Below are 46,128 nucleotides of genomic sequence, written 5' to 3'. Positions count from 1 at the left end.
TGCAGTAATACCTGCAAATAGCGACGCGCCGACAAACGTGGAACAGGAGCAGAGTGAAGTTACTACGGCAATTGTAGAAGCGCCTGCCGATGGTGAGTTAATTAATAAATCTCCGCAAGTTGATGAACCGCCATTAATCGCGGCAACGGAGACGAGGGCGCAAGCGCCTGTGGTTAAATCGGCAACTGCAGAAAGTTCCAGCGGCACTTGGCGCTGGCTACTGCCTCTTGCCGCGCTCGGTTTAGCGCTGCTGTTTTGGGTACGCCGTCGGCGGGAAGCGAAAGATGCAGCGTTTAATGTTGATTTGGGCGATGTGAATGCAGCTGTTGCGGCCAGAGCGAATACAAAGGAAGCATTTAATGACGTATTTACGTCGCTCGATTCTCAGGCGAGTGTGGTTTTAAAGCCCAGTCCTAATCCATTTGCTGAAGCGCCGAGTCGTGAAGAAACGAACGAGTCTGACGTTTTTGATGTGGCACCGCCGGAATCAAAGCCGGTAGACGACATTGCTCAAGTCAATGCGACCATCGACGAGGATCTTATTGCGGCATTGAATCACGCGTCTGATGATACTGCTGAAGAACATACCGACCAGTTGTTTCTTGATTCTAGTGATATTGAAGACGGTACTCGTATTGAAGAAATTGAATTAGATGATGAGCTATTTGCAAACTTAGAAGATGACGAAACCGAAGCCCCAGTGTTGAAAGATTCAGAATTAGTCGATTTTGATCTGTCCGCGATCGATGACGATTGGCTTGGTGATTCTAAAGATGACGCTCTGCATGGTGCGGACGGATTGGATAGCGACGGCGATGCGCATCATCGTGCAGCAGCGGCGATTGAACTTGGGGATCTCGCAGGTGCTAAAATCATACTTGAAAGTGCCATCCTTGAAGACGACGATATCGATCTGAAAGTTCAATTACTCGATGTGCTCGCGCGCAGTGGCGATAGTGACGGTTTTGAGGCCGTGGCCTTACAACTCGAGTTTGCAGAGGTGGATGACGAGGTTATGCGCGAAGTAGATATTTTGCGGGCCTTGCTTGACGGAGGCGGTCAAGGGAATGGTAAGCGCCACGCTGAGTAAAGTGAATGGCGTGGTACCACAAGACAGTTATGCTTTAATAAAGGATGCTGGGGACTATATTGTTATTAATAAAAGTCCTGGCGCTAACCTCCATCGCAATCATACCAAGCAGAGTTTAGTTGATATCCTCAATGCTGACTTTGCTGGTGAGTCGCTACACTTGGTACACCGTTTAGATGACGCAACCTCGGGCCTTTTAATCCTAGCGAAAACCCCTACTGCGGCCGCTGAATTAGGGGCCTTGTTTGCGAATCGTGAAATCGAGAAATACTATTTCGCAATTGCCGATGGCAAACCGCTTAAAAAGCAGGGGACGGTCGTTGGCGATATAAAAAAAAGTCGCAGTGGCAGTTATCTGCTTAGCCGTACCCGTATTAACCCGTCTCTGACACAGTTTTTTAGTTATAGCCTTGGCAGCGGGCGAAGAGCCTACCTATTGAAACCCTACACAGGTAAAACCCATCAGTTGCGGGTGGTGATGAAAAGCCTTGGGGTGCCTATTTTGGGGGATCGTCGCTACGGGCCTTCTGTTCAAGACTTTGACCGGATGTATCTCCATGCCGCTGCGCTGCGCTTTAAGTTTCGCGGTGAGGAGTGCCAGTATGTGTCCCTGCCAGAGTCAGGGGAATTATTTGGCGATGGAGGCTTGGCAGCGGCTTTGTTAGACTGCCAAACTCCGTGGGCCCTGCAATGGCCTAGTTTAAATCGCTGACAACTCTGTGGCAGTATGACCGAGCGTACAGCGTTGATGGATATTGTGTATGACCGACCCTACATCTGAATTAATGATTAAACTTAATCGCGAAACTTCCAAAATCGATTGGCAGGCGCTACAGCGCTTTTACGCCCAAGGGGCGGTATTGGTCGTGGCTGCAGATCAGGATTTAGTCGCAACCGCTGCAGCCTTCGCCGAAGATAATACTCAGCATATCGCGTCCTTACTCGAAAAAGGCCTGCTCCAGAAGGCAGATGAAGCACAGGCCAAAACCTGGCTGACGGAAAAGTGTGAAGTGTGGGCTGTGGTTGTTGCACCGTGGGTGCTTGTGCAACGTGAACGAAAATTAGCAAGTTAATGAATCCTGGCGCGAGTTACCAAACGGAATTGGCACAAAAATTACAGTGTTTCTTTAGTGATCAGCAGCAAGGGCTAGATATCCCTCCAGCTCAGCTCTATCGCATTGAAGGCTTTATCGAGGCCGGCTTGCTAGCAGGGTTTATCACTGAATTGGGGCTGAAACAAACCCTCGTCGATAGTGCTAAGCAGTATCTTAATGTCGAAGTCGCTGATTTTTATCAGCAGGATTATCGACTTATTTTGCATATGCGTATGCACGAAGCGCCGGTTTACCCCAGCAGTAATCCACCGTGCCCCCAATCGTAGGCAGTGATTCAATTTCTAGCGTAGCCGATATCTACGCACAGCTGCAGCAGCAAGGCCGCAGCAGTGGTCATCGTTACCTGATCTTTGTGTCGGGGACAGAATCTTGGTGTGAAACACAATTATTGAGTTTGCCTGGTGCCCTAGATAAGTGCCTGCTCGTGGCTAATCAGGTCTTGTGTGGGGTGGCACCGAGTCACTCAGAGAATACACTTGGTAGTGAATTTTCGTCTCTGATTGTAAATGCCCACAACCACCAAAAACTCAATGAGTGGTTGGCGGCCGCGGGTTGTTTAACCTCCGGCGGGATATTGTTGTTACTGTGCCCACCGTTTTCGCAATGGCCAATGCATTTTGCTGCCCAGTCTGGGCAGAGAAGCAATCTCCCGTCATCATTTATACGTCGACTACTCAGTATTGCAACTAGGTGTAATGGTGTTCTGTGCTTGGAACAGAGCACGGGGCTCAGTGGTGATATTCCCAACATGGCAGCCCCCTGGCAACAAAAACTGCCAACGGCGGATCAACAAGCAGCATTAGCGGCGATTAAGCGTGTTGTCACCGGCCGAGCAAAACGTCCCTTGGTCATTCGCTCGGATCGCGGTCGCGGTAAAACGAGTGTCTTGGGACTAGCGCTGGCCGATTTGTTTCTATCGCAAAATAATAGCGGCGGAATTTGCCGCCGAGTATTAATTACTGCGCCGAGTTTATCCGCGGTTGAGGGCGCGTTTGCACATTTGTCGGCAGCGTTGCCAGCAGCGCGATGGGAAGACGGGAATCTGGTATTTGAATCCTGCAATTTAAGGTATTTACCCATAGATGCTGCGCTACAAAGTCGCCAGCTTTGGGATTTGGTATTAGTAGATGAGGCCGCGGCATTGCCGGTGGCGGCGCTACGCTTGCTGTTATTGCGCTATCCGCGCATTGTTTTTTCCAGCACTGTACATGGCTACGAGGGTAGTGGTCGTGGCTTTGATATTCGCTTTCGAGAAATACTCGACGAGGAAAGGCCTCAGTGGCGGCGTCAGACCCTAAAGGAGCCGATTCGGTGGTCAGTAGGTGACCCCCTGGAGCAGACCTTAAATCAATTGTTTTTACTGGACGCAGAACCAAGGTCTCCCGAGTATGAGCCTGAGGGTGTCGATGTCCGGCTGGTCAGTGGCGACGAGTTACGAAATGACGATTTATTACGCCAAATTTTCGGCTTGCTCGTACAGGCTCATTATCAAACGACCCCACAAGACCTACAATATTTGCTCGACGGCGACGCGGTAATAATCATTGCATGTGTTGGTGCATGCGTATTGGGTGTATGCCAATTACTGCCGGAAGGTGGCTTCCCTGAACGTTTGGCGGTAGAGGTTGTGAATGGGCGTCGACGTCCTCCTGGGCATTTGGCGGCGCAGCGTCTAGCTAATAGCACGGCTAAAACTGCTTATCTGACGTCGCAAAGCCTGCGAATTAATCGAATCGCAGTGATGGCTGGCTCGCGACGTAAGGGGCTAGGCCGCGCAATGCTAAACGCTGCTGAAGGGTACGCGCGCGGTCGTAATCTTGCCTATTTGTCATCCAGTTTTGCGGCAGATGCGCAGCTAATCGAATTTTGGCTTGCGCAAGATTTCTCTCCTGCTTATCTTGGTAGCCGCCGCGACAGTGCCAGCGGCTTGTACTCGCTCATCGTGGTGAAGGCGCTTAGCCCCACGCTAGACGTTTTGCAATTGGCTCAACGGCTTCACAATGATTTACTCTTGAGCTTAACAAGTGTGTACCCAACGATCAGCGCAGAGTTGCTGATTAGTTTGCTCGCAGCGAGTGGGCGGCCATCTCGAAATGTGCCTTATTCAGCTATTAGCACTGTACAGCGGTATTGCACTGGGGCACTAACTTTTGAGCAAGCTGCAGCGAGTATGGCGCGATTATGCATCACTGTGGATATGCGCACTCTAGTTGGTGCTGAGTTAGTGTTTGCAAGGGTGCTGTTAGGTCATGACTGGCTTGTGCTTGCTGAGCGATTTGAACTTGCCGGTCGGGCAGAGGTAGAAAGTTGCCTAAAACAATTTTTCCAATATTTGATTTCTACATTAGTGTGAGGTTTTACGATGTCGACGCTCTTTACTAAAATTATTCAGCGCGAAATACCGGGGCATTTTGTTTGGGAAGACGAACAGGCGGTAGCTATTATGACAATTGCGCCGATAAAAACGGGGCATGTGCTCGTTATTCCGCGCCAGGAGGTGGATCATTGGGACGATTTGCCAGAGGCCCTCGCTGCGCACTTAATGAGTGTTGCACAAACGATTGCAAAGGCGCTTAAGCGGGCATTTGTCTGCGAGCGAGTGAGCATGATGATTGTGGGACTTGAAGTACCCCATACCCATTTGCATTTGGTGCCGATAAATAGCATGGCAGACGCGAATTTCGGCAATGCAAAAATGGCTGAGCAAGCAGACTTAGCGGCGGCGGCGGATAAAATTAGATCCGCCTTGGCTGCCGTGTAACCTTATAAGCTTACTTTTTCATCGAGTTGAGGTTTAACGTTGGGGTGCATAATTCTAACAGTTTGCACCTCACTTGGCGGATTGAGAATCTCGCCCCGCAGCCAGCCACCACCATCAGGGTCTTTTAAGATGGTGCCAACGCCACCGGGGCTCTTGATAGTAAAGCGTTGAGCTTGGGGGCTTAGGTCTTCGGGTTCAGGTAAGCTCAGGCAGTCAAGCGCCGCTTTACTGCTTATTACATCAAAGTTGAAGCTGTATTCCGTTTCTGTTGGGCCACCAACGCGGGGTGATAAAGCCTGATCTAAATCGATAATATTTGCTACCGCAGCGCTATGCTGGCAAGCGTTTTCGGCGTTTAAATACCCAAGCACTTGTTCTCGAAGTAAAGTGTATAAGCGTTCGGGATTTTGCAATATCGCCGTGTATAAGCGGGCTCTGTTTTCATAGACCATCATACGGTCACTTAAATCAATATCACTTAATTCTGCTTGGTATGCTGCACATACTGCGCGCAGTAAATTACGGAGCAGAGGAGCCGTGGTGATATTGTCTTGCAGCGCTAAATAGCGAATAGACAGGGGTAGAAGGTGGCCGTGGGCAAATATTATGTGCGCGGTTATCAGGAAGTAGCCCTCAATGCCCTCGTCGCGATCAAAGGTGTGGCAGGCAACGACATATTCACCCTTGGCCTTGCCGTAGCCCGCGACCGGGATTGTTTCGATTTGATATTCTTCGCGCTTTTCGTAAAACTCAGTACCGGGTAGCAGGGTATAAGCGAAGATATTTAAATTTGGAAAAGTACGCAATAACTGGTCTAGATTTCGCTCGAATTCTGGCAGATTGTCGCCCGGTAAGCCCCAAATTAATTCTGCTGCGATAGGTACGCCTTCGCTGGCCATTTGCTTGGCAATGGGCTCGTATTTATTCGCGCCCATATTTTTGCGATTACTTAACTCCAGGGCTAAGGGTGTTAGCGTTTGCAGGGCGAGTTGGTAGTGGGGGAGTAGGCCGTTGCGGTGCAGTAGAAGTACGATTTCTTGCACTCTTGGGCTATGCTTTTTGGACCAAGAGGTGGCAAAACTATTGGGTAATCCGGTCTCTGCCTTTAATTCACAAATTAGTTGGGCTTTTTCGAGGTCTTCTTTTAACGCGCCAAAATTTGAGTCCGCCAGCCAAATATCTTTGATGCCTGCATCGACAATTCGCCGCCAATCACTGCGCACGCGATCCATAGAAAACTGATACATTTTGGTGCCAATAGCACCGGTGCCCCACTCGCAAAAGGCGCATTTAAATGGACAGCCGCGACTGGTTTCGTATGAGATCGAGTCGTATATACAATTTCCTTTGGTATCAACCAAATCAATCACATCAAGTGCAGATGGCAGTTCATCGAGATAAGTGCGGCGCTGACGCTCACCTGTTTTGTGCAGTACACCGTTCTGTAGGTAGGCTAGACCCTTAACGTTTGTCCAATCCTCCGTTTGCGGGGTATCGAGTATTTCCTGAAAAGTAGTTTCGCCTTCGCCGAGAATGATGAGGTCAATGGGGTCTTCAAAAAGATAATCTTCGGCCTGTTGTACATGGGGGCCGCCGGCAATACAGAGCACGTCGGGGCAGGCCGTTTTTATTTGGTGAATTAAGCTTAAAAACTCAGCGGCATTCCATGTGTACATACTAAAGCCGACAACGGGCCTTTGCCCCGCGCTAAGGGCCGCTTCTAATTGGGGTAGAACGGTTTTCAGCCACTCCTGCTGCCATGTGGCAACCGCCTCGCTGTCACGAAAGTGGATTAGTTCGAGTTGATATTGCGCTTTTTGTTTACCGTAGGCTTGATAATAAGCCTTGAGTCCGCCGGTAGTCGTTGGGGCAGCCCAGAATTGGTCGGAATCCATGCTGAATAGGTAAACAGGGCAGGGTGATGCGTTCATTATTATTTCATTCCGGCAAAGGCCAAGGTCTTGCCTAGGCGCAGCATAATTCATTGATATTGACGTTTAACTTTACACAAGAGTAGCAGCCTTTTGAATGGCTACCTATTACTGAATTGTCATATATCCCGCGGCGGGCTAAGCCGTTCGGGGGAGGAGTAAATCGTTATAATCGGTCATGATTGCGGCTTTTATACATCTGAAATAAATGGGCAAAAAATGGTAAACGTACATTTAGCACGCGAATTTGATATTGCTGCCGACAAAGTCTGGGCACTACTGGAAAATTTCGGTGACATTGGCTGGGCGCCAGGCATTGATAAGACGGAGTTAATCGGAGACGGTATTGGCATGACACGTCGCCTCCACCTCGCTGGTATGGAGCCCATAGACGAGGTTTTAACTGCTATGGATAAAGCGGCCATGACGTTTGCCTATGATATTCCTCGCGGTATTCCGATTCCGGTGACGGCCTACTCTGCGAACGCCAAGGTAACCTCCTTAGGCGATGATCGTTGCCGTGTTGACTGGTATGGTCGCGCTGAGCCTGCCGGCGTGAGCGATGACGATGCCATCGCTATGATTCAGGGTACTTATGAAATGCTGCTGCAGTGGGTTGGTGAGCACTTGGCGGCCGCGTCGTAAACTAGCGCTGATATCTTTTCATTAATTCAGAACCCTCCGGCAGTTTGAGGATATAGCGGCGCACTAAGTCTAGGCTTAGCGCTGCAACCCAATTCTGAAAGCCATTGCGCTCAAAGGGCAAGTGGAAACACTGGCTTTTTAGTTGGTCTGCCGTTCCCCAGGCAATCCACACAGTGCCTACAGGCTTCTCTGGAGTCCCCCCATCTGGGCCGGCTATGCCCGTGACCGCAATCGCGAGATCGGCGCCGGTGCTAGCTATGGCCCCCAGCGCCATCTGCCGAACAACAGCCTCGCTGACAGCACCTTCTTTTGCCAAGTCAGCTTCAGACACACTGAGTAGGCGATGCTTCACCGCATTGGAATAGCTGACAATCGCGCCGGGAAAAACCTGTGATGCGCCTGGCACACCTGTCAGTTGTGAGGCGATTAATCCGCCGGTGCAGGACTCGGCCGTGCAAATTTGCAAATTGTGTTCTTTGAGCGCCGCAACGGTTGCAGAGGGTAGGCTAATCGGCAATTCGCCTAAAAGGTGGTCGCCAAGGAGTTCCCCTACTTTTGTACGCCATAGCGGCAGCTTCGTTTTGGCAAGTTCGCCTCTGGCGGTGAGTTTAACTTCAAGAACGGGCATAGATGCCCGAAAACCCAATTCGATGTCTTCGGGCCAATCTCCTAAATGCTCATTAACCAGCTCCTGGATTGCCGACTCACCCAATCCAAATGCACCTAAGCGAAGCGTTTCAATGTGGTCTGAGTGATATGAACCTTCGAGTATTGGGGTGATTTCATTTGTTAGCATCGGCCGCAATTCGCTGGGAACGCCGGGGGTCGCGAAAATTAGGCAGCCTCGATGTTTTAATTTGATTCCGACTGCACTGCCACGTGCATTGGCGATAATTTCGCAGCCTTTAGGCAGCATGGCCTGCTTGTGGTTCGATGAATTAAGTCCGTAACCCCGCTTGGCGCACCACTGTGTTAGATGGGCGAGGGCATCGGGGTGCTCAGCAATTTCTGTATTAGTTACCTTGGCGAGTGCGACAGCAGTGAGATCGTCCACAGTGGGGCCGAGGCCGCCGTTAATAATGAGAACGTCTGCGCTAGTGCAGAGCTGATCTATTTCCTCACAAAGCAAGGCTAGGTCATCGCCGACGGTGACTTTTTTGTTAATGCGCCAGCCAAAATATTTGAATTGTTCAGCGATCATGGCGGAGTTCGAATCAATAATGTCGCCGGCCATGAGTTCATTGCCGGTAAGAAGTAAGTTCAGCTTCATTCAAGTCATTTCCATTTTGGCCATTGTTGAACACTGGCGCTAAGCGGTATATTGAACGGCGCTGCCAAGTGAGTCACGAACAGCAATAGTAATGTTTTTTTGCGGATATGCCCAAATGAATGTCAGTGTTATGCGAGGAGGGGTACGATGAAATTGTCGTCAGGTGAGGTTCTTGCGGGGGTTATTGTGTTTGTTTTGGTGGTTTTTGAGGTTTGGCAATACTTGGATGCCAAGGCGTATCGAGAAACCATGAATGCTCAGTTAGTGATTTTGTCTAGTCGCGTCGACGGCGTTGACGAGCGGGTTCAGCAGGCTAGGGAAAAATTAGAGACGCTTGAACAATCCTCCCTAGGCGGATTAATTGAGAATGCCAATGACGCGCTCATCCAAGGTTGGTCGGCAATGATTGATACTGTTGAAAAAGAATTGCAGCGTGCGAAAAAGGGCTTTGATAATCAGGGCAATAGTGCCGGTACAAGCGGAAATTCCCAGTCAACGCCAACGCCCGGCCCGAGCGGCGCCGGTCCACTGTAGTTTTAGCGGTCGAATATGCTAGGCGTCAGGCCGTCGGTGTGCGCAATTGCGTAAATTATATTTGCGATTAATGTGGGCGCGGAGTCGCGAAGTCCGTTAGGGATATGGGCTTCAGTCGTGGCTTGGTCCTGACAAATATATAATTTACAGTCACGAACAAAGCTTTAAGGGTTTGTTTTGTCCGAAGATTGCTCTATTGGCTTGGACTAAAACTGTGATTAAAACCTTGTTCGGGATTAGTTTTGCCAGCTTTCTAATAGCGTAATCGGGCGTCTAGTTCGTCGACGATTTCGGCCCACTCGGCGTCAAGGTCAATGGATTCTTTGAGCAGCTTTGCCTGTGCTGGCTTCCAAAAACTGGCTTCATGAATCATTAGGCCGCGCGGAAGCGGGCGGTGGCGAACAATGAATCGTTCCACTTCTTCATCGCTGTCGGGCAGGCCGAGCTGCTGAAAAAGCATATTCATTGTATGTAATTCGGTTTCCATTTTGTCCTCCGTAAGTTATAGCCGTAGCTAAGTGCAATATAGAAGACCCTGCTCTACCTTTCCAGTATTTGTCTAAGCAGCTTGAATTAAAAGCGCTTAGGAAGTTGGTAAAAGGTCTAAGCGCATCCCTGCGTTCCAGCCCCCGTCGACTATAAATTCAGAGCCAGTGGAATAGCTGCTGTCGTCTGACGCCAGAAACAGGCTCATGTTTGCAACTTCGATCGGTAGGCCGACGCGAGGTAGGGCGTGGTTTGCGTAAAAGGCATTATCTTCCGCGGAGGGAGTCGTTCGGCCTTCGGCGCCATGCATTGCCGTAAATACCCCGCCAGGGTGAACCGTATTGACGCGGATATTGTAGGGCCCGAGCTCGAGTGCGGCGGATTTACTCATGCCGCGCACAGCCCATTTACTCGAAACATAGGCCGATAAGCCATTTTTAGCCTGCAAGCCATCGACTGAGGAAATGTTGATTATTGAACCGCTACCGGCGCGCTTCATAGGTTCAATTGCCGCGCGAATACCGAGGTATGTACCTAGCTGATTTATTTCAATCACCCGCATATAATCCGCGGCGTCTGAGTCTTTGATGGCGGCGAAGTGAAGAATGCCTGCGTTGTTTACTAGGGTGGTTAGCGGACCGATTGACTCCGCCGTGTTAATTAATCTGGCCCAGTCAGCTTCCTTAGATACGTCGGCGTGAACGTAATGGGCTTGGCACCCTAATTCTTCTGCGAGTTTTTCACCTGCGTCATCGAGTATGTCGGAGATGATGACGCTGGCACCGTGTTCTATGAAGAGCTTGGCTGTAACAGCGCCCATACCACGTGCCGCACCAGTGATAATGGCGACTTTACCAGTGAGTCTTTTCATAGCGTTAGTATCTTCATTATTTAGGTTGGTCAATATCTTACTTTAGCGGTGGCATTTCTGACAGGCTATGCCCCAAGTGGACGATGTCTGTGCAGATAGGTTTAATTTTTTTGGGGTATATTGATGCGTGCGGTACTTATATTGGCGATTCTTAGTGTATTACTTGCTTGTCAGCAGGGTGAAAGGGCAGCTGAAAGCCAATCAGCAAAGATAGCGCCGATGCCGACTGCGCCGCCGAAGAAGACTGTAAGGGCGGGGCAGGAAGACAATCATCCGCAGGCTCTAAACTTGGGTTTGCCCGCAGAGCGAGGCGGCGTTGATCTTGCTAGGTGGAGTGGGGATATTAGTGGTCGTTATCGGACGGCCGAGTGGTTTAATGCGGAAGGTAGTAAAGAAAATAGTCGTCTTAAAATCAAATCCAAATTGCTGTTGAAAGAGAGCCGAGACGGAGAGGCTTCGCTAAGTGCCTACGCTGATGCTATTGGCGGCGCGGAAATTGGTTTTGAGTACAAAACTCGCTGATTAATATGTGGGTTGAGACAAATTATGTGGCGTGAAATTGTCAAATTTCGAACATAAAAAAAGGTCGCTGCGGCGACCTTTTTTTATTGCAGAAATAAGCTATTAGCGCTTATCGAGACTGACGAAATCACGCTGCGCTGGCCCAGTATAGAGCTGGCGTGGGCGACCGATACGGTAGCTGCCACTGATCATTTCATTCCAGTGCGCAATCCAGCCTGGGGTGCGGCCTAGGGCAAAGATAACGGTAAACATACTAGTGGGGATGCCAATAGCTTTAAGAATGATACCTGAGTAGAAGTCGACATTTGGATAGAGTTTTCTTTCAATAAAGTACTCATCTTCCAGCGCGATTTGCTCTAAGCGCTTGGCGATTTTCAGCAGTGGATCGTTTTCTAGACCGAGCTCAGCCAGAACTTCGTCAGCAGCCAGTTTCATAACCTTTGCACGGGGATCGAAGTTCTTGTAAACCCGGTGGCCGAAGCCCATTAGCCGGAATGGGTCATCCTTGTCTTTTGCTTTGGCAACGAATTCGTCGATGCGAGAGGCGTCGCCAATTTCATTTAGCATGTCCAGTACTGCTTCGTTGGCGCCGCCATGCGAGGGTCCCCAAAGTGCAGCAATACCCGCTGAAATACAGGCGAACGGGTTGGCACCCGTTGAACCAGCGAGGCGCACGGTCGAGGTAGATGCATTTTGCTCATGATCTGCGTGCAATAGGAAGATTTTATCCATTGCTTTGGCGAGTACGGGGTTTACGTTGCTTGGCTCGCAGGGGTTGCCGAACATCATGTGCAGGAAGTTTTCTGAGTAGCTCAGGTGATTCTGCGGGTACATGAAGGGCTGGCCGATGGTGTATTTGTAGGTCATGGCCGCCAATGTTGGCATTTTTGCGATTAGGCGAATAGCTGAAATCTCGCGGTGTTTTTCGTCGGTAATGTCGAGTGAATCGTGGTAGAAAGCTGACAGAGCGCCGACTACGCCACACATGATGGCCATAGGGTGGGCGTCGCGGCGGAAACCCTTGAAGAACGTGCTCATTTGGTCGTTGACCATGGTGTGCATGCGGACTTTATTGAAAAAGGCTTCTTTTTGATCCGCATTAGGCAGCTCGCCGTAAAGAAGTAGAAAACAGGTTTCTAGGTAATCTGATTGCTCTGCCAGTTGCTCAATTGGGTAGCCACCATGGAGCAGTACGCCTTTGTCACCATCGATATAAGTGATTTTTGATTCGCAGGCTGCGGTGGAGACGAATCCTGGGTCATAGGTAAAGTAACCATTGCCCGTCAGGGCGCTGACTTCGATGACGTCGGGGCCGATGGTGCCGGAATGGACTTTAAGGTCCAGTGTTTTTCCATCGATACTCAGACTTGCTTTCTTATCGCTCATTGTGACGGGCTCCTGTAACTTTTAGCTAGCTTGTGGCGTTAGCTCCCTATGTCTAGCATTCTGCATGGTATCGCGTGAATGTAACACTGGAAGGTCCGCTTACGCGGGAGTGACAAATATAGAGAGATGAAATGTTTTGTCAACGGTGAGAACATTTTATCGTGCAATTGTAATAGATGGAATTCCAATTGTCTTTGAATCGTTGATTTTCTTGGCGAAATTAGATTTTGCACCAAATTGTGGCGCCTTGTGCTGCTGATTCGGCTTTGTATGGCGCCATAATGGTGCGAAATGGTGGCTTAAGCCCTTGATATTGGAGTTTTTTGCTGTGCTTTGATCCTACTTGTTGGGGTTTGTAATTGGGCCAGCTTGGCCCTATAATGCGCGGCGTTTCTCACGGGGTTTGTTAAAGCCTTGTGAATAGTGAAGCGCAGCCGGATATGAGATTCGGAGATTGATTGATCCACTCCCTTTAAACCGCTCGAATTTTGGGCCAGAAATTAAAAGTGTGGCAAACCGTGAACGATAAACGACCTGTAAATCTGGATATCGGGACAATCGCGCTGCCGATTACCGCATATACCTCTATTTTGCACCGCGTCAGTGGTGTGTTTCTTGTGGCTGGCGTTGCCCTGCTGTTTTGGTTGCTTGGTACGAGTCTCAATGGCCCCGAGGGCTTTGAACAGGCTAAGGCGTGCTTGGCTTCATTTTGGGGTAAGTTGAGCTTGTGGGCCGTGTTAATCGGTTTGAGCTATCACTCTGCTGCCGGGGTTAAGCACTTGGTGATGGACGCCGGTATAGGCGAGACGATGGAAGGCGGTGAAACTGGCGCGAAATTAGTGTTAGGTGTCACAGCGGTGTTGGTTGTGCTTACGGGGTTGTGGATATGGTAAATTCAGTAACGAATTTTGGTCGCAGCGGCTTGTCCGATTGGCTCGTGCAGCGCGTAAGCGGCGTGGTGCTGTTGGCGTATATGCTGGTGGTCGGTTTCTATGTGTTGTGTAGCGGTTCGGATTTGAGCTACGAGCAGTGGAGCGGCTATTTCGATAGCACCTTCATGCGAGTGTTTAGCACTGCGGCGGTATTGTCTATTGTGGCGCATGCATGGATTGGTTTGTGGTCTGTTTCTACTGACTATTTAACTGAGCGAATGATGGGTGGTCGGGGTACAGTTTTACGCTTGGCATTTCAGGCAGCGTCGGCTGTTGTTTTATTCACCTACCTCGTTTGGGGCATCCAGATTCTTTGGAGTTAAGCAATGGCTAATATTCGTACAATTTCTTTTGATGGCGTGATTGTTGGTGGTGGCGGTGCAGGTATGCGCGCGGCACTGCAGTTGGCGCAATCAGGCTACAAAACAGCAGTAATCTCTAAAGTATTCCCCACCCGCTCACATACCGTGTCGGCTCAGGGTGGTATTACCTGTGCAATCGCCAGTTCGGATCCCCAGGATCAGTGGCAGTGGCATATGTATGACACCGTTAAAGGCTCCGATTATATCGGTGACCAAGAAGCCATCGAATATATGTGTCAAGTTGGCCCAGAAGCGGTTTACGAACTGGACCATATGGGTATGCCTTTTTCGCGTACCGAAGAAGGCCGTATTTATCAGCGCCCTTTTGGTGGGCAGTCTAAGAATTTTGGTGAGGGCGGTCAGGCTGCTCGTACCTGTGCTGCCGCTGACCGCACTGGTCACGCACTGCTGCACACGCTTTACCAAGGCAACCTTAAAAACAATACTGTATTTTTCAATGAGTGGTACGCCACTGATTTGGTGAAGAACGAAGACGGCGAAGTCGTTGGTGTTATCGCGATTTGCATTGAGACTGGTGAAGTCGTTTACGTTAAGTCTAAGGCTACCGTATTTGCGACCGGTGGTGCTGGTCGTATTTATGCGTCGACTACCAATGCACACATCAACACTGGTGACGGCGTTGGTATGGCTTTGCGAGCTGGTTTCCCAGTACAAGATATCGAAATGTGGCAGTTCCATCCCACCGGTATTGCTGGCGCGGGTGTACTTGTTACTGAAGGCTGTCGTGGTGAGGGTGGTTACCTCGTCAATAAAGACGGCGAGCGGTTCATGGAGCGTTACGCACCTAATGCTAAAGATTTGGCTGGTCGTGACGTTGTTGCCCGCTCTATGACGCTTGAAATTTTAGAAGGTCGCGGTTGTGGCCCCAATGGTGATCACGTATATCTGAAGCTGGATCATCTCGGTGAAGAAGTGCTTGAGAGCCGTCTGCCAGGTATTTGCGAATTGTCTCGTACATTCGCTCACGCTGACCCAGTAAAAGAGCCTGTTCCAGTTGTGCCGACTTGTCACTACATGATGGGTGGTATCCCCACCAATGTTAACGGACAGGCGCTAACTGTTGATGCTGACGGTAATGACACAGTTATTCCTGGTTTGTTCGCCTGTGGTGAAGTCGCTTGTGTATCTGTACACGGCGCTAACCGTTTGGGTGGTAACTCACTGCTAGATCTCGTGGTGTTTGGTCGTTCAGCTGGTTTGTTTATCGAGAAGAGTCTGCGTGAAGGCGTTGAAATGCGTGATGCTTCCGAGGCCGACATCGAGCGTGCGATGAGCCGCTTGAATAAGATCAACAATACTACCGGGGGCGAAAGCGTTTCGGCACTGCGCACTGAGCTGCAGACCATCATGCAAAATCATTTCGGCGTCTTCCGTCGCGGTGACTTTATGCAAGAAGGCATCAAGAAGCTTGCTGAGCTGCGGGTGCGTATTGATAACGCGCACTTGGAAGACAAGAGCAACGCCTACAATACCGCGCGTATTGAAGCTCTAGAGCTGCATAACTTGTTTGAAGTGGCTGAGGCTACAGCGATTGCAGCTGAAGCGCGTACCGAAAGCCGCGGCGCTCACGCTCGCGAAGACTTCACTGACCGCGACGACGAAAATTGGTTGTGCCACTCGGTCTACTTCCCCAATGAAAAGCGGGTAGGTAAGCGGGCGGTTAACTTCACGCCGAAAACCCGTGAAGCGTTTGCACCAAAAATTCGTACGTACTGATTCAGGGGAAAACGAACATGTTGAAAGTCAGTCTCTATCGTTACAATCCTGAAGTAGATCAGGAACCGTACATGCAAGAAGTGGAACTGGATACCGGTGGTAAAGACCTCATGGTATTGGACGTTCTTGAACTGTTAAAAGGCAGCGATCCGTCGCTGGCTTACCGTCGCTCATGCCGTGAAGGTGTGTGTGGTTCCGATGGTATGAATATCAACGGTAAAAACGGTTTGGCCTGTGTAACGCCTATTTCAGAAGCCCTGAAAAACGGCAAAGGCGGTAATAAGCTGGTTTTGCGCCCGCTACCAGGCCTGCCTGTTATTCGTGATCTCGTTATCGATATGAGTCTTTTCTATAAACAGTATGAAAAGATCAAACCTTTCTTGTTGAATGACACGCCAGCGCCCGCCATTGAGCGTCTGCAGTCACCAGAAGAGCGTGCTAAGCTGGATGGCTTGTACGAGTGTATTTTATGCGCTTGTTGCTCAACCGCTTGTCCGTCATTTTGGTGGAATCCAGATCGCTTTATCGGCCCTAGCGGTTTGTTACAGGCTTACCGCTTTTTGGCGGACAGCCGTGATACCGCAACTGAAGAGCGCCTAAGTGATTTGGATGACCCATTCAGCGTCTTCCGCTGTCATGGCATTCAAAACTGTGTGAACGTTTGTCCTAAAGGTTTAAACCCGACAAAGGCAATTGGTCACATCCGGAATATGTTGCTAAGCAGAGCGACTTAAGTATTCCCCCGGCCTTGGCCGGGCATAAAAAATTCTGCGAAATGTAAGTCCTAAGGCGCTGTTTACGAACAGCGCTAGAACAATACAACTCGGTGCTTACCGGCACTTTACGAGCTAAAAAGCGTATTAAGAGGGAAGGGACGTTCCCTGTGGTGCGAGTCGGTTCTGCGGCGTACACTGAATGCTGCTGGACTTCACAGGATGAAAGGGGCCTTATCGGGCAACAATCATTCGGACTGCCACTTCCCTTGCTACTAGGTGGACAGGAATGCAGAAAAATTCGATGGAGCTCCTCTGGAAAAGCTCCCATATATCAGGCGGAAATGCGACTTACGTAGAAGAGTTGTATGAGGCCTTCCTCACTGATCCAAATGCCGTTTCTGACGAATGGCGCAGCTATTTTCAACAATTACCCCGCGTTAGTGAAAGCACAACTCACGATATACCCCATTCGCCAATTCGCGAACATTTTGCGCAGTTAGCAAAAACCCCCGTTCGTTATAATGGCGCAGTCAATAATGAAGTTAGTGATCACGAGCGCAAACAGGTTCGCGTTATCCAATTGGTGAGCGCCTATCGCCAGCGTGGCCATCAGGAAGCGCAATTAGACCCGCTGGGTCTCTGGCAACGGCCCAGAGTGCCAGATCTCGAGTTGCAGTATCACCAGTTAAGCGAAGCCGATTTTGACACCGTATTTCAAACTGGCAGTCTTTATATTGGTAAAGATCAAGCAACATTGCGTGAGATCTATGACTCACTGCGCGCGACCTACTGCCGCTCGGTTGGTACTGAGTTTATGCATATAGTGGATACCCGTGAGCGCACGTGGATCCAGCAGCGTATGGAGAGTGTTCGCTCCCAGCCGCAGTACGGCTTAGAAACCTGCACCCACCTTTTGGAGCGTTTAACTGCTGCCGAAGGTTTAGAAAAGTCTTTGGGCTCGAAATACCCAGGCACCAAACGTTTTGGCTTGGAAGGCGGCGAAAGCTTAATTCCGATGATGGACGCAATGATTCAGCGCGCCGGCGCTTACGGTGCCAAAGAAATCGTAATCGGCATGGCTCACCGCGGCCGCCTTAATCTGTTGGTTAATATTCTTGGTAAGAACCCAGCCGAGCTGTTTGACGAGTTCGAAGGCAAGGTCAAATATCAGGGTTCAGCAGATGTAAAATATCACCAAGGTTTCTCGTCGAATGTCATGACACCGGGCGGTGAAGTGCATTTAGCGCTGGCGTTTAACCCCTCGCATTTGGAAATTGTATCTCCTGTTGTAGAAGGGTCTGTGCGGGCTCGTCAAGATCGTCGTGATGATCCTATCGGTGACAAAGTCGTGCCCATTGTTCTGCACGGAGACGCGGCGTTTGCCGGTCAAGGTGTGGTTATGGAAACCTTTCAGATGTCGCAAACACGTGCCTATAAAACTGGCGGCACCGTTCATATTGTTATTAACAATCAGGTTGGTTTCACAACGAGCTTGCAGGAAGACGCTCGGTCGACAGAATACTGTACCGATGTGGCAAAAATGGTGCAGGCGCCAATCTTCCACGTCAACGGCGATGATCCAGAGGCGGTCTTGTTCGTTAGCCAAATGGCCGCTGACTTCCGTCAGGAATTTAAGAAAGACGTCGTTGTCGATCTGATTTGCTATCGACGCCGAGGTCACAATGAGGCCGATGAGCCCTCAGGCACTCAGCCCTTGATGTACAGTAAAATCGCAAAGCAGAAAACTACGCGTGAGCTGTATGTAACTAAATTGGATGCCGAGGGTATTATCGAAAAAGCCCTCGCCGACAAAATGGCCGATGATTACCGCCAGGCGCTAGACAATGGCGAGCACGTTGCCAAAAGTCTGGTTATGCAGCCAAATTCGCAAATGTTTGTCGACTGGACGCCTTATTTGGGTCACGCATGGGATGTTGCTGGCGACACATCAATCGATGCGAAAGTGTTAAAAGAAGTTGCTGAAGCGGTAAACACCGTACCAGAAGGAATTGTCGTCCAGCGTCAGGTCGCCAAAATTTACGAAGATCGCCGGAAAATGGCGGTTGGTGCAATGGATATCAACTGGGGCTTTGCCGAAGTCCTTGCTTATGGCACCTTGCTTAAGCAGGGGCATAAGGTGCGCCTTACTGGGCAAGATGTTGGGCGGGGTACTTTCTCGCACCGCCACGCGGTATTGCACAGTCAGAACGACGGTAGCCGCTACGTACCATTGCAAAATATGAGTGCCGACCAGCCGAGTTTTTCGATTTTTGACTCATTGCTGTCCGAGGAAGCCGTACTGGCCTTTGAGTACGGTTATTCAACAACCCAGCCGGACTCACTGGTTATTTGGGAGGCGCAATTCGGTGATTTTGCTAATGGCGCCCAGGTTGTTGTCGATCAGTTCATTAGCAGTGGCGAATTGAAGTGGGGTCGCTTATGTGGTCTTACCATGCTGCTGCCTCATGGGTATGAGGGGCAGGGCCCAGAGCATTCATCTGCTCGTTTAGAGCGTTTCTTGCAGTTATGTGCTGAGCACAATATTCAGGTGTGTATCCCATCAACACCGGCTCAGGTTTACCATATGCTGCGCCGTCAGGCGATTCGGCCCCTGCGTCGTCCGCTAGTGGTGATGTCGCCCAAGAGTTTGCTGCGTCATAAAGAGGCGGTTTCGACGCTTGAGGAATTAACCACTGGCCAATTCCAAAATGTGATTGATGAGACGGACGACATCGATAAGTCCAAAGTCACGCGGATGATATTGTGTAGCGGTAAGGTCTATTACGATCTACGTGCCGCTCGTCGAGAACACGGCAAGGATTCTATTGCTATAGTACGTCTGGAACAGGTTTATCCATTCCCTTACGACGATTTGCGTAATGCGATTGCCCAGTACCCCAACTTGAAGAAAGTGGTTTGGTGTCAGGAAGAGCCGCGCAACCAAGGTGCGTGGTATAACAGTCGCCACCGCATGGCCCGGGTAATTCGCAGCTTTAAGCCTGAGAAAAACCTGCTGCTAGGGTATGTTGGGCGAGAGCCTTCGGCTTCGCCAGCGGCGGGTTATATGGCTTTGCACTTAGCTCAGCAAGAGAAATTCATCACGCAGGCACTTAAGCTTTAAAGTGTGTCTGGAAACTTATAGAGACTGTCTCGTACAGCAATATTAATTGACAGGAAAGATAATGAGCATAGAAATTAAAGCGCCAACATTTCCGGAATCCATTGCTGATGGTTCAATAGCGACGTGGCATAAACAAGTGGGTGAGGCAGTTCTACGTGATGAGCCGCTTGTTGATATTGAAACCGATAAAGTGGTGTTAGAAGTTGTCGCCCCGGCCGATGGCGTATTGAAAGAAATTTTGAAGCCGGAAGGCGATACGGTATTGAGTGATGAAGTTGTTGCCTTGTTTGTTGAAGGTGGCGCAGCCTCGGCAAGCACTGGGGCAGCACCAGCAGAAGCAGAATCGTCCGCCAGTACGCAAGATTTAAAAGTGAGCCCTGCTGCTCGCAAAATGCTTGAAGAAAAGGGCATTGAGGCCTCCGCGGTGACAGGCACCGGTAAGGGCGGTGTTATCACGAAGGAAGATGTCGTGAATTACAAACCGGCGGCATCGGCTGCTCCTGCGGCAGCTGCGGCCAAGCCTAATGTCGCTCCGGCAGCAGCCGTAGATGTACCTGCGGGTGAGCGGGTTGAAAAACGCGTGCCAATGACTCGTCTACGCAAGCGTATAGCTGAGCGTTTGCTGGAAGCAACCCATACTACTGCAATGTTGACGACCTTCAATGAAGTCAATATGAAGCCGGTTATGGATCTGCGGAGTCAGTACAAAGACTTGTTTGAAAAGTCACACAACGGCACCCGTCTTGGCTTTATGGGCTTTTTTGTAAAAGCCGCCTGTGAGGCCTTGAAGCGCTTCCCAGCTGTTAACGCATCAATCGACGGCGACGACATTGTCTATCACGGTTTCCAAGATGTTGGTGTTGCGGTATCGACAGAGAAAGGTTTGGTTGTACCCGTGCTGCGCGATGCTGAAAACATGAGCATGGCCAAAATCGAAGAGAAAATCCGTGAATATGGCCTGCGCGCCAAAGACGGCAAGCTCAGCATGGAAGACATGACTGGAGGTACCTTTACGATCACCAATGGTGGCGTGTTCGGGTCGCTGTTGTCTACGCCTATTCTAAACCCGCCACAAACGGCGATTTTGGGAATGCACAAAATCCAAGATCGACCCATGGCGGTAAATGGGGAAGTGGTTATTCTGCCAATGATGTACCTAGCTTTGTCCTATGACCACCGCTTGGTTGACGGCAAAGACGCAGTGCAATTTTTAGTAGCGATCAAAGACCTTATCGAAGATCCAGCGCGTATTTTGCTGGAAGTGTAACCTCTTCACCGACCATTTAGTGAGTTTGATTGCGGGGCGTGTTACTTGCTCCCCGCACAAAAGGAGATAGGACGAAACAATGTCAAAATTTGATGTGGTAGTGATTGGCTCCGGCCCGGCGGGCTATGTCGCGGCGATACGCGCAGCTCAGTTGGGTTTAAAAACCGCGTGTATAGAAAAGAATCGCAACAAAGAAGATAAATTAGCCCTTGGCGGCACCTGCCTAAATGTAGGCTGCATTCCATCTAAAGCACTTTTAGATAGCAGTTATAAATACCACGAAGCTAAAGATGCCCTCGGTGTTCACGGTATTGCTACTGGTGATGTCAGCATTGATGTGCCCGCCATGATTAAGCGCAAAGACGGCGTTGTAGCGCAAATGATCGGCGGCATTGGCGGTTTATTTCAGGCCAATGGCGTAACCGCCATCGAAGGTGCTGGCAAAGTATTAGCGGGTAAAAAAGTGGAAGTTACCGCTGCTGATGGCAGTGTTTCTATTTTGGACGCAGAGAATATTATTATCGCCGCGGGCTCCGTGCCGGTAGCGATACCCCCTGCACCAGTCGATCAAAACATCATTGTCGATTCGACGGGTGCGCTTGAGTTTCAAAGCGTACCGGGTAAATTAGGCGTTATCGGTGCGGGCGTAATCGGCCTGGAACTGGGTAGTGTTTGGGCCCGCCTCGGTAGTGACGTCGTGTTGCTAGAAGCGCTGGAAAGCTTTTTGCCTGCAGTAGATGGTCAAATCGCCAAGGAAGCAGCCAAAGTCTTTAAAAAGCAGGGGCTTGATATCCGCTTAGGCGCCCGCGTTACCGGCACCAAGATTGTCAAAAAGCAGGTTGAAGTTAGCTATACATTTAAAGATGAAGAAAAAACTGAAACCTTCGACAAATTGATTGTTTGCGTTGGTCGCAAGCCCTTGAGTAATGGTTTATTGGCCGCTGATTGTGGTGTGAACTTGGACGAGCGCGGCTTTATCTTTGTTAATGACTACTGTGAAACCGATGCGGCAGGTATTTACGCCGTCGGTGATATCGTTCGCGGGCCAATGTTAGCCCATAAAGGCTCGGAAGAAGGCGTAATGGTTGCCGAGCGCATCGCTGGCCATAAAATCGCAATGAACTATGACTGTATCCCCGCGGTTATTTATACCCATCCAGAAGTTGCTGGGGTTGGTAAAACTGAGGAGCAGCTCAAAGCTGACGGTATTCCCTATAAAGTGGGTACATTCCCCTTTATGGCGATCGGCCGTGCGGTAGCGGCAAATGACACAACGGGCATGGTGAAAATGCTAGCCCACGAAGACACTGACCGTATCCTTGGCTGCCATATCATTGGCGCCAGCGCTGCCGACTTGGTGCAACAGGTTGTAATCGCTATGGAATTTGGCTCATCAGCAGAAGACATTGGCCTGACCGTCTTTGGTCACCCAACGCTTTCTGAAGCTGTTCATGAAGCTGCTTTGGCAGTTAATGGTCAAGCGATACACATGCCAAATCGCAAGAAGCGTAAATAGATTTGCGGTAGTGCGTGAAATTCGGGAAAATACGCATCCCGATTTCGCGTTGTTACTGCAATGTGCAGAGGGAGCGGGCCAAGTCACTGACAGGATTTATCTCGCTTAACACTTCCACAGACCGAGATGGTAATTCCAACATGAACCTTCACGAGTACCAGGGCAAACAGTTGTTTGCTGAATACGGGCTACCTGTTTCTACAGGATATGCCTGTGATACCCCAGACGAGGCTGCAGCCGCAGCTGATAAAATTGGCGGAGACAAATGGGTGGTTAAAGCCCAGGTTCACGCCGGTGGTCGGGGCAAAGCTGGCGGCGTCAAGCTAGTTAGCAGCAAAGAAGAGATCAAAGCATTTGCTGAAAAGTGGCTGGGCAAAAACCTGGTAACCTATCAGACTGATGAACACGGTCAGCCAGTGTCAAAAATCCTGGTTGAATCTTGCACCGATATCGACCAAGAACTTTACTTGGGCGCGGTTGTAGACCGTTCTTCACGTCGCATTGTTTTCATGGCATCGACCGAAGGTGGTGTTGAGATCGAGAAAGTTGCAGAAGAGACTCCAGAGAAGATTCTCAAAGCAATTATCGATCCAATGACCGGCGCTCAGCCATACCAGGGTCGCGAACTGGCTTTCCAACTGGGTTTGAACCAAACTCAAATTAAGCAGTTTGTTAAAATTTTCATGGGCTTGGCGCAATTATTCCAAGACAAAGACTTAGCCCTTATGGAAATTAATCCATTGGTTATCACCAGCGAAGGCAATTTACACTGCTTGGACGCCAAGCTAGTCGTAGATGGCAACGCTATGTACCGTCACCCTGAGCTGAAGGCAATGCATGATCCTTCACAGGAAGATGAGCGTGAAGCACGTGCCGCCGAGTGGGACCTAAACTACGTTGCCCTGACGGGTAATATTGGTTGTATGGTCAACGGCGCGGGCTTGGCCATGGGTACTATGGACATCGTTTCTTTGCATGGCGGTTTCCCTGCTAACTTCCTCGACGTAGGTGGTGGTGCAACTAAAGAGCGTGTTACTGAAGCCTTCAAAATTATCCTCGAAGACACGAATGTTAAAGCTGTTCTGGTTAACATTTTCGGCGGTATTGTGCGCTGTGACCTGATTGCCGAAGGTATTATCGGGGCAGTGAAGGAAGTGGGCGTTAGCGTACCGGTTGTGGTTCGCTTAGAAGGTAACAATGCAGAGCTGGGTTCTAAACTGCTGTCTGACTCAGGCCTCGATATCATCGCGGCTACCAGTCTAACTGACGCGGCTCAGCAAGCTGTTAAAGCAGCGGGGGGCAAATAATGTCTATTCTTATCGACAAAAACACTAAGGTTATCTGTCAAGGTTTCACTGGTGGTCAGGGTACTTTCCACTCTGAGCAAGCGATTGCATACGGTACGCAAATGGTTGGCGGTGTAACGCCAGGCAAAGGCGGTACCGAGCATCTAGGTCTGCCGGTGTTTAACACGGTTAAGGAAGCGGTAGAAGCTACTGGCGCAACCGCCTCGGTAATTTACGTACCGGCAGCTTTCTGCAAAGACTCTATTCTGGAAGCCGCAAATTCAGGCATCAAGCTTATCGTATGTATCACTGAGCACATTCCAGTAATGGATATGCTTGAGTGCAAAGTGAAGTGCGATGAAAATGGCGTTCGCCTGATTGGACCAAACTGCCCTGGCGTTATCACTCCCGGTGAGTGCAAGATCGGTATCATGCCCGGTCACATTCATTTGCCAGGTAAAGTCGGCATTGTTTCGCGCTCCGGTACCCTGACGTACGAAGCGGTTAAGCAGACTACAGATCACGGTTTTGGCCAGTCTACTTGTGTAGGTATTGGTGGTGACCCGATTCCTGGCTCTAACTTCATCGATATTCTCGCTTTGTTCGAGAAAGATCCTGCGACTGAAGCGATTGTCATGATCGGTGAAATCGGTGGTTCAGCTGAAGAAGAAGCTGCTGCGTATATTAAAGCAAACGTGACTAAGCCTGTTGTGTCTTACATCGCTGGTGTTACTGCACCTGCTGGTAAGCGTATGGGCCACGCTGGCGCCATTATTTCTGGTGGTAAAGGTACTGCAGACGAGAAGTTTGCGGCGCTGGAAGATGCTGGTGTTAAAACAGTTCGCTCATTGGCGGATATCGGTAAGGCACTGAAGGCAATTACCGGCTGGTAAGTTCAATCTGCATTGCTAGAAAAGGCGGCTTCGGCCGCCTTTTTGCATTCTGACTATTCACTTTATGGCGATGTTTCTGGTTTATAGGAATGGCGCTTGCGCAAAGAAGTGAATGATGGTTCACTTGTTGCTATATAAGGCGGTAAAACAACATGGCGTATCGTGAGACGGATTTAGTTAGGCAGCGCAAAGTGGCGCAAAAATCCGGTTTGTTGCACACGGCTGAAGCCTTGGTTCGTGAGGGGGGCTTTGGTGCTTTAACAATACAGGCGGTGGCTGAAGGCGCAGGTGTCGGGGTGGGTACAGTTTATCGCTACTTTAGTGGCAAAGATGAACTCGCGACTGAAGTATTTAAACGCGCAACTGGCCGTGAAGTTGCCGCCGTTAGAGAAGTGTTGACTGGCTCGGGCGGTCCTACAGCGTGCTTGGCGGCGGCGGCGGAAGTTTTCGCAGTGCGCGCATTCGGGGCACCTAAGTTAGCTTGGGCGCTTATCGCAGAGCCGGTTGATCCTGCGGTGGACCTCGCGAGATTACAGTATAGAAAAACCTACACTGCTTTGTTTGAAGCGGTGGTTCAAGCCGGGATTGATAATGGCGAATTTGTGCCTCAGAGTGCGGCGCTATCAGCAGCGGCCTTAGTCGGCGCTATGGCAGAAAGCCTGTTGGGGCCATTGGATAAACACGCATGTGACGGAGATACGATTGCCGCCCTGCGCCTATTTTGTCTGCGTGCTGTTGGTGCGCAGTGTTGAAGTTTTAGAGGATTAAATGATGTCAGTGACCAATTTAAATGTGGATCAAGATGGGCTGAGCTCGACGGATACCCATGACGTTTTTAATCAATCGCTGGCGCTCGAAAACTATAATCTTTATGGCAGCGATGTGCCTTTACAGGAGGCTGTCCGGGCAAACGGGACAGTAGATGAAGGCGTATTGCGTGCCTACGGTCAGATGTGCGGTCGGGCCGATGTAATCAATTGGGGCTATGAGGCTAATGAGAGTAAGCCGCAGTTGGATACGCACGACCGTTTCGGACATCGGGTCGATTTAGTGCGTTTTCACCCGGCATATCACCAACTAATGGATATGGCATTAAGCGCCGGTATTCACTCCGGTCCATGGCAAGCAGATGCTAAGCATGCCCACGTAAAGCGCGCGGCCTTAAGCTTTATGCAGTCACAAATTGATGCTGGTCACGGCTGTCCTTTAACAATGACATTCGCGGCGGTGCCAACCTTAAAATTAACGCCCAGTGTGGCTGAGGTCTGGCTGCCTAAAGTTCTAAAGAACGCCTATCAGCCAGATAATATTCCCTATTATGAAAAGCGCGCGGTAACCATCGGTATGGGCATGACGGAGAAGCAAGGCGGCTCCGATGTCCAGGCGAATACGACCAGTGCTCGGCCTATAAACGGCAGCGGCAGCGGTGCGTTATATGCGCTAAATGGACATAAATGGTTTTTGTCCGCGCCAATGTGCGATGCCTTTTTGATGTTAGCGAAAACTGACGGCGGCTTGAGCTGTTTTCTGGTGCCGCGCTGGCGTGAAGACGGTCAAAAAAATGGCCTGTATTTACAGCGTCTCAAAAACAAAATGGGTAATGTGTCTAATGCTTCTTCTGAAGTTGAGCTGAGGGATGCTCATGGCTGGATGGTCGGGGAGGAGGGCCGGGGCGTGCCAGCCATTATTGAGATGGTCGCGCTGACGCGTTTCGATTGCATGGTCGGCTCTAGCGCGGGTCAGCGTCAGGCCGTTGTCCAGGCAGTGCATCATGCTCGTCGGCGCCAGGCTTTTGGCGCTCGCTTGATCGACCAGCCGCTGATGCAGAATGTATTGGCTGACCTGCAATTGGAGGCCGAGGGTTCCTTAGCATTGACCATGCGTATGGCGAGGGCTTTGGATAATGCCGATGATCCTGCCGAACAATTACTGATGCGCCTCGGTACTGCCGTTGGCAAATTCTGGATCTGCAAGCGCACCCCGGGCCATGCTTACGAGGCCATGGAGTGCCTAGGTGGCAATGGTGTTATTGAAAATTGCATCATGCCGAGGCTTTACCGCGAGGCACCAATCAATGCTATTTGGGAAGGTTCAGGGAATATCCAGGCCTTGGATGTATTGCGAGCAATCGGTAAAACCCCCGCTGTATTGGATCAGTGGTTCACTGAATTGGCGACATCGACGGGTATATTCCCAGACTTAGACCTCGCAGTGAGTAAATTGCGGGAAGCTTTCGATGGTTTGCGAGACCCAGTCTATCAAGCCCGACAATTAGTCCAGCAGCTGGCCTTAACGATGCAGGCGTCGTTATTGGCACGTTATGCGCCTAAAGCGGTTGCTGAAGCCTTCGTACGCTCTCGTTTAGCCGGTGGTCAGGCAATTTACGGCTGCCTTCCCGACGGTCTAAATATTGCGGCCATTTTGGATCGGGTGCTCCCTGAGCAATATTAAGTCTATCGAACTCTTGAAATGCCCCTAAAAGTCCCCATCTTTCAAATACTGTCCGTTTTAAGCGGCGGGCATACTTAATTCAGTATTAAAAGGTGGAAATAATGTCAACAGCAGAAAAAGAAACGCTGGGTTTTCAAACTGAAGCCAAACAAATGCTTCAGCTTATGATTCACTCGATGTATAGCAATAAGGAAATCTTTCTTCGTGAGTTGGTTTCTAATGCCTCTGATGCCGCGGACAAGCTTCGTTATGAGGCGCTAGCGGATGGCGCGCTGTACGAAAACGATCCTGATTTACGCATTCGTATTACCCTAGATAAAGAAGCCAATACCCTGACTCTGAGCGATAATGGCATTGGTATGTCCCGCGACGAAGTTATCAATAATTTGGGCACGATCGCCCGCTCCGGTACGGCTGAGTTTTTGAAGAATCTCAGCGGTGACGGCAAGAAAGATTCTCAGTTAATAGGTCAGTTCGGTGTTGGTTTTTACTCAGCCTTTATCGTGGCCGAGCGGGTTGAGGTGTTTACTCGCCGCGCTGGTTTGACGGCTGCAGACGCCGTACATTGGGAGTCGACCGGGGAAGCAGACTTCTCTATTGAATCTTGTGAGAAGGCGGACCGCGGTACTACCGTCGTGCTGCACTTGCGCAAAGAAGACACTGAGTTTGCTGATGACTGGCGCGTACGCTCAATCATTAAAAAATACTCGGATCACATCAGCATTCCAGTGCAAATGCTGGAAAATGTACCTCCTGCAAAAGAGGGTGAAGAGCAAAAAGTCGCTGAATTTGAAGCGGTAAACAGCGCTACAGCACTGTGGACGCGCTCACGTAGTGACGTCACTGATGATGAATACCAAGCGTTTTACAAGCATGTAAGCCACGACTTTAGTCCAGCGCTGCACTGGAGCCACAATAAAGTCGAAGGTAAGTTGGAGTACACCAGCTTGCTTTATCTGCCGGGTCAAGCGCCGATGGATTTGTGGAATCGCGACGCTGCGCGGGGTTTAAAGCTCTATGTCCAGCGCACGTTTATCATGGACGATGCTGAACAGTTCCTGCCGCTTTACCTGCGTTTCGTGAAAGGGGTGATTGACTCAAACGATTTGTCATTGAATGTTTCTCGCGAGATTCTGCAGCAGGATCCTGCGGTTGATGCCATGAAGAGCGCGCTAACCAAGCGCGTATTGGATATGCTGAGCAAACTTGCCAAGAGTGATGCTGAGAAATATCAGCAATTTTGGAAAGCCTTTGGTCAGGTGTTAAAAGAGGGGCCGGCGGAAGACTTCAGCAATAAAGAGAAAATCGCCAAATTGCTGCGTTTTGCCACGACCCATGACAATAAGGCCGAGCAGACTCATTCACTGGAAGACTATGTCGCTCGAATGAAGGAAGGCCAGAACAAAATTTACTATGTGGTTGGTGAAAGCCACAAAACAGCCTCGAGCAGTCCACACCTTGAAGTATTCCGTAAAAAGGGTGTTGAGGTCTTGTTACTATCTGAGCGGGTGGATGATTGGTTGATGAACCATCTTGCCGAGTTTGACGGTAAATCCTTCTTGGATGTTGGCCGTGGCGAGCTGGACTTAGGCGACCTTGAAGACGAATCAGAGAAAAAAGCCCAAGAAGTCTTGGCTGAAGAGCATAAAGATCTTGTTGAGCGGGTTAACACCGTTTTGACTGAAAAAGTAGAGAAGGTGCGAGTGACCAGTCGTTTAACTGAGTCGCCAGCATGTTTGGTGGTTACTGAAGATGATATGGGTGCGCAAATGCGCAGAATGCTAGAGGCCGCGGGCCAGGCATTACCGCCAAGCAAGCCTATTTTTGAGTTGAATCCAGAGCATCCACTGGTCCAGAAGCTTGATAAAGAAGCTGATGAGGATCGTTTTGCTGATCTGGTTGGGATTCTCTTTGATCAAGCTCATTTGGCAGAAGGCGCTCAGCTGGAGGACCCGGCTGGTTACGTGCACAAACTGAATAAATTGCTTTTAGAGCTAAGTGCGTAAACAATGAACTAAGGCGGCGAAAGCCGCCTTTTTTGTTTTAGGGCCTATTGCAGCAGTGGTAGACTCACAAATAATAAATAGTGAGTAGAAGTAAACTATGGCGAAAAAACACAAGGTTGCCATTATTGGTGGTGGTAGTTTCGGTACTGCCATTGCAAATATTATTGCCGATAATGGCCACAGCACCTGTCAGTGGATGCGTACCCCAGAGCGAGTTAAAGAGGTCAATGAGCTTCATACTAATGAGGTTTATCTGCCAGGAATTAAACTCAACCCAGCGCTACGTGCCACCGCTGATCTACAGGAAGCAGTAGCAGGCTGCGATACGGTATTTTTTTCGATTCCCAGCAAGTCCAGTCGAGAAGTTGCTCGCCAGCTCGCTGACTGTATCGCACCGGGGACAATTCTGATTAGTACCACAAAGGGAATCGAGTTCGAAACTAATAAGTTAATGAGCGAAGTTCTACTAGAAGAATTGCCACAGGTTAGGATTGGTATTTTGAGTGGCCCGAATTTGGCGAAGGAGCTCGCGGCCCGAATGATTACGGGTACCGTTGTCGCGAGCAACGACGCCGATGTCACCAGCACCATTCAGGATTTGTTGCAGTGTTCCTACTTTCGGGTCTACGCGGGTAGTGATATGTACGGCGTAGAGTTGGCCGGGGCACTAAAAAATGTCTACGCGATTACCGCCGGGATGGCTGCAGCCCTGGGCTGCGGCCATAACACCATTAGTATGTTAATTACTCGCAGCTTGGCTGAAATGAGTCGCTATGCGGTAATTAAGGGCGCGGATCCACTTACTTTTCTGGGCTTAGCTGGCGTTGGCGATTTATTTGTGACCTGTACGTCGCCATTGAGTCGCAATTATCGAGTCGGCTTTGAGCTGGGGCAGGGGCGAGACTTGAATGAGGTGGTGGCAAGCCTCGGGCAAGTGGCTGAAGGTGTAAATACCCTTAGGCTGATGAAAGAGCAGTCCGAGCTTCTTAATATCTATATGCCGCTGGTGCAGGGACTTTACGACATTATCTATAATGGCCGTAAGGTTGCCGACGTAATCGGTACGATGATGTGCGCCGAACAAAATCGCGATGTGGAATTTACTCTGCAATAAGTGATACTTAAATTTAGGGAATGTCAGATATAGGCTTATGGAAATATTGTTAGTTCGCCACGGGGCAGCGTCCTGGGACACCAAAACCGATATTGAACGCACCTTGACCGATGTTGGTAAAGCCGAAATTAATGCTGCGGCACAGTGGTTGAGTGCAAATAATTGGCAACCCGAAGCGTTGTGGGTTAGTCCCTATAAGCGTGCCGCTGAGAGTGCCGCGATCCTTAATGAACAATGGCAGTTGCGACCGCGTATAAAGTCCTCGCTTACCCCAGATACGCCCCTGTCCGAATTAGAGGCGATGTTGGCGACCTTTCGGGGGGAGCGCCTCATGCTAGTGGCTCACAACCCACTATTGAGTAATGCTATAAATCATTGGCACGGCAGCGAGGCGCAAAGTTACTGGGGTATGCAAACTGCTAGCATGGCCCTGTTAGAAGGCGATGTATTCAGTCAGGGCTGCGCGAGCTTGCAATGGCTGCGTCATTACCCAAATTACGATCATAACGGCCGTTAAATTGAGATTGCTTGATGTCTGATGCAAAAGAGCGCCAATTTTTAATCGACGGCATGACGATTTGTGCCAAACAATGGGGGGATGCCGGCATACCAGCCATTGCGCTACATGGCTGGCTGGACAACGCCGCCAGCTTCGACACCTTGGCCAAGGTATTACCTGAATTACAGATTCTCGCCTTGGATATGCCCGGTCACGGTTTAAGTGATCACAAACCTGCTTCTGGCAACTACGCTATTTGGGATGATTTGCGGTTCGTACTCGGCGTTGCAGAGCAAATGGGCTGGTCAAGCTTTGTATTGATTGGTCATTCCCGTGGGGCAATGATGGCTAGCTTGCTGGCAGGCGCGGCCCCTGAACGTGTTTCGCATTTGATTTGCGTCGACGGCTTAGTGCCTATGCCTGAGGCGCCAGAGAATTTTCCGGCCCAGCTTGGCCGCTATTTAAAGGATTTTGCGCAAGCGGGTAGCAGTGATAAAGGCCATCCAAATTTTGCAGCGGCCTTAGCCGCCAGGCGCGCGGCAACGCCAATGTCAGAGTTCGCGGCCCAGCTTATTGTTGAGCGCGGCAGCTATTGTGACCCAAATGGAAGGGTGTTTTGGCGCAGCGATCGTCGGGTGAAGCTAGCATCTCCAGTAAAGTTAAGTTTTGCCCAGCTGCAAGCCAATATGGCCGCGATAAGTGCGCCCAGTTTACTGATCATTGCGGACCAAGGCTTGGGGCGCTGGTTGCCGAAGTTGCCCGTGAATTTGCTTGAGCGGTTTGAAATTAAGCATATTGAAGGGGATCATCATTGTCATATGGACGAGCAGGCAACGGAAATGGCGCGCTGGATAAAAGAATTTCTAGGTGTCTGCGGATGAACTGGTAAATAAACTGCTTGTTTAAATGTAAAAAGCCCCTTTAAAGGGGCTTTTTACATTTAACGATTCGCGGTGTACTAGGCTGGTCGGTTAATGAGCGCCAGAAACTCAGTACGAGTCGCATTATTGTCTTTAAACACGCCGAGCATTGCGCTGGTACGCATAACCGAATTTTGTTTTTCGACGCCGCGCATCATCATGCACATGTGGCGGGCTTCAATAATAACGCCGACGCCTTCAGAGCCGGTGACTTCCATGATGGTATTAGCGATCTGGGTGGTGAGACCTTCCTGAATTTGTAGGCGGCGGGCATACAAATCGACAATTCGTGCAACCTTCGACAGGCCAAGAACCTTACCGCTGGGTATATAGGCGACGTGGCATTTTCCGATAAAAGGTAGCAAGTGGTGCTCGCACAGCGAGTACAGTTCAATGTCGGAAACCACCACCATCTCATTGCAATCTGAGTCAAATAACGCGTCATTGACTACGTCTTTGACATTGCGGCGGTAGCCTTCGGTTAAAAACTCAAAGGCTTTAGCGGCGCGAGCAGGGGTGTCAAGTAAGCCATCTCTGCTGGGATCTTCGCCAATTTTTTTTATGATATCTGCAAACGCTTGTTCCACGGGACTTCCTTCGCGCGTTGTCGGGGAAGGAATAGTAACAAACGGGCCTCTGGCTGCCAAACACTGTGGCGTCTTTATAGGTAAATAATAGGTGCAGGATTATTCTGCTTGAGCAGTGTAAAATCGTGTTTTTGGGTGGGGAGTGGCTTTGTGACAGGTAACGACGAGATTGCGCAGGAGCTGTTTTCGCTCCGTGATTATTTGCGTTGGGCCATTAGCGAATTTGGGCGTGCTGGCTTATTTTTTGGTCACGGTACCGATAATGCTTTTGATGAGGCGCGTGTTCTCATCTTTCATGGCCTCAATTTGCCATTGGCGATTGATCCAGCCTTGCTCGACGCGCGCCTGACGTTGGATGAGCGACATAAAGTAATTCACCTTATACAGCGCCGCGTAGAGGAACGCCTGCCAGCGGCATACCTCACCCATGAAGCGTGGTTTGCGGGGCTGTCCTTTTATGTGGACGAGCGGGTTTTGGTGCCGCGCTCACCGATTGCCGAGCTCATTGCCCAAGATTTTGAGCCTTGGCTCTCAGGTTCTCGGCCGCAGCGGATCCTTGATCTGTGCACGGGAAGCGGTTGTATTGGTATAGCATGCGCCTATCAATTTGAAGACGCCTATGTTGATTTGGTAGACATTTCCTTAGATGCGCTGAATGTTGCTGATATTAATATTGCCCGTCATGAACTGGGCGATCGCGTGAGTGCGGTGCAATCGGATGTCTTTGATTTATTAGAGGGCCAACAATACGACCTCATTGTGAGTAATCCACCCTACGTCGATGCCCAAGATTTAGCGACAATGCCCGCAGAGTACCAGCGCGAACCCGCGCTGGGTTTAGCGTCAGGCCCAGATGGATTGGATATCACGCGGCGAATCCTTCGGGAGGCGGCTAACTACCTCACTGATGAAGGGGTGTTGATCGTCGAAGTAGGCAATAGCTGTATAGCTTTAGACGAGGCCTTTCCTACGGTGCCTTTCATGTGGCTTGAGTTTGAACACGGTGGCCATGGCGTATTTGTGATGAGCCGCGAGCAATTAATTGAAAATGCGGAGAGTTTTGCCTGAGGCTCTGACCTTGGCAGTGCTTTGCCGTATAATTCGTCATCAGTGAGATTTGGTCGCCATCGCCTAACAGGCTTGTCGGTCGTACATGAACAGTTTTGGGATAATCAATGTCAGGTAATAGCATCGGTAAATTATTCTCTGTCACCACCTTTGGTGAGAGCCACGGCCTCGCTCTGGGCGCCATTATAGACGGCTGTCCACCTGGCCTGGAGCTGAGTGAAGAAGACCTGCAAATCGACCTTGACCGTCGCAAGCCTGGCACCTCGCGCTACACCACTCAGCGTCGTGAAGATGACGTGGTTAAAATTCTGTCTGGGGTTTTTGAAGGCAAGACCACCGGAACCTCGATTGGTTTGTTAATTGAAAATACCGATCAACGCTCAAAGGATTACGGCAAGATAAAGGACCGTTTTCGGCCCATGCATGCCGACTACACTTACCAGCAGAAATACGGTGCACGGGATTATCGCGGCGGCGGCCGTTCGTCAGCAAGAGAAACGGCCATGCGGGTGGCCGCTGGGGCTGTCGCGAAAAAGTACTTGGCAAGTCAATGTGGTATAGCGGTGCGTGGTTACTTGTCTCAGCTGGGTCCAATTGCGATTGATACGGTCGATTGGAGTTTGGTGGAAACCAATCCCTTTTTCTGCCCTGATGCCGATAAAATTCCTTTAATGGAAGAGTATATGCAGAAATTGCGTAAATCTGGCGATTCGGTGGGTGCTAAGCTGACGGTAGTGGCCAGTGGTATGCCGGTAGGACTCGGCGAGCCGGTTTTTGATCGATTAGACGCCGACATCGCGCACGCGCTGATGGGTATTAATGCAGTGAAGGGGGTCGAGATTGGCGCGGGCTTTGACTGCGTGGATGCCCTTGGTAGCGAGCACCGTGACGAGTTGACGCCACAGGGCTTTACTTCAAACAATGCTGGCGGCATTTTAGGGGGCATTTCCAGTGGGCAAGATTTGGTAGCCCATCTTGCATTGAAGCCTACGTCCAGCATATTGGTGCCCGGTAAAACCGTTGATATCGATGGTAAGCCAGTTGAAGTAATAACCACTGGCCGGCACGACCCCTGTGTCGGTATTCGCGCCGTACCAATTGCCGAGGCAATGGTCGCTATTGTGTTAATGGACCACTTCTTGCGTAATCGTGGGCAGAACGGTGCAGTGAATTCCACAACTCCGGTTATTCCAGCAGCCGCGTCTTGAGCGCGGTATGAGTACCGCGCTGCCTTATTGGCGTTTATCTGGATTCTACTTCTTTTATTTTGCGCTCCTAGGTACTTGGGTTCCGTATTGGTCTTTGTACTTAAAGTCCTTGAGTTTTAGCTCCGAAGAAATTGGAATATTGACGTCCTTAGTGATGGTCACCAAAATTCTGGCGCCAAGTTTATGGGGCTGGCTGGCTGATAGTTTTGGCTACCGTACTCGCATTATTCGTGCGGGCGCTTTTATGGCGATGCTCGCTTTTACAGGCGCTTTTCTACGCTCGGACTTTTGGTGGTTAGCTGGCATCATTATCACTTATAGCTTCTTTTGGAACGCAGTGCTGGCGCAGTTTGACGTGTTGACCTTGTCTCACCTAACTGGTCGTTATGGGCGTTATAGCTTGATTCGGGTGTGGGGCTCGATCGGTTTTATCGTCGCCGTTGTTGGTATCGGGTGGTGGCTGGATCACCATCCCATCGGCCAGTTACTTTACCTCATCACCATTTTATTGAGCGGCATTTGGCTGGCCAGTTTATTAGTTAGTGAGAAGCCTGGCGGTTTACGTCAAGACGCGCAGCGGCAGTCGCTTGCCGGTATCCTCCGTAAGCCGGCGGTGATAGCATTTTTTGCAGTAAGTTTTTTCCTGCAGTTATCCCATGGTCCGTACTACACATTTTTTAGTATTTATCTGGAATCTCAGAGCTATACGCGAACGTTGATTGGCGGTTTGTGGTCACTTGGCGTAGTTGCCGAAGTGCTCCTGTTCTTGTTTATGCACCGCCTGCTTGCCCGCTGCAGCCTGCGTAGTATTGTCCTTTGGAGTTTGGGTTTGGCGGCGCTACGCTGGCTGCTAATCGCGTATTTTGTAGAATACCCTGCAATTTTAGTGTTGGCACAGTGTTTACATGCAGCGAGCTTTGGCAGTTTTCATGCCGCCGGTATTGAAGTTATTCGCCACTGGTTTACGGGGCACCACGGCCAGGGCATGGCGCTATACAGCGGCTTAAGCTTTGGTTTAGGTGGCGCTTGTGGCGCATTATTAAGTGGTTGGGCATGGGATATTAGCGCAGCCCAGTGTTTTGTCGCGGCTGCGGTGGCTGCAGGGGTGGCATACCTAGTTGCGTGGCGGTGGTTTGATGTGAAAGTAGGGCAAGAACCAGCGTTAGGTCAATAATCTGCTGGCTGACGGGCATTAGCTTTTGTAGACTCCCTGAGAGCATTTTTAATAGGTATTTCCATGGCCCAAGAATCCGTCGTTTACGGTTGTATTACCGACATGTTGTTTGCCCGCGATCTCAATGAATTTGACAGTCGCCGAGACAATAATCAATTAGTCACGGCTTTACTGCCCGCCGCTGAAGATTGGCCGCTGCTGTGTCGAGAAATGTTTTCGGCGCCCCGGCCAGCCTTTGATTTTGGCGACTGCCAGACCGATGTAATCCATTTTGGCAGTTCATATAAGGCGATTGAACACGAGTGGGATGAATGGTTGCGGCAGTTCGAAAACATGCTTCATAAAATGTATTGGGTAAGTGCCACTGTGCATTTGCAAACCGCGTATAACGGTACTCACACTTTTGTCTGGCAGGCGGAAGAGGACTTTCACGCGCCGGGGCAGGGTGCGGGTAAATTGCGTTGCGAGTGGGTCCGTGAAGACACCTTGGGATAGATTGCGCTATGACGCGGTCTACGACAAGGCAAGGGGTTTCCCAAATAAAAGGTTTAGCGTACGTGAATAGCAGTGTGATTCAGGATTATATTAAAATCGTCAAGCGCTACCGAACGCCGGTATTAGCCGTGCTGGCAACGCTTATGTTGGTCGGCTCTGCGGTGTGGAGCTTTGAGATACCGTGGCAAGATATTGCCCAGTATTTTTTACTCTGTGTTGCCGGTGTTGGGTTCGTGGTAATACTGTCGGCCGGATTGGTTTTTGTAGCAAAGCGGCTGCGGGGCTAGTTTTCGCCGCTTTGGGTTTACCGGCTAACTTAAAACAATATCGACACTCAACTGCTCGGCAATTTGATCCAAGCTGTCTTCTAGTTCGTCAAAATCGCAGCCTGCGGGCATTTCCGCGCTGACATGGGCCTCAAATAGAGCGTCCCCACTCATGGCTGCACTGGTAATATTTGAACTCATTTCAATCACGTTTATTTGTTGCTGTTTGAGGGCGCGGCTGACCTCGCGGACAATGCCGGGGCGGTCATTACCTAAAATATGCAACTTGCATAATTTGCTAGTTGCGCCGGGTGCTGGGCTGGTCGCGCCCGCTTGTATGTGGATAGTTAAGCCCTCAATATTTAAACTACAGAGGGCGTTGCTGAGTTCGTCGACATCGGCATCGGCTACCGCAACCCTGACAATGCCGGCAAACTGGCCTGCAAGTTGAGTCATACGGCTTTCTAACCAATTACCTTGGTGATCTGCAACGATGTCGGCCAAGCGTTCAACGAGGCCGGGGCGGTCCTGGCCAAGAAAAGTAAAAACCAATGAGCTATTCACGGCGTACCCTTATTCTTTATTGGTGTGCTGATATTAGAGTATAGTCCGAGCAGAATGCGAGTGTAAGTGAGGATTAGCATGAAGGTGATTGTCGATTTTTGCATTATTCCCCTTGGCACAGAATTGTCATTGACGCCGTATATCGCTGAGTGCCAGAAAATCATCGCTGACGCCGGTCTAGTTCACCAGTTGCACGCCTACGGTACCAATATTGAAGGTGAATGGGAGGGCGTTATGGACGTGGTGAAGCGTTGTCACATGCGTGTGCATGAAATGGGCGCGCCGCGGATATCGACTCAATTAAAAATTGCGACCCGCTGTGATCGTGAGCAAACTATGGCAGAGAAAGTCGAACATGTGCAGGACTATTTGGCTGGGCCGCGAGCTTAGCCAGCAACAAGGGGAAGGGTTTGGTCATGACAAAAACATTATCTGTGCGGCGCTGGGTACTTATTGGTGTATTTGGATTACTTGCCTTAAACGGTGCTGCAGCTGACTTAGTTGCCCAGATGCCAAGCTGGTCGGGCGTTGTCGATGCTAGTCATCGCAGTGCAGAGAATCGCGCGCGCGATGGTTTTCGGCACCCAGTGCAAACCTTAATGTTCTTTGGCGTGCAGCCCTGCGACACTGTAGTCGAATTGTGGCCGGGGGCGGGCGGCTGGTATACCGAAGTGCTAGCACCGTTGGTGCGTGACTGCGGGAAGCTCTACGCCGCGCAATTCGCGGTGGACAGTGAAGTTCCCTATTATCAAAAATCCCTACTTGCCTATGAAAAAAAGCTCGCGGCCACCCCTGATGTGTATAACAAGGTAACGGTAACAAGCTTACAAGCGCCAAAGTACCTGTCGATAGCGCCAGCGGGAAGCGCCGATCAGGTGCTAACGTTTCGAAATGTCCACAATTGGTTAAAGGCCGGCGTTGCTGATCAAGTCTTTTCGGCGGCTTTTACCGCCTTGAAACCGGGTGGGGTTTTCGGCGTTGTTGAACACCGAGCAGACCCCGATGCAAGTGTCGCTGAGATGATTGAAAGTGGCTATGTCAGTGAACAAAAGGTGATCGCCTTGGCCGAAGCCGCTGGCTTTTTGTTGCTTGACAGCAGTGAAATTAATGCGAACGCCAAGGATAATCACCACCACCCCAAGGGCGTTTGGACCTTGCCTCCCAGTTTGCGGCTAGGGGAGGAGCAACGCGCGAAATATTTGGCTATTGGCGAAAGTGATCGAATGACTCTTAAATTTGGTAAACCTGTACATGAATGATAATGATTATGTCGAAATTCCTTGGCAAAAACTCAGCCCCGAGGCTTTTCAGGGGATGTTAGAGGAGTTGGTTAGTAGGGATGGCACTGACTACGGTGAGCAGGAACTTAGCACCGAAGCTAAAATAAGCCAGTTACGGCAGGCTCTGGCGCAAAAGCGGGCTGCGATTGCATTTTGCCCCGACAGTGAAAGCTGGACAGTGATTGCTAAGACCTCGTAGTGCGGTGGAGCGCTTTGCAATGGTGCCCTGAACGGTGAGAATAAGCCGACGTTAAAAATTGAGTGGACGTGTTAATGACGATAGCAGTAGATCACACGCTGGATACCTGCGGTTTATTTTGCCCGGAGCCGGTGATGATGTTGCACAATAAAATTCGCGATATTGCCTCGGGGGAGGTCTTGGAAGTAATCGCTACGGATCCCGCGACAACAAGAGATATTCCCAAGTTTTGTAACTTCTTGGGCCACACCTTACTTGGCCAAGAAGAGGGCGCTAAGGAGTACCGCTATTTTGTACAAAAAGCCTAAACAGATTTAAGCTTAGTTAGCCTGGTTTAGGACTGAAATAGTTGTGTCAGTGCTCGCGTAGCGACTCGCCCTCCGGCCTTGATTTGATTGGCGATGTGGTATTGGAAAAAATAGCGGAACGCTGAACTTTTCTGGACGGTGAACAAGCATGCATCGCCGGGTAAAATAGGGAAGTCGGTTGCTTTGCTAATATCGGCCACCATGGCATCTAAATCGCCATTTTGTTGTAAACGCCAGCTGATAACTGGCTGCAGCTCAAACTCCCTTTTTTCGCTAAGCAAGGCGGCATGACTGCCGATTAAATCTGGGAATTCTTGTACGAAGCCACCTGCTATCGGTTCGGGGTAGTGACTCATGGCGTCCAATGCGGCGCAATGATGCTGCGGTGTGTCGCTAAATCGGCGCTCGCTGGCGGGGTCGTAATAGCCTTGGGATTGGCCTGATTCAGGGTCAACAAGATCAATGCAGCGCGATATGCCATTGAGCCAAGGGAGAAGGGCGACATTTTTACCGTTGGCGAGTCGTGCCCAGCCAAGAATTTTGACCGCATAGAGTTTGTCACGGCTAAGGGCGTGGTGAGCGTAGAGTAGGCAGAGGCCTTCATACTCGGGAGAAACCCGGAGAATTCTGTGCTGCTCAACGCGGGAGGGCCGCTGAGGAAATGGGAGTATCTTCGCTGACGAAGATTTGCCTAGGTTACGTGGAGCCATAACATCATTCCTCACGTAGCGGGCGGTACATCTCGCTGCTAAGGATTTAAACATGTGGCTTGAGGCGCTATTTACCTCGTTGCTCGCCATGCTCATTCGCAAAGACCGTGCGCGGATGTCCCTTTCTGTTAAAATTACTCCCTGTTTCCACTTTTGCCAAGTGCTTCTTGATGAGTCTTTGTTATTTTGCCTACGGTTCCAATATGAATCCCGCTCGGATGCAGGCGCGGGGGCTTATGTTTATATCTGCTGAACGTGCCGAGTTACGTGGTTATCGGCTAGTGTTTAATAAGCGCTCCCACTGCACGCCCGGTGTCGCATATGCCAATGTCGTGCACAGTAGTTTAAGTGCGGTAGAAGGCGTTTTGTACACGCTGGCGGATCAATTCGCCCTTAATATCATGGATGGCTTCGAAGGCACGCCGGTACGATATAGCCGCGAGTGCATGGCCTTCCAGACGGCATCGGGCTTGCGTTCGGCATGGATTTACGTGGCCAACCCAGCCTATGTAGAAAGTGGACTACTGCCTGAGAGCAATTATTTGGCGCATTTACTAGCCGGTGCGGCGCATTTGTCGGCGGAATATTTAACAATGCTACAAGGGCAATCCTGTCTTGCATCGTCCAGTACCTTGGGCGAAAGCGGTTTGCTTTATAATGCTTGAGTCGCGCCGAATAAGCCTTGGATCAAAAACCGAGCAAATCTGTGCGGTCTTTACCGCGTGTTTTACCGGGAGTCATAGAGCTGCATTAATTAGTGGTGGCGAGGAACCTTTTTACCAGCCTGCGGCAAGCGACAGAGAATTTCATCAGATTGTTTTTCGCGCCGATTACGCTGCCAGTGCACTACATGAAGTCGCGCATTGGTGTATTGCCGGGGAGGCGAGGCGGCAGCGGCCAGATTATGGTTATTGGTATGAGCCCGACGGCCGCAATCGTGAAAGCCAAGGTATTTTTGAGCGCGTTGAAGTGCGCCCCCAAGCGCTGGAGTGTTTGTTTAGTCTTGCGGCGGCTATGCCCTTCCAAGTTAGTGTCGACAATCTAGGCGGTGAGGAGATTGATCCCTTTCCTTTTCAGCTGGCGGTTTGGCAGCAAGTGCAGGTGTATTTGCACGGTGGCTTACCCCCTCGTGGGGAGCAATTCAGGCGGGCGCTGGCGGCGCACTTCGGTACTGAGCTTGCGTTGACGACATTAGAGGTCCCATTAAAATACATAGCTAAATTTTAATGTTGTTATTAATCAGAGCGTTATAAGTATTACCTAAAGTAATTAATAGAGATAATCGATTGAAAATAGTGGTGGATGAAAACATTCCTGGCGCGGCCAAATGCTTTGGTCAATTTGGTGAGGTCGTCACGCGCAGCGGTCGGCAAATTGGTGCAGCGGATTTACAGGATGTCGACATCTTAATTGTGCGTTCAGTTACCAAGGTAAATAAATCCTTGCTAGCTGGCTCACGAGTTAAATTTGTCGGGTCGACGACGATTGGCAGTGATCACCTTGATACGGAGTACCTGCGTAGCCAAAATATTCAGTTTTGCACTGCGCCTGGCTCTAATGCTGATTCGGTTGTGGATTACGTGCTTAGCGTCACATGCCGGATAGACGGTTTGCTAGAATCTTTGCTCGGCGGTGGCCGTGTCGGCATTGTCGGCTATGGCAATGTGGGGAAACGACTGGGGCAGAGACTAAGTGCTATAGGCATTCCCTGGTTGGCCTATGATCCGCTGCTCGACCCGAAACAATACCCCTGTTTGCGTTCGCTCGAGGAGGTTGTCGATAGCAATCTGCTTAGTCTACACACCCCGTTGACTACGTCGGGGCCTTTTCCGAGTTTTCACATGCTCGATGCGAAAATCTTGCGAGCTATACCCCAAAACGGTGTAGTGCTGAACGCGGGCCGCGGGGAAGTTGTCGCGACCGCAGAGTTGCTGGCCTTGCTTGATAGCCGCCCGGATATTAGGCTCGCCCTCGATGTATGGGAGGGCGAGCCTAATTTTTCCCCAGATTTAGCGGAACGCTGCGTCATTGCTACCCCGCATATTGCCGGCTATAGCGTCGACGGAAAAAAGGCTGGCTTGCGGATGGTTGCCACTGAATTAGCGTGCTTTTTAGGCGAAGCGGAGCAATTCAATGCGGATGTCGACGATATCAATGCCGCGCCACAGGTACTCTGCACGGGCAGTGATGTCGCTACGGTGCTGCGAGAGGCGGTTTTAGGAGTTTATGACGTGGCGGAAGACTGCCAGCGCTTCCTGTCAATTATTCAGGATTCAGAGCGTGGCGCACGGTTTGATTTGCTACGGAAGCATTACCCAATTCGCCGAGAGCTGGGCTATAGCAAGTTACTAACAAGCAATCTAGATATGGCTAGCTTGCTGCGCGCTGTGCAAGGCGGCAAATAAATTCGGCAGGCGTATCTTGCAAGGCTTGCAGGCTGTTTTCAATCATTGCATCGCTTATGGGGGTTTCACGGCCATTTTCATCGATGACTGCACCGAGGTAGTTCGGGGCTTGATGTGAATTTCCAGTGGCTTGATGGCTCACCCTGTATCTCCGCTGTTAGTTAAATAGTTAATATTGAGTATTGGTTTATTTGGCCATTTTTGCCAATTGATGTCCCTAGGTAATTTACGCAATAGCCAATGTTAATTGGCAATGTATTGCCTTTGTAAAAGGAACGGCATGTTTAAATTGGGAGTGATCGTTAATCCAGTGGCGGGTGCTGGTGGCCCGCTAGGCCTAAAGGGCAGCGACGCGCTGCACAGTAGCGATGGCCGTTCTGAAGCGCGCGCGGTGCGCTGTTTGGCGCATCTTGCCGCCGGCGCGTTGGGGCGGGTAACGCTATTCGGTTATGGTGGCGCCATGTCGGCGCAGACCTCAATAGGTGGCGAGGTGGCGGGCCTGCCCTTTGTGGCAGTCGGGCAGCCGCTTAGTGAGGCAGTCACTCAGGCAGCGGATACTAAAGCCGCTGCGCAGGCTTTATTAGCCGCGGGTGTGGATTTGCTACTCTTCGTCGGCGGTGATGGCACAGCGCGGGATGTCTTCTCTGCCATTGGTACGAGTTTACCTGCGCTAGGAGTGCCAGCAGGCGTGAAAATGCACTCTGGGGTTTACGCTGTTAGCCCAGAGAGTGCAGCAGATATCATTCTTGCTTTGCTTGATGGTGGCTTAGTAGATATTGAGCTGGCCGAGGTCCGCGATATTGATGAGCGCGCGTTCCAAGAGGGGCGAGTCCGCTCGCAGTTTTACGGCGAATTGCTCGTTCCCCGTATTGGCGGCTTTTTGCAGCACGTGAAAGCGGGTGGCCGGGAGGTCGAAGAGTTGGTGTTGGCTGAAATTGCCGACGAAGTCATCGCCGAAATGGACGCCGAAACCTTATATTTAGTGGGGCCGGGAAGCACCACGCAGGGGGTCATGCTAGCGCTAGGACTAGACAATACTTTATTGGGCTTTGACTTGATTAAGGATCAGCAATTACTGGCCACCGACCTTAATGCCGAGGATATTGGCCTCGCTTTAGCGAGACACCAGGGGCCTGTTAAGGTCTTGATCACCGCAATTGGCGGCCAGGGCCACATTCTTGGTCGCGGTAATCAACAGCTCAGCCCGAATCTCATCCGTCAGATAGGGAGGGAGAATTTTATGGTGCTGGCCACCAAAACCAAAATTAGCGGTCTCGCGGGACGGCCATTATTGGTCGACAGCAATGACTTGGCGTTGGACAAGTCTTGGGAAGGTTATATTAGGGTGATTACCGGCTACCGCGACTCTATTATGTACCGAGTGAGTGCATCCGGTGAATGATTTTAATCAGTTTGTTGCCGTGAGTGATTTCGCGACTTGGCCGGAGAAAATACAGCACAATAATGACGCCCTGAGGCTCTTTCATGGGCGTGGCCAGTGCTTTGCTGGCTTCGAATATTTTAGTGTCGACTACTTTGCTCCAGTATTGTGGATAGTGGTTTATCGTCAGCCGGAGCATCCGTTTTGGCTTGAGTTTTGCGCTGCGCTTGCTAGGTATTTTCGTGATAAATGCTCGGCTGCAATTGTTCAGAGCCGATATCGTGAGTCGCCAGCAACTTATTGTTTATGGGGAGATATTCCTAAAAATTTTTCGGTTAAAGAGGGTGCGGTAGAGTTCCTTGTTGACCTCAATGCCAAGCAAAATATCGGCTATTTTATGGACATGCAGCCAACTCGCCTTTGGTTGGCTGAGCGGGCGGAAAATGCGCGCATTTTAAATCTGTTCTCCTATACCTGTGCGTTCTCTGTGGCGGCTGAATTAGCCGGCGCAAGGCGATTGGTGAACGTGGATATGAGTAAGGGTGCACTGCAAGTTGGGCGGGAAAACCATCGTCGTAATGGTGGGCGGCTTAATGACCGCGGTGAGGGTGCCGATCTTAAATTCCTCAGTCACGATATTCTTAAGTCTTGGGGTCGATTACGAAAATTAGGTCCTTACGATATCGTAATTTGTGATCCCCCGTCCTCACAAAAGGGCAGTTTTGACGCGGTAAAAGACTACCCGAAACTTGCTCGGCGTTTCCGTGAATTACTCCCAGAGGGGGGGGATGTCTTAGTATGTTTGAATGCGCCGTATTTGGGCGAAGCATTTTTACAAGAAGTGCTTGAAAGCCATTGCCCTGACGCTGAGTTTATTGAGCGTCTAGCGGGTCGAGATGATTTTCCGGAGCAGAATCCAGATCGCGCGTTGAAAGTGCTGCATTATCGCCTCAAACCACTGGCCTAAGGCGGGTGGTTTGAGGGGGATGTAAACCGATTAACTGGCCTTGAGCTGCTTGCGATAGCGAGCTAGGAAATTGCCTAGGCGCTCAATTGCGTCGGCTAAGTCCAGCTTATTGGGCAGGAATACAAGGCGGAAGTGGTCGTTTTCTGGCCAGTTAAAGCCAGAGCCTGGCACCAACAGAATTCTTTCTTGGTTGAGGAGTTCAAGAATCATTTTTTCATCATCTTGAATTGGGTAGACCTCAGGATCAAGCCGCGGGAACATATAAATTGCCCCCTCCGGCTTCGTGCAGCTCACACCGGGGATTTCATTGAGCATCTTATGGGCTAAATCCCGCTGCTCAAGTAAACGACCGCCGGGTAGAATTAATTCATTGATGCTTTGATAGCCCCCAAGCGCCGTCTGAATCGCGTGCTGGGCAGGTACGTTGGCGCACAGGCGCATTGACGACAATATGTTTAGCCCTTCGATATAGTCGCCAGCGCGGTCTTTGGCGCCGGATACAATAAGCCAGCCACTGCGAAACCCGGCTAAGCGATAGGCTTTTGAGAGTCCATTGAAGGTCAGGCACAGAATATCGGCTTTTAAGCTGCCAATGGGAATGTGCACAGCCTCGTCATAGAGAATTTTGCTATAGATCTCATCGGCAAACACCACCAAATTATGTTCTTCAGCAATCGCGACGAGCTGCTCAAGCAATTCGCGGCTATAGACGGCACCCGTGGGGTTGTTGGGGTTAATGATGACGATTGCTTTGGTGTTAGCGGTGATTTTACTGAGAATATCGTCTATTGAGGGTTCCCAGTTCTTTTCTTCTTGGCAAAGATAGTGCACTGGCGTTGCGCCAGATAGCGAGACAACAGCGGTCCACAGTGGGTAATCCGGTGCTGGAATCAACACTTCGTCACCTTGATTCAGCAGTGCTTGAGTTGCCATGCTTATCAATTCACTGGCGCCATTGCCAAGGTAAATATCGCCAACTTCAACACCGGGGATGCCGATTTTTTGACACTCTTGCATAACTGCTTTGCGAGCGCTGTACAAACCTTTGGAGTCACTGTAACCCTCGCTATCCGGCAGCATGCGGATAACGTCCTGAATGATTTCATCCGGGGCGTTAAAGCCAAAAGGGGCAGGGTTGCCAATATTGAGTTTGAGGATCCGGTAACCTTCTTCTTCTAGCTCATTCGCCCGCTGTAGCACGGGTCCGCGAATGTCGTAGCACACATTGTTTAATTTTTTTGACTTGCTGTAGAGAGCCATGTCTTGCCTTCTTAATCGGCTGTAATGCCAGATTTTATGTCAGTGTTGGCGCTGACGCCTATCGGCGTTGCGCTGGAAGTGATAAATCTAGAGTGCTAAATTTGTTTGAGCAGTGTAATACTAATTGGTATACGCCGCGCTAAAACAGTGTGGAACGATTATACGGTGTTGTAGTACCCAAGGTGGAGAGCTTTTCGTGGAAAAAATAGTGAAATCTGAGCAAGAGTGGCAGGAACTTCTTTCTGATGAGGAGTTTCAGGTTTGTCGCCAGAAGGGGACTGAACGGGCATTTACGGGCGAGTATAACGATGAAAAGACCGCAGGGACCTATTTGTGCCGGTGCTGCGGCTTAGCCTTATTCAGTTCTGACACGAAATACGATTCCGGGTCAGGTTGGCCTAGCTTTTATCAACCTACACAGGCAGATGTGCTTGCGGTAAACCGGGATGTTAGCCACGGTATGGTGAGGGAGGAGGTTATATGTGCGCGTTGCGACGCTCATTTAGGGCATGTATTTCCTGATGGCCCCGCGCCAACGGGCCAACGTTATTGTATAAATTCCTTGTCACTAAAACTGGATCCTGAGCAGGCTGACTAATTGCTATACAGATTGATTGTAAAATAGGCAAATTTGCAGCTAAATCAGGTTTATTTCACTTTCAGGGCAAAAGCGACTTGACGTGAGCGCCTAAGGTTTTTAGAATTCGCGCCACTTTCAGACAACAAGTGACTCGGAGTCTGGAAGGTTTGCGGCGTCCCCTTCGTCTAGTGGCCTAGGACACTGCCCTTTCACGGCAGTAACAGGGGTTCGAGTCCCCTAGGGGA

49 protein-coding genes are annotated in these 46,128 nt (G+C 50.3%); 39 read left to right on the top strand and 10 right to left on the bottom strand.

Features of this window, described 5'->3' with window-relative positions; all coding sequences use genetic code 11:
- From ABYT30_RS03010 to ABYT30_RS02985, 6 genes are all read left to right on the top strand, one after another.
- Window positions 1-1,090: hypothetical protein (locus tag ABYT30_RS03010; protein WP_373095195.1), on the top strand; the 1,090-nt coding region annotated here is incomplete at its 5' end.
- Complete coding sequence (locus ABYT30_RS03005) at window positions 1,068-1,802, top strand: pseudouridine synthase (protein WP_373077931.1); 735 nt, start codon at window positions 1,068-1,070, stop codon at window positions 1,800-1,802. The genes ABYT30_RS03010 and ABYT30_RS03005, both read left to right, overlap by 23 nt.
- 49 nt (window positions 1,803-1,851) lie before the next feature.
- Window positions 1,852-2,163, top strand: coding sequence for a DUF2288 family protein (locus tag ABYT30_RS03000; protein ID WP_373077932.1), 312 nt, complete (start codon window positions 1,852-1,854; stop codon window positions 2,161-2,163).
- Window positions 2,163-2,471 (top strand): hypothetical protein, encoded by a 309-nt coding sequence (locus ABYT30_RS02995; protein ID WP_373077934.1) that lies wholly within the window; start codon window positions 2,163-2,165, stop codon window positions 2,469-2,471. Before ABYT30_RS03000 ends, ABYT30_RS02995 begins: the two co-directional genes overlap by 1 nt.
- On the top strand, window positions 2,456-4,558 hold the full coding sequence (locus ABYT30_RS02990; protein ID WP_373077936.1) for a GNAT family N-acetyltransferase: 2,103 nt from the start codon (window positions 2,456-2,458) through the stop codon (window positions 4,556-4,558). The genes ABYT30_RS02995 and ABYT30_RS02990 overlap by 16 nt, the downstream gene beginning before the upstream one ends.
- Before the next feature lie 9 nt (window positions 4,559-4,567).
- A complete protein-coding gene (locus ABYT30_RS02985) occupies window positions 4,568-4,966 on the top strand; it encodes an HIT family protein (protein WP_373077939.1) in 399 nt (132 codons plus the stop codon).
- Window positions 4,967-4,968: 2 nt separating this feature from the next.
- Here ABYT30_RS02985 and ABYT30_RS02980 read toward each other — a convergent pair whose 3' ends face one another.
- Window positions 4,969-6,897, bottom strand: a complete 1,929-nt coding sequence (locus ABYT30_RS02980; protein ID WP_373077941.1) for a radical SAM protein — start codon at window positions 6,895-6,897, stop codon at window positions 4,969-4,971.
- A 219-nt stretch (window positions 6,898-7,116) separates the two neighbouring features.
- On the opposite strand from ABYT30_RS02980, the gene ABYT30_RS02975 reads away from it, so the two are divergent.
- Complete coding sequence (locus ABYT30_RS02975) at window positions 7,117-7,542, top strand: SRPBCC family protein (RefSeq protein WP_373077943.1); 426 nt, start codon at window positions 7,117-7,119, stop codon at window positions 7,540-7,542.
- 1 nt (window position 7,543) lies between these two features.
- On the opposite strand, the gene ABYT30_RS02970 is transcribed toward ABYT30_RS02975, so the two are convergent.
- Window positions 7,544-8,812: a CinA family nicotinamide mononucleotide deamidase-related protein gene (locus ABYT30_RS02970; RefSeq protein WP_373077946.1), complete on the bottom strand. Its 1,269-nt coding sequence runs from the start codon at window positions 8,810-8,812 to the stop codon at window positions 7,544-7,546.
- Window positions 8,813-8,959: 147 nt separating this feature from the next.
- Here ABYT30_RS02970 and ABYT30_RS02965 point away from each other — a divergent pair, with 147 nt between their 5' ends.
- Entirely contained in the window at window positions 8,960-9,346 is a 387-nt protein-coding gene (locus ABYT30_RS02965; RefSeq protein WP_373077948.1) for a hypothetical protein, read from the top strand.
- Between the two features lie 253 nt (window positions 9,347-9,599).
- On the opposite strand, the gene ABYT30_RS02960 is transcribed toward ABYT30_RS02965, so the two are convergent.
- Window positions 9,600-9,833 carry a DUF2789 domain-containing protein gene (locus tag ABYT30_RS02960; RefSeq protein ID WP_008249921.1) on the bottom strand — a complete coding sequence of 78 codons (234 nt, stop codon included), beginning with the start codon at window positions 9,831-9,833 and terminating at the stop codon, window positions 9,600-9,602.
- Window positions 9,834-9,929: 96 nt separating this feature from the next.
- A complete protein-coding gene (locus ABYT30_RS02955) occupies window positions 9,930-10,703 on the bottom strand; it encodes a glucose 1-dehydrogenase (RefSeq protein ID WP_373077951.1) in 774 nt (257 codons plus the stop codon).
- Window positions 10,704-10,826: 123 nt separating this feature from the next.
- Here ABYT30_RS02955 and ABYT30_RS02950 point away from each other — a divergent pair, with 123 nt between their 5' ends.
- Complete coding sequence (locus ABYT30_RS02950; RefSeq protein ID WP_373077954.1) at window positions 10,827-11,225, top strand: hypothetical protein; 399 nt, start codon at window positions 10,827-10,829, stop codon at window positions 11,223-11,225.
- A gap of 102 nt (window positions 11,226-11,327) precedes the next feature.
- Here the strand turns inward: ABYT30_RS02950 and gltA are convergent, their stop codons facing one another.
- Entirely contained in the window at window positions 11,328-12,611 is a 1,284-nt protein-coding gene (gltA, locus tag ABYT30_RS02945) for a citrate synthase (RefSeq protein WP_373077956.1), read from the bottom strand.
- 518 nt (window positions 12,612-13,129) lie between these two features.
- On the opposite strand from gltA, the gene sdhC reads away from it, so the two are divergent.
- From sdhC to ABYT30_RS02870, 15 genes are all read left to right on the top strand, one after another.
- Window positions 13,130-13,504 carry a succinate dehydrogenase, cytochrome b556 subunit gene (gene sdhC / locus ABYT30_RS02940; RefSeq protein ID WP_373077959.1) on the top strand — a complete coding sequence of 125 codons (375 nt, stop codon included), beginning with the start codon at window positions 13,130-13,132 and terminating at the stop codon, window positions 13,502-13,504.
- Window positions 13,498-13,866, top strand: coding sequence for a succinate dehydrogenase, hydrophobic membrane anchor protein (gene sdhD, locus ABYT30_RS02935; RefSeq protein WP_373077962.1), 369 nt, complete (start codon window positions 13,498-13,500; stop codon window positions 13,864-13,866). The genes sdhC and sdhD overlap by 7 nt, the downstream gene beginning before the upstream one ends.
- 3 nt (window positions 13,867-13,869) lie before the next feature.
- Complete coding sequence (gene sdhA, locus ABYT30_RS02930) at window positions 13,870-15,642, top strand: succinate dehydrogenase flavoprotein subunit (protein ID WP_373077964.1); 1,773 nt, start codon at window positions 13,870-13,872, stop codon at window positions 15,640-15,642.
- A 17-nt stretch (window positions 15,643-15,659) separates the two neighbouring features.
- A complete protein-coding gene (locus ABYT30_RS02925) occupies window positions 15,660-16,376 on the top strand; it encodes a succinate dehydrogenase iron-sulfur subunit (RefSeq protein ID WP_008249937.1) in 717 nt (238 codons plus the stop codon).
- Window positions 16,377-16,644: 268 nt separating this feature from the next.
- Window positions 16,645-19,479: a 2-oxoglutarate dehydrogenase E1 component gene (locus ABYT30_RS02920; RefSeq protein WP_373077968.1), complete on the top strand. Its 2,835-nt coding sequence runs from the start codon at window positions 16,645-16,647 to the stop codon at window positions 19,477-19,479.
- Between the two features lie 61 nt (window positions 19,480-19,540).
- Entirely contained in the window at window positions 19,541-20,746 is a 1,206-nt protein-coding gene (odhB, locus tag ABYT30_RS02915; RefSeq protein ID WP_373077970.1) for a 2-oxoglutarate dehydrogenase complex dihydrolipoyllysine-residue succinyltransferase, read from the top strand.
- Window positions 20,747-20,825: 79 nt separating this feature from the next.
- Window positions 20,826-22,262, top strand: a complete 1,437-nt coding sequence (gene lpdA, locus ABYT30_RS02910) for a dihydrolipoyl dehydrogenase (RefSeq protein ID WP_373077972.1) — start codon at window positions 20,826-20,828, stop codon at window positions 22,260-22,262.
- A gap of 140 nt (window positions 22,263-22,402) precedes the next feature.
- Window positions 22,403-23,569: an ADP-forming succinate--CoA ligase subunit beta gene (gene sucC / locus ABYT30_RS02905; protein ID WP_373077974.1), complete on the top strand. Its 1,167-nt coding sequence runs from the start codon at window positions 22,403-22,405 to the stop codon at window positions 23,567-23,569.
- Window positions 23,569-24,441: a succinate--CoA ligase subunit alpha gene (sucD, locus tag ABYT30_RS02900; protein WP_373077976.1), complete on the top strand. Its 873-nt coding sequence runs from the start codon at window positions 23,569-23,571 to the stop codon at window positions 24,439-24,441. Before sucC ends, sucD begins: the two co-directional genes overlap by 1 nt.
- 152 nt (window positions 24,442-24,593) lie before the next feature.
- The gene (locus tag ABYT30_RS02895; RefSeq protein ID WP_373077977.1) at window positions 24,594-25,193 is read left to right on the top strand and encodes a TetR/AcrR family transcriptional regulator; all 600 of its coding nucleotides are present in this window, start codon (window positions 24,594-24,596) and stop codon (window positions 25,191-25,193) included.
- A gap of 16 nt (window positions 25,194-25,209) precedes the next feature.
- Window positions 25,210-26,892, top strand: a complete 1,683-nt coding sequence (locus ABYT30_RS02890; protein WP_373077980.1) for an acyl-CoA dehydrogenase family protein — start codon at window positions 25,210-25,212, stop codon at window positions 26,890-26,892.
- Between the two features lie 101 nt (window positions 26,893-26,993).
- Window positions 26,994-28,898: a molecular chaperone HtpG gene (htpG, locus tag ABYT30_RS02885; protein WP_373077982.1), complete on the top strand. Its 1,905-nt coding sequence runs from the start codon at window positions 26,994-26,996 to the stop codon at window positions 28,896-28,898.
- 97 nt (window positions 28,899-28,995) lie between these two features.
- Window positions 28,996-30,012 carry an NAD(P)H-dependent glycerol-3-phosphate dehydrogenase gene (locus tag ABYT30_RS02880; protein WP_373077984.1) on the top strand — a complete coding sequence of 339 codons (1,017 nt, stop codon included), beginning with the start codon at window positions 28,996-28,998 and terminating at the stop codon, window positions 30,010-30,012.
- A gap of 37 nt (window positions 30,013-30,049) precedes the next feature.
- Complete coding sequence (locus ABYT30_RS02875) at window positions 30,050-30,529, top strand: histidine phosphatase family protein (protein ID WP_373077987.1); 480 nt, start codon at window positions 30,050-30,052, stop codon at window positions 30,527-30,529.
- Window positions 30,530-30,543: 14 nt separating this feature from the next.
- Window positions 30,544-31,392: an alpha/beta fold hydrolase gene (locus ABYT30_RS02870; RefSeq protein ID WP_373077989.1), complete on the top strand. Its 849-nt coding sequence runs from the start codon at window positions 30,544-30,546 to the stop codon at window positions 31,390-31,392.
- Between the two features lie 77 nt (window positions 31,393-31,469).
- Here the strand turns inward: ABYT30_RS02870 and folE are convergent, their stop codons facing one another.
- Window positions 31,470-32,018, bottom strand: a complete 549-nt coding sequence (gene folE, locus ABYT30_RS02865; protein WP_373077992.1) for a GTP cyclohydrolase I FolE — start codon at window positions 32,016-32,018, stop codon at window positions 31,470-31,472.
- Window positions 32,019-32,168: 150 nt separating this feature from the next.
- Between folE and prmB the strand changes: the two genes are divergently transcribed.
- The 5 genes from prmB to ABYT30_RS02840 all read left to right on the top strand — a co-directional run bounded on the left by prmB (window position 32,169) and on the right by ABYT30_RS02840 (window position 36,250).
- Complete coding sequence (prmB, locus tag ABYT30_RS02860) at window positions 32,169-33,086, top strand: 50S ribosomal protein L3 N(5)-glutamine methyltransferase (protein ID WP_373077995.1); 918 nt, start codon at window positions 32,169-32,171, stop codon at window positions 33,084-33,086.
- Between the two features lie 107 nt (window positions 33,087-33,193).
- Entirely contained in the window at window positions 33,194-34,294 is a 1,101-nt protein-coding gene (gene aroC / locus ABYT30_RS02855; protein WP_373077998.1) for a chorismate synthase, read from the top strand.
- 7 nt (window positions 34,295-34,301) lie between these two features.
- The gene (locus ABYT30_RS02850) at window positions 34,302-35,468 is read left to right on the top strand and encodes an MFS transporter (protein ID WP_373078001.1); all 1,167 of its coding nucleotides are present in this window, start codon (window positions 34,302-34,304) and stop codon (window positions 35,466-35,468) included.
- Between the two features lie 63 nt (window positions 35,469-35,531).
- The gene (locus ABYT30_RS02845) at window positions 35,532-35,963 is read left to right on the top strand and encodes a hypothetical protein (RefSeq protein ID WP_373078003.1); all 432 of its coding nucleotides are present in this window, start codon (window positions 35,532-35,534) and stop codon (window positions 35,961-35,963) included.
- Between the two features lie 62 nt (window positions 35,964-36,025).
- Window positions 36,026-36,250, top strand: coding sequence for a hypothetical protein (locus ABYT30_RS02840; RefSeq protein WP_373078005.1), 225 nt, complete (start codon window positions 36,026-36,028; stop codon window positions 36,248-36,250).
- 24 nt (window positions 36,251-36,274) lie between these two features.
- Here ABYT30_RS02840 and ABYT30_RS02835 read toward each other — a convergent pair whose 3' ends face one another.
- Window positions 36,275-36,793 carry a glycine cleavage system protein R gene (locus ABYT30_RS02835; protein ID WP_373078008.1) on the bottom strand — a complete coding sequence of 173 codons (519 nt, stop codon included), beginning with the start codon at window positions 36,791-36,793 and terminating at the stop codon, window positions 36,275-36,277.
- Window positions 36,794-36,871: 78 nt separating this feature from the next.
- Here ABYT30_RS02835 and ABYT30_RS02830 point away from each other — a divergent pair, with 78 nt between their 5' ends.
- From ABYT30_RS02830 to tusA, 4 genes are all read left to right on the top strand, one after another.
- Complete coding sequence (locus ABYT30_RS02830; RefSeq protein ID WP_373078011.1) at window positions 36,872-37,183, top strand: MTH1187 family thiamine-binding protein; 312 nt, start codon at window positions 36,872-36,874, stop codon at window positions 37,181-37,183.
- 26 nt (window positions 37,184-37,209) lie between these two features.
- A complete protein-coding gene (locus ABYT30_RS02825) occupies window positions 37,210-38,052 on the top strand; it encodes a class I SAM-dependent methyltransferase (protein ID WP_373078013.1) in 843 nt (280 codons plus the stop codon).
- Window positions 38,045-38,272 carry a YheU family protein gene (locus ABYT30_RS02820; protein ID WP_373078016.1) on the top strand — a complete coding sequence of 76 codons (228 nt, stop codon included), beginning with the start codon at window positions 38,045-38,047 and terminating at the stop codon, window positions 38,270-38,272. The genes ABYT30_RS02825 and ABYT30_RS02820 overlap by 8 nt, the downstream gene beginning before the upstream one ends.
- Before the next feature lie 74 nt (window positions 38,273-38,346).
- Window positions 38,347-38,580: a sulfurtransferase TusA gene (gene tusA, locus ABYT30_RS02815; protein WP_373078018.1), complete on the top strand. Its 234-nt coding sequence runs from the start codon at window positions 38,347-38,349 to the stop codon at window positions 38,578-38,580.
- A 26-nt stretch (window positions 38,581-38,606) separates the two neighbouring features.
- On the opposite strand, the gene ABYT30_RS02810 is transcribed toward tusA, so the two are convergent.
- Window positions 38,607-39,290 carry a hypothetical protein gene (locus tag ABYT30_RS02810; protein ID WP_373078021.1) on the bottom strand — a complete coding sequence of 228 codons (684 nt, stop codon included), beginning with the start codon at window positions 39,288-39,290 and terminating at the stop codon, window positions 38,607-38,609.
- Window positions 39,291-39,460: 170 nt separating this feature from the next.
- Between ABYT30_RS02810 and ABYT30_RS02805 the strand changes: the two genes are divergently transcribed.
- The 3 genes from ABYT30_RS02805 (at window position 39,461) to ABYT30_RS02795 (ending at window position 41,695) form a co-directional block, all read left to right on the top strand.
- Window positions 39,461-39,955: a gamma-glutamylcyclotransferase family protein gene (locus ABYT30_RS02805; RefSeq protein WP_373095194.1), complete on the top strand. Its 495-nt coding sequence runs from the start codon at window positions 39,461-39,463 to the stop codon at window positions 39,953-39,955.
- Entirely contained in the window at window positions 39,948-40,517 is a 570-nt protein-coding gene (locus ABYT30_RS02800) for an elongation factor P hydroxylase (protein WP_373095192.1), read from the top strand. The genes ABYT30_RS02805 and ABYT30_RS02800 overlap by 8 nt, the downstream gene beginning before the upstream one ends.
- A 68-nt stretch (window positions 40,518-40,585) precedes the next feature.
- A complete protein-coding gene (locus tag ABYT30_RS02795; RefSeq protein ID WP_373095197.1) occupies window positions 40,586-41,695 on the top strand; it encodes a 4-phosphoerythronate dehydrogenase in 1,110 nt (369 codons plus the stop codon).
- On the opposite strand, the gene ABYT30_RS02790 is transcribed toward ABYT30_RS02795, so the two are convergent.
- Window positions 41,661-41,837: a PA1571 family protein gene (locus tag ABYT30_RS02790; protein ID WP_373078026.1), complete on the bottom strand. Its 177-nt coding sequence runs from the start codon at window positions 41,835-41,837 to the stop codon at window positions 41,661-41,663. The genes ABYT30_RS02795 and ABYT30_RS02790 overlap by 35 nt on opposite strands.
- A 138-nt stretch (window positions 41,838-41,975) precedes the next feature.
- On the opposite strand from ABYT30_RS02790, the gene ABYT30_RS02785 reads away from it, so the two are divergent.
- Together ABYT30_RS02785 and ABYT30_RS02780 are read left to right on the top strand one after the other, a co-directional pair.
- Entirely contained in the window at window positions 41,976-43,097 is a 1,122-nt protein-coding gene (locus ABYT30_RS02785) for an ATP-NAD kinase family protein (RefSeq protein ID WP_373095190.1), read from the top strand.
- The gene (locus tag ABYT30_RS02780) at window positions 43,090-44,043 is read left to right on the top strand and encodes a class I SAM-dependent methyltransferase (RefSeq protein WP_373095188.1); all 954 of its coding nucleotides are present in this window, start codon (window positions 43,090-43,092) and stop codon (window positions 44,041-44,043) included. The genes ABYT30_RS02785 and ABYT30_RS02780 overlap by 8 nt, the downstream gene beginning before the upstream one ends.
- Window positions 44,044-44,073: 30 nt before the next feature.
- On the opposite strand, the gene ABYT30_RS02775 is transcribed toward ABYT30_RS02780, so the two are convergent.
- Complete coding sequence (locus ABYT30_RS02775) at window positions 44,074-45,303, bottom strand: pyridoxal phosphate-dependent aminotransferase (protein WP_373078033.1); 1,230 nt, start codon at window positions 45,301-45,303, stop codon at window positions 44,074-44,076.
- A gap of 196 nt (window positions 45,304-45,499) precedes the next feature.
- Between ABYT30_RS02775 and msrB the strand changes: the two genes are divergently transcribed.
- A complete protein-coding gene (gene msrB, locus ABYT30_RS02770) occupies window positions 45,500-45,901 on the top strand; it encodes a peptide-methionine (R)-S-oxide reductase MsrB (RefSeq protein ID WP_373078036.1) in 402 nt (133 codons plus the stop codon).
- Window positions 45,902-46,128 lie beyond the last annotated feature (227 nt).

It is taken from the genome of Zhongshania sp. (assembly GCF_041623545.1).
Taxonomy (GTDB): domain Bacteria; phylum Pseudomonadota; class Gammaproteobacteria; order Pseudomonadales; family Spongiibacteraceae; genus Spongiibacter.
The sequence above is the reverse complement of the archived record's forward strand: the minus strand, read 5'-3'. Positions and strand labels throughout refer to the sequence as shown.

Excerpts from the sequence above, each read along its gene's own strand:
- odhB (WP_373077970.1), top strand. The coding sequence starts at position 19,541 with ATGAGCATAGAAATTAAAGCGCCAACATTTCCGGAATCCATTGCTGAT.
- ABYT30_RS02880 (WP_373077984.1), top strand. The coding sequence starts at position 28,996 with ATGGCGAAAAAACACAAGGTTGCCATTATTGGTGGTGGTAGTTTCGGT.
- ABYT30_RS02820 (WP_373078016.1), top strand. The coding sequence starts at position 38,045 with ATGAATGATAATGATTATGTCGAAATTCCTTGGCAAAAACTCAGCCCC.
- ABYT30_RS02890 (WP_373077980.1), top strand. The coding sequence starts at position 25,210 with ATGATGTCAGTGACCAATTTAAATGTGGATCAAGATGGGCTGAGCTCG.
- ABYT30_RS02950 (WP_373077954.1), top strand. The coding sequence starts at position 10,827 with ATGCGTGCGGTACTTATATTGGCGATTCTTAGTGTATTACTTGCTTGT.
- lpdA (WP_373077972.1), top strand. The coding sequence starts at position 20,826 with ATGTCAAAATTTGATGTGGTAGTGATTGGCTCCGGCCCGGCGGGCTAT.
- ABYT30_RS02785 (WP_373095190.1), top strand. The coding sequence starts at position 41,976 with ATGTTTAAATTGGGAGTGATCGTTAATCCAGTGGCGGGTGCTGGTGGC.
- ABYT30_RS02805 (WP_373095194.1), top strand. The coding sequence starts at position 39,461 with ATGAGTCTTTGTTATTTTGCCTACGGTTCCAATATGAATCCCGCTCGG.
- ABYT30_RS03000 (WP_373077932.1), top strand. The coding sequence starts at position 1,852 with ATGACCGACCCTACATCTGAATTAATGATTAAACTTAATCGCGAAACT.
- ABYT30_RS02920 (WP_373077968.1), top strand. The coding sequence starts at position 16,645 with ATGCAGAAAAATTCGATGGAGCTCCTCTGGAAAAGCTCCCATATATCA.
- ABYT30_RS02985 (WP_373077939.1), top strand. The coding sequence starts at position 4,568 with ATGTCGACGCTCTTTACTAAAATTATTCAGCGCGAAATACCGGGGCAT.
- tusA (WP_373078018.1), top strand. The coding sequence starts at position 38,347 with ATGACGATAGCAGTAGATCACACGCTGGATACCTGCGGTTTATTTTGC.
- sdhD (WP_373077962.1), top strand. The coding sequence starts at position 13,498 with ATGGTAAATTCAGTAACGAATTTTGGTCGCAGCGGCTTGTCCGATTGG.
- ABYT30_RS02810 (WP_373078021.1), bottom strand. The coding sequence starts at position 39,290 with ATGGCTCCACGTAACCTAGGCAAATCTTCGTCAGCGAAGATACTCCCA.
- gltA (WP_373077956.1), bottom strand. The coding sequence starts at position 12,611 with ATGAGCGATAAGAAAGCAAGTCTGAGTATCGATGGAAAAACACTGGAC.
- ABYT30_RS03005 (WP_373077931.1), top strand. The coding sequence starts at position 1,068 with ATGGTAAGCGCCACGCTGAGTAAAGTGAATGGCGTGGTACCACAAGAC.
- sdhA (WP_373077964.1), top strand. The coding sequence starts at position 13,870 with ATGGCTAATATTCGTACAATTTCTTTTGATGGCGTGATTGTTGGTGGT.
- ABYT30_RS02995 (WP_373077934.1), top strand. The coding sequence starts at position 2,163 with ATGAATCCTGGCGCGAGTTACCAAACGGAATTGGCACAAAAATTACAG.
- ABYT30_RS02830 (WP_373078011.1), top strand. The coding sequence starts at position 36,872 with ATGAAGGTGATTGTCGATTTTTGCATTATTCCCCTTGGCACAGAATTG.
- sucC (WP_373077974.1), top strand. The coding sequence starts at position 22,403 with ATGAACCTTCACGAGTACCAGGGCAAACAGTTGTTTGCTGAATACGGG.
- ABYT30_RS02845 (WP_373078003.1), top strand. The coding sequence starts at position 35,532 with ATGGCCCAAGAATCCGTCGTTTACGGTTGTATTACCGACATGTTGTTT.
- ABYT30_RS02775 (WP_373078033.1), bottom strand. The coding sequence starts at position 45,303 with ATGGCTCTCTACAGCAAGTCAAAAAAATTAAACAATGTGTGCTACGAC.
- ABYT30_RS02975 (WP_373077943.1), top strand. The coding sequence starts at position 7,117 with ATGGTAAACGTACATTTAGCACGCGAATTTGATATTGCTGCCGACAAA.
- aroC (WP_373077998.1), top strand. The coding sequence starts at position 33,194 with ATGTCAGGTAATAGCATCGGTAAATTATTCTCTGTCACCACCTTTGGT.
- ABYT30_RS02875 (WP_373077987.1), top strand. The coding sequence starts at position 30,050 with ATGGAAATATTGTTAGTTCGCCACGGGGCAGCGTCCTGGGACACCAAA.
- ABYT30_RS02895 (WP_373077977.1), top strand. The coding sequence starts at position 24,594 with ATGGCGTATCGTGAGACGGATTTAGTTAGGCAGCGCAAAGTGGCGCAA.
- ABYT30_RS02800 (WP_373095192.1), top strand. The coding sequence starts at position 39,948 with ATGCTTGAGTCGCGCCGAATAAGCCTTGGATCAAAAACCGAGCAAATC.
- ABYT30_RS02970 (WP_373077946.1), bottom strand. The coding sequence starts at position 8,812 with ATGAAGCTGAACTTACTTCTTACCGGCAATGAACTCATGGCCGGCGAC.
- htpG (WP_373077982.1), top strand. The coding sequence starts at position 26,994 with ATGTCAACAGCAGAAAAAGAAACGCTGGGTTTTCAAACTGAAGCCAAA.
- sucD (WP_373077976.1), top strand. The coding sequence starts at position 23,569 with ATGTCTATTCTTATCGACAAAAACACTAAGGTTATCTGTCAAGGTTTC.
- ABYT30_RS02850 (WP_373078001.1), top strand. The coding sequence starts at position 34,302 with ATGAGTACCGCGCTGCCTTATTGGCGTTTATCTGGATTCTACTTCTTT.
- ABYT30_RS02980 (WP_373077941.1), bottom strand. The coding sequence starts at position 6,897 with ATGAACGCATCACCCTGCCCTGTTTACCTATTCAGCATGGATTCCGAC.
- ABYT30_RS02825 (WP_373078013.1), top strand. The coding sequence starts at position 37,210 with ATGACAAAAACATTATCTGTGCGGCGCTGGGTACTTATTGGTGTATTT.
- ABYT30_RS02925 (WP_008249937.1), top strand. The coding sequence starts at position 15,660 with ATGTTGAAAGTCAGTCTCTATCGTTACAATCCTGAAGTAGATCAGGAA.
- ABYT30_RS02960 (WP_008249921.1), bottom strand. The coding sequence starts at position 9,833 with ATGGAAACCGAATTACATACAATGAATATGCTTTTTCAGCAGCTCGGC.
- ABYT30_RS02965 (WP_373077948.1), top strand. The coding sequence starts at position 8,960 with ATGAAATTGTCGTCAGGTGAGGTTCTTGCGGGGGTTATTGTGTTTGTT.
- ABYT30_RS02870 (WP_373077989.1), top strand. The coding sequence starts at position 30,544 with ATGTCTGATGCAAAAGAGCGCCAATTTTTAATCGACGGCATGACGATT.
- ABYT30_RS02955 (WP_373077951.1), bottom strand. The coding sequence starts at position 10,703 with ATGAAAAGACTCACTGGTAAAGTCGCCATTATCACTGGTGCGGCACGT.